We start from the raw sequence: 56145 nt of genomic DNA on the forward strand, positions 1-56145 counted from the left end.
ACGGCACCCGCCTTTCCGTGTGTGCTGGAGCGCCCGTGTCAGGCGCAGCCCAGCTCGCCCAGCATGCCCTCGCGCAGCCGCGTGATGATCCGCTTGATCAGCCGGGACACATGCATCTGGGAGCAGCCGAGCCGCTCGCCGATCTCCGACTGGGTGGCCTCCTCCACGAACCGCATGTGGATGATCTGCCGGTCGCGCTCGCTCAGCTCGGCCATCAGCGGCGCGAGCGAGTGGAAGTCCTCGACGAGCCGCAGCCCGTCCTCCTCCACGCCGATGAAGTCGGCCAGCACCGATTCGCCGCCCTCGGGGCCGTCACCGGTCAGGGCCGCGTCCAGGGACGAGGAGTTGTAGCCGTTGGAGGCGATCTGCGCCTCGACCACCTCCTTCTCGGAGATGTTCATCAGCGTGGCGAGCTCGGCCACGGACGGGTCCCGGTCCAGGCGGCTCGCGAGCTCCTCGCGTGCCTTGGCCAGTTCGACGCGCAGCTCCTGGAGGCGCCGGGGGACGTGCACCGCCCAGGTGGTGTCACGGAAGAAACGCTTGATCTCGCCGACGATGTAGGGCAGCGCGAAGGACGTGAACTCCACCTCGCGCGACACCTCGAACCGGTCGATCGCCTTGATCAGGCCGATCATGCCGGTCTGGACGATGTCCTCCATGTCGTCGCCGCGGCCCCGGAACCTCCCGGCCGCGAACCGCACGAGGGACATGTTCATCTCGATGAGGGTGTTGCGCGCGTACTGGTACTCGTGCGTGCCCTCTTCGAGCTCCGTGAGGCGCTGGAAGAACTGGCGGGACAGCTCCCGCGCGTCCCGAGGCGCCACGGACCGCGGTTCCTCGACTCCCGGCAGCGGTGTCTCACCCGTCCTGGCCCCGCTGGCGTGCCCGGCGACCTCTGTCTCCGAGCGGTTCACGGCGGTGACGGCGGTATGCATTACCTCTCCCACGAAAGTCACGGCTCGACGTCTGCCTCTTCGGCCTGGGTTGTCAGGTGCTGAAAGCGATCAGCGGCCAACCGGGTACCCGGAACGCGACGACCTATGCGTCACCGGGCCACCGGCTTCACCACATCCGCCCGCAGCTCCCTCGCTCTGCGCGTACCCGAGGAGTGACGGCGCATGCCCATACGGTTCACCGACGGCGCAAAATCGCTGGTCCCGACCGCCATGACCCCCGTGGACGCGAGGCATGGCGCCATTTTCGCAGGCGGTGTGAGCTGTGTCCCCTTCCCGCCGTGTGGCCGGATCTCGCCGCTTGCTCTCCCGCGGGCGTGCGTTGTCCACTCAGGGCGGAACGCCGCCCCCTTCCCCTCGCCGCCGCTGAACCTAGGCTGAGCAGGTGAGCAACGAAGCGCCGAACCAAGCCCGCGTGATCCCCCTGCGCCCGCAGTCCGCGCGCCCCGGGACCGCCCGCCCGGTGTCCGAACGCCCCGCCACGACACCGCCGCGTCCGGTCGCACCGACAGCGCCCGCCCCGAGCCGGGCCAGGGAACCGCTGTGGCGCGACCTCGTCGGAGACGTCCTGCGCCGGGAGCGCCTCGCCCAGGAGCGCACGCTCAAGGAGGTGGCCGAAGCGGCCCGGATCTCGATGCCCTACCTCTCCGAGGTGGAGCGCGGCCGCAAGGAGGCCTCCTCGGAGGTCCTGGCGGCCGCCGCCCACGCCCTGGGCCTCGGCCTCGGCGATCTGCTCTCCCTGGCCCAGGGCGAGCTCACCCGGCACGCCGCCCGCACCCGGCGCGCGGTGCCGGGATCGTCGTACGACGGGATGTGCCTGGCGGCCTGACGCGGGAGCCGGCGTCTCAGACCGTCACGAGGCGCCGGCTGACCACCTCGTCGGCCAGCCCGTACGCCACCGCCTCCTCGGCGGTGAACACCTTGTCGCGGTCCATGTCGGCGCGCAGCGCGGCGATGTCGTGGTGGGTGTGCCGGGCCAGCACCTCCTCCACCTGGGAGCGGATGCGGACCATCTCCTTGGCCTGGAGGGTCAGGTCGGAGATCGCGCCGCGGTTGCCGCCGGAGGCGGGCTGGCCGAGCAGCACGCGCGCGTGCTCCAGGACGAGCCGGCGCCCGGGATCCCCGCCGGCCAGCAGGACGGCCGCCGTGGAGGCCGCCTGGCCCACGCAGAGCGTGGAGATCGGCGCCTGCACATAGGTCATGGTGTCGTAGATCGCCATCAGTGAAGTGAACGATCCGCCGGGCGAGTTGATGTAGATCGAGATCTCGCTCTCCGGTGCCGCCGACTCCAGATGCAGCAGCTGCGCGATCACCACGTTGGCCACGCCGTCGTCGATCTCGGTGCCGAGGAAGATGATCCGCTCGGAGAGCAGACGGCTGAAGACGTCGGAGGAGCGCTCGCCGTGCGCGGTCCGCTCGACGACGTACGGAATCGTGTAGTTCGCCATGTCAGAGCCCCATCCGTCGCCTGGAGGCGGCCGGGCGGACGTCCGCGAGGGACTCCAGGACCCGGTCCACCATGCCGTACTGCCTGGCCTCCTCGGCCGTGAACCAGCGGTCCCGGTCGCCGTCCCGGGCGATAGTCTCCGGGGTCTGGCCGGTGTTCTCGGCGATGAGCTGCTCCATGGTCCGCTTGGTGTGCTCCAGGTTCTCCGCCTGGATCTCGATGTCGGCGGTGGTGCCGCCGATGCCCGCCGAGCCCTGGTGCATCATGATCCGCGCGTTCGGCAGGGCGTACCGCTTGCCCGGGGTGCCGCCGCAGAGCAGGAACTGGCCCATGCTGGCGGCGAAGCCCATGGCGAGCGTCGACACGTCGTTGGGGATCAGCCGCATGGTGTCGTAGATGGCCAGGCCCGCGTGCACCGAGCCGCCGGGGCTGTTGATGTACAGGCTGATGCCGGTGCGCGGGTCCTCCGCGGACAGGATCAGCAGCTGGGTGCAGACCCGGTTGGCGGAGACCTCGTCGACCTGGGTGCCCAGCAACACGATGCGCTGGGCGAGGAGTTGGGCCGCCAGGTGGTCGTCGAAGCGGGTGGGAGGGGTGTCCCCCTCCTCGGCCCGGATGGCAGTCATGGGCTGTCCTCGTGGTCGTAGGGATGCCGTCGGATCCACTGTCGACCTCGGACCCCGCCCACCCGCGGTTTCTCTGCCCGGAGCAGATTCGCCACGGGCAGAGCGCGGGCCCGCGGGGAGTGCTCAGCCCTTGTCGCGCAGCTGCCGGAAGAACGCCCGTACGTCGTCCACCAGCAGGTCGGGCTCCTCCATCGCCGCGAAGTGGCCGCCCCGGCCGAGCTCGGTCCAGCGCACGATGTTCTCGGTGCGTTCCGCCTTGTGCCGCAGCGGGACCTGGATCTCGGCCGGGAAGACGGCGAGGGCGGTGGGCGCGGTCGACGGCTCGGTGGGCCGGGCCGCGCGGTCGCCGGTGGCGTGTGCCCGCTCGTAGTAGATCCGGGCGGCCGAACCGGCGGTCCCGGTCAGCCAGTAGAGCATCACGTTGGTCAGCAGGCGGTCCCGGTCCACGGCCTCCTCGGGCAGCTCGGCCGAGTCGGTCCACGCCTGGAACTTCTCGACGATCCAGGCGAGTTGGCCGACGGGCGAGTCGGTGAGCGCGTAGGCGAGGGTCTGCGGCCGGGTCGAGTGCAGCACGGCGTAACCGGTGCCCTCGCGCGACCATTCGCTCCACCGCTGCCACGACTCCAGGGTCCGCTCCCTCTCCCCGGGTTCGAGAGCGGCCAGCTCCGCCTCGGTCGGCTCATGGGTGGCCTGCGCGCCCGGCAGCAGATTGAGGTGCACACCGATGACCCGCTCCGGGTGGGCCCGGCCCAGCTCCCGGGAGATCGCCGCGCCCCAGTCCCCGCCCTGCGCGCCGAACCGCTCATAGCCGAGCCGCGTCATCAGCTCGGCCCACGCGTCCGCGATCCGGCCCGCCTCCCAGCCGGTGTCCGCGGGCGGCCCGGACAGTCCGAAGCCGGGAATGCTCGGTACGACGACATGGAAGGCGTCGGCCGGGTCGCCGCCGTGGGCCGCCGGATCGGTCAACGGGCCCACCACGTCCAGGAACTCCACGATCGAGCCCGGCCAGCCGTGGGTGATGACCAGCGGGGTGGCGTCCGGCTCGGGGGAGCGGACATGGGCGAAGTGCACGGTCGTCCCGTCGATGACGATCGTGAACTGCGGCCACGCGTTGAGCTCGGCCTCGGCCGCGCGCCAGTCGTAGGAGTGCCGCCAGTGACGGGCGAGCTCGCGCAGGTAGCCGGCCGGCACGCCGTACGCCCACCCGGTGGCCGGGAGATCGTCCGGCCAGCGGGTGCGGTCGAGCCGTGCGTGGAGGTCGTCGAGGTCGCGCTGCGGGATGTCGACACGGAACGGCGTGATGGGCTCGGTTGACGTCATACGGGGATGCTAGGTCGCACCGGTGTATCAGCCACGTGGATTAACGGGCCGCCCGACCGATGAGTTCCGCGGCGAGGATCGGTCCACAGAGACGACCGCACACGACGCTTCAGGAGGAACCCATGGCGAGCAGGCCTTTCACCACGTGTCTCTGGTTCGACGGCCAGGCCGAGGAGGCCGCGCACTTCTACGTCTCGGTCTTCAAGGACTCCACCATCGGCAGGGTCACCCACTATCCCGAGGGCGCGATGCAGCCCGCCGGGACCGTCCTGACGGTCGACTTCACGGCCAACGGGCAGGACTTCGTCGCCCTCAACGGCGGACCGCAGTTCAAGTTCACCGAGGCCGTCTCCTTCCAGATCTTCTGCGCCGACCAGGAGGAGATCGACTACTACTGGGCCAAGCTCACCGAGAACGGCGGCGAGCCCGGCCCCTGCGGCTGGCTCAAGGACCGCTTCGGGCTGTCCTGGCAGGTCGTGCCCGAGGGGCTCGCCGACATGGTGGGCGACCCGGACCCGGCGAAGGCGGCCCGCGTGACCAAGGCGTTCATGGCCATGGGCAAGTTCGACGTCGCCGCCCTGGAGAAGGCGTACAGGGGCGAGTGAGCGTCAGCCGGCGGGCGTCCGGCCGATCACCCGCGTGATCTCCCGGGCGATCCGCAGGATGCCGGGCGAGCGCACCGGGCAGGGCCTGGGCGTGGACGTCGTCGGCGCCAGGCAGAAGTGCAGGTAGTCCTTGTCCAGGTGGAGGGCGGTCCGGTCGCGGTCCGGCTGGGTGCAGTAGGCCGGGTGCTCGTGCTCGTACCCGGTGCAGGGGAGGTACTGCGCCCACGACCAGCGGGCCCCTGCGGGCGCCACCGTGGCCCCCGCGTCGGCCACCGCGTCACCCGAGGCGGCCGCCTGCTCCTCGTACAGCTCGTTCACGCGCCGGACCCGGTCGGGGGTGATCGGGTCCGGGCCCTGCGCCACCCACACGATCCGCGGCCGGTGCTCCCCGCCCGCCGTGGCGATCTGGTCGGTCAGCCTCCTCAGGTCCGCCCGGTACCTGCTGAAGTACTTCTGCGGCGCGGCCGCGTGGCTGATCCCGTCCATGCACCAGGTGTAGCCCCACGCGTTGCCCCAGAACTGAAGCACCACGTAGTCCGGGTGCAGCGCCCGGACCAGCGCCGCCGCCTTGTCCCGGTCGGGCACCAGCGACTTCTCCCCGGTGCCCTCCAGGTAGTCGCACAGGGTCGTGCCCGAGTACGGCGCGCTCGTGTACATCGCCCGCAGCTCGCGGCGCAGCTCCTGCCCGAGCACCCGCTGGGCCTCCATGGCGAGCGAGTCGCCGAGATAGAGCACGCGCGGGGCGACGACCGGGGGAGCGGCACTGGGGGAGGCCTGCGCCCGCTGGTGTGTCGTGGCCGCACGGGGGACGTCCGGGGTGGGCGGCGCCTGCTCCGGTCCGTCCGAGGGGTCACCGCACGCACCGAGCAGCAGAACTCCGGTCAGCACCACCACGATCCACGGTGTCCGCATGCGCGACTCCCGCCCCGGTCGCCGAAAAACGGTTCCCCAGGCAAGCACAGCCCGGGACAAGGGGGAAGACACCCGACCGGTTCAGTCGCCGCCGCCGTCCGGACGCTCCAGGAACTCCAGCAGGTCGGCCAGCGGCAGGGGCTTGGTCAGATGGGCGTCGAACCCGGCCGCCCGGGACAGCGCGCGGTCCGTGCCCTGACTGAAGCCGGAGACGGCGATCAGACGCGGCCGCTCACCGCCCGGCCGGGCCCGCAGCCGGCGCGCGACCGTGTAGCCGTCGATGTCGGGCAGCCCCAGATCGCACAGCACGACGTCGAAGAACCGGCCCTCCGCGGCGGTGAGCGCGTCCCGGCCCGTGTGCACGCTGGTCACCTGATGTCCCTGCCGCTCCAGCAGGGTGTGATAGGTCGCGGCCAGGTCCTCGTTGTCCTCCACGATCAGCACGGACAGTCGCGGGGGAGCCGAGCGGGCCGTGGGCCGGGGCGGTCGCGGGGCCGCGGAGTCGACGGCCGGCAGGGTCACCGTGAACGCCGCCCCCTTGCCGGGCCCGTCGCTGTGCGCGCCGATGCGGCCCTGGTGCAGCTCCACGATCGTCCGCGCCACGGCGAGCCCGAGACCCAGGCCCTCGGGTGTGTCCGGACCGGCCGGGGCCGCCCGCATGAACACCCCGAACAACTCCTCGGCCTGACCGGGCTCGAACCCGATGCCGTCGTCCCGCACGGTCAGCCGCGCCTCCCCGTCCCCGGCCCCCAGCTCGACCTCGGTGCGCCCGCCGGGCCGGGTGTACTTGAGCGCGTTCGACAGCAGGTTCGTCAGCACCTGCGCGAGCCGCAGCCGGTCGCCGTCGACGACCAGGGGCGCGTCGGGCAGCCGTACGTCGAGCGTGCGGCGGTCGTGCGCGAACAGACCGCGGAAGTCCGCGCAGGCCCCCTCGACGACCGTGCGCACGTCCACCGGCTCCCGCACCAGCTCCAGGCGTCCCGTCACCGCCCGGGTGCCGTCCAGCAGGTCGTTGCTCATGCGGGCCAGCGTGCCGAGCTGCCGCTCCAGGACCGCCAGCGCCGGATGCCCCCCGGGCATGTCCAGGGCGAGCAGTTCGGTCGCCGCGGTCGCGGCCGCGAGGGGGTTGCGCAGCTCGTGCGAGAGCGTGGCGATGAACCGGTCCTTGGCCCGCTGCTCCTCCCGCAGCCCGCGCCCGGCCGCGTCCAGCTCCGCGTTGGCCCGGCTCAGCTGCTCGTTCACCTCGCGGATCTCCCGCGCCCGCACGAACAGGTCGATCTCCATGCCCTCCGCGCGCATCTGCGCGTCGGCGACGGCCCGCCGCTGCTCCCGCCCCACCCGCCGCAGATGCACGAACTCCGTGACGTCCTCGACCCGGTGGACGACGTGGGTCACCCGCCCCTCGTCGTCCAGGACCGGCGCGTTGACCGGGCTCCAGTACCGCTCGGCGAAGACACCCTCCTCGGCGGTCGGGATGTCGTAGCGCTGGAGGGCCATCGTGTCCGTACGGCCGCTCGCCACGACCGTCTCCAGGGAGCGCCGCAGATTGGCCACACCGTCGGCGGTCGGGTCCTCGGGGTTGTCCGGGAACACGTCGAAGATGCGCTGTCCGACGATGGAGCGGTCGGTGCGGGTGGCCGTCAGGTAGGCGCGGTTGACCTCGACGATGACGAAGTCGGGGGTCAGGACGAGCAGCGGGGACAGCAGGGAGTCGAACAGGCGCCGGAAGTCCGGGGCGTCGGGCATGGGCGGACCTCCTGGCCGGGCGACGTCAGGGATCGAGGCGGTAGCCGTAGCCGCGGAGCGTGGTGATCCGCGGTGCGGGGGCGGGCAGTTCGGCGAGTTTGCCGCGCAGCCGGTACACGTGCTCGATCACGGTCGCGGGCTGCTGCCAGGACGCGCCCCAGATCTGCTCCAGCAGCTGCTCCGCGGAGAAGACCCGGCCCGGCGCGCCGGCCAGCAGCGCCAGCAGGGCGAACTCCTTCGGACGCAGCGTCAGCGGGACGCCCGCCACGGAGGCCTGCCGTGCCGCGGTGTCGACGAGCAGGGCGCCGGCCCGGATCACCGACGGCGCGTCCGGCGGCTGCGAGCGGCGCAGCACGGCGTGGATACGGGCCACCAGTTCCCGCTGGGAGAACGGCTTGACCAGGTAGTCGTCGGCGCCGATCTCCAGTCCCGCGACCCGGTCGGCCTCGGCGCCGCGGCCCGTGACGACGATGACCGGAAGCCGGCTCGTGGGGCGCAGCGCCCGCAGCAGCTCCAGTCCGCTGCCGTCGGGAAGGCCCAGGTCCAGGACGGCCAGATCGACACCGCTCTCGTGCAGCACGGACTTGCCGGCGCGGGCGTCCATGGCCCAGGTGACGGTGAATCCGGCCCGCTCCAGATAGGAACGGCACATCAGTGCGAAGTCGGGGTCGTCCTCGATCAGGGCGAGGTGCGGGCGCATTCCGCATCACCTGGCCCGCCCGGCACCCGCCCGTTGTGTCGCTGATGAGCGGGCGTTGATGCCCAGACCATGTGGCGACGGTAGAACAGGAGACACCACGGTTCAAGGGGGGAGCCGCCCGGGGGAGTTCCGGCGCGGACACGTGCGGTGCGGGGATGTCGGCACCAGCGCACGTGCCCGCGCCGGAGCCAGGGCCCCGGCGCGGACGACAGGCACGACAGGTACGACAGCCGGGGACGGAACAGCGTGCACGACGACAGCCCGAAACCCGTCCTCACCGCGTCCTGGCCCCCGCCGCCCGGCGACCACGGTCTCCGGTACGCCACCGACGGCCTGGTCCTCGCCGAACTGCACGGCGAGATGGACCTCGCGACCGCCCACCGGCTGCGCTGCTGGCTCGACGCCCTCGCGGCCCTCGCCGCCCCGGCCTACGTCGTCGACCTGCGCCCGGTGTCCTTCGTCGACTCCACGGGCCTGAACCTGCTGCTGCGCCTGCGCCGCCGGGTGCTGGAGGCGGGCGGCACCTTCACCGTGCTGTGCGCCCCCGCCACCCGGCGGCTGCTGAGGGCGCACGGCACCCTCGACATCCTGAACCCGGTCGCCACGTGGGACGAGGCGACCGGGGCCCGGCTCACACCCGGTCGGCCGCGATGAGCAGGTACTGGAAGCTGCCGTTGCGGTAGGCGGTCAGGAAGGTGTCCTCGATGCCCGTGACGAGGTGGTCGGCCTCCTTGCGCAGCTCCCAGTAGGGCAGGGCCGCCTCGGTGAGGTCCTCCACGTGCACCGGCACCAGCCGGTTGCGGGCCAGCGCGCGGAAGTACGCCGAGCGGGGGTGGATGTCGCAGATGTAGTGGGCGTTGATGAGCGACACCTCCCGGGAGGCCCGGCCGTAGGTGTCGTTGTAGCACCCGGTGATCACCACATAGCGTCCGCCGCGGCGCAGCAGCCGGGCGTGCTCGGCGAACAGGAGGTCCAGTTCGACGTACATGCTCGACTCGTTGTTCCACGAGGCCGCGTACGCCCCGGAGGGGAGCCCGGTGTCGAGCATGTTGCGGTGGTGGTAGCGCACCTTGTCGTCGATGCCCCGCTTGCGGGCCTGTGCGTTGGCGAACTCGGCCTGCTTCTCGGAGATGGTGACCCCGTCGGCGTGGCAGCCGTACCGCAGATGCGCCACGACACTGCCGCCGCCGCGCCCGCACCCGGCGTCGAAGACCCGGTCCTCGGGCGTCAGCGGGCCGAGCCGGGCGGCGAGGAGTTCGGCCTGGGTGTGTTCGAGGCGGTGCAGTTCGGCGGTGATCCGCGCACGCCGCCGCACCGGATCCGGTTCGTCGAGGACCGCGCGGTCGGCCTGCCCGATGCCGTAGTGGTGGTGGTAGAGGTCGTCGAGCTTGCCGAGTTCGAGGTTGACCGGGTTCTCCTCGGCGTTCCAGTAGTCCGCGACCCGGCTCTGGTACGTCGACTGGGTCGGCACCTGGGCTGCCCTGGTGCCGGCGTGGGGGGCGATGGTCAACGGTGACTCCTTGTGCTGGTGGGTCTGACGTTCTGTCATGCGATGGCCTGTTACCAGTAGTTGGGCAGGTGGTAGCGGTGGCTGTTGGTGGCGTGCCACTCGTGGTTGCCGGCCACCCAGTCGGACAGGCTCCGGGTGTAGCGCTCCACGAGCGGGGAGCCGGCGGACAGCAGGGCGGACTCCTCGTCGAAGGCCGCCATGATCCGGTTGTGGATCTCGACCGACTTCAGATAGGCGGCCTTCAGCCCGCATCTGTCGTTGGCGGCGACGACCTGCGGGAGGTTGAGGTGGGTGGGATCGCTCGCCAGTTCCTTGGTGAAGGAGTAGAGGTCGTTGACGATCGTGGTGGCGTTGCAGGCCAGGGCCGTGACCCGCTGGATCTCGGGGCGGGCGTAGAGCACCTCGGGCAGCTCGTAGCCGTCGACGGCGTCCACGATCGACAGACAGGGACGGAAGTTGTTGAACTGCCGCATCACCAGGTACTCCCAGACCCGCGGCACGTACCGGGTCTCCGCCCAGGCGGCCTCGGCCAGGTAGCCGAGGTGCAGCCGGGCGATGTCGTGCACGAGCCGGGCGGTCTGGCTCGGAGTGGCGAAGGCGGCGTAGTCCTGGAGGGCGAAGTGGTAGGAGCGCAAGGGGCCGTCGGCCCGGACGCCCTCGCGCCACTCCGCCTCCAGCTCGGGGACGCCGTGGTACGGGTCGATCGCCGACTGGGCCATGATCAGCCGGCCGCCCAGGCCCCGGCGGGCTCCGCCGCGGCCCTCGTCCTCCTCGCAGTAGCAGGAGTCGACCACGTTCTCGGCGAGCAGCAGCTCACCGGCGACCGTGAGGCGGTCGAGGTCGGCGGCCCCGGGATGCTGGAGGACCACGGCCCGGCCGAACTGGAACCCCGAGAAGTCCCCCTTCCAGGCTTCGGGGAACAGGTCCAGGCGCCGGGCCCAGGCCTCCAGCCTGCGGTCGATCTCGGCGGCCTTCACGGGGTCGGCGGGAGCGACCTGCCGGTACCGCAGCCCCGGGATCGCCCCGCCGCGCCGGGGCGTGCGCAGACTGCTCGCGATGTCCGGCGGACCGGGCAGGGGCCGGGAACTCGTCGCGGTCACTCGGCCGTCCGGCCGATCTGGGCGTTCTCCAGGATGCCGACCGCGTCCGGGACGAGGATGGCCATCGAGTAGTACGCGGTGACGAGGTAGCGGATGACGGAGTTGGCGTCGATGCCCATGAACCGTACGTTCAGGCCCGGTTGGTACTCCTCGGGGATCCCGGTCTGGTAGAGCCCGACGGCACCCTGGTCGCCCTCGCCGGTGCGCAGCGCGATGATGCTGCTGGTGTGCTGCGGGCTCACCGGGATCTTGTTGCACGGGAAGATCGGCACCCCGCGCCAGGCGGGGATCTCGTGCCCCTCGACGTTCGCCGTGCCCGGCACAAGACCGCGCCGGTTGCACTGCCGGAAGAACGCGGCGATCGCCTTGGGATGGGCGAGGAACAGCTTGGTCTTGCGGCGCATGGCGAGCAGTTCGTCCATGTCGTCCGGCGTGGGCGGGCCCGTGAAGGTGCTGACGCGCTGACCGTGGTCGGCGTTGTGCAGCAGTCCGAACTCCCGGTTGTTGACCAGCTCCCACTCCTGGCGTTCGCGGATCTCCTCGATGGTCAGGCGCAGTTGCTGCTCGGTCTGGTCCATCGGGTCGTTGTAGAGGTCGGCGACCCGGGTGTGCACCCGCAGCACGGTCTGGGTGAGGGACAACTCGTACTCGCGCGGGGCGAGTTCGTAGTCGACGTACCCGCCGCCGATCGTCGGTTCCCCGACATGGCCCGCCTGGACGGGGACGTCGGCCTCGCCCTTGCGGTTCATCGGCAGGCTCTGCCGGCGCCCGTAGGCCTCCAGATGGGCGGCGAGGGAGGGCACCCGCTCGGTGAACTCCGTGACCACGGACCAGGGCAGGGCCAGCACGGTGGCGGCGGTCTCGGCCCGGACCGAGCTCAGCCACAGCGGGTCGGGCTGCCCTATGGCCTCGTCGCCCATCTGGGCGCCGTCGGTGACGACACCGACGATCTCCTCCTCGCCGTACTTGCCCTCGGTGAAGCGGGTGAAGCGGCCGTGCACGACGAGGAAGGCCTCCGTGACTGGCTGCCCGGCCTCGACGAGGACCTGGCCGGCGCGGACCTCCCGGACCCGGAACCGCGTGGCGATCTCCGCGAGGACGTCGGTGTCGTCGTAGCCGCGCAGCGCGGGGAGTTCGGTGAGCGTCCGGGGGATGACCCGGATGTCGTCGGCGCCGTTGTGCTCGAACTCCACCCGGCCCCGGCCGACGCGGAGCTGGAGGCGCCGGTTCACCCGGTAGGCGCCGCCCTTGACGTCCACCCACGGCAGCATGCGCAGCAGCCAGCGCGAGCTGATCGCCTGCATCTGGGGTTCGGTCTTGGTGGTGGTGGCGAGTTGGCGGGCGGCCCGGGTGCTGAGGCTGGTCAGTGGGGCCGGGGACGGGGGTTCCGGTTCGTCTACGGCGGGGCCGGTGGCGCTGTCCGGTGTGGACACGTTCCCTCCTGGGAGGTGAGTGGGCTGGCCATGCGCGTGTATCAGCCAAACAGCCCGGGTCGCCGATGATCAGGGCGTGAAGGGGGCGGCTTCACGACAGGGAGGGTGTAAACCTGGCTGGTGAGGCAGTCGGCGCACCGTGAGTGCCCTCGCGCTCCTCTCGGCAGCTCGTTCACCAGTGCGGGATCGTCCGTTCAGCGCGCGCTCGGACGCCCCCGTGGCTAGCGTGAGGAATCGGACCAACCACCGATTCGGGAAGGCCGCGATCATGGCCGTACAACCTGAGGGAACCCCCTGCTGGGCCGACGCGATGTTCACTGACCTCGAGGGGGCCAAGAGCTTCTACGGAGACGTCCTCGGCTGGACCTTCGGCGAGTCGTCGTCGGAGTACGGCAACTACACGCAGGCCTACGTCGACGGCAAGGCCGTCGCCGCCGTCGTACCGCCGATGCCGGGCCAGGAGGGGCAGTCGCAGTGGTGCCTGTACCTCGCGTCGCCGGACGCCGCCGCCACCGCCGGCAAGATCCGTGAGCACGGCGGGGAGGTGCTGATGGAGCCCATGCAGGTCGGCGACTTCGGCACGATGTGTCTGGCCCGGGACCCGAGCGGGGTCGTCTTCGGTGTGTGGCAGGCGGGCACCCACGAGGGGTTCGAGGCGCCGCCCGAGCAGCCCGGGGCGTTCTGCTGGGCGGAGATCTACACCCGCGAGCCCGAGAAGTCCGACGCGTTCTTCCCCGCCGTCTTCGGCTACAGCGCCAAGCAGATGCAGGACGACGCCATGGACTTCCGGATGTTCAACCTCGGCGACAACACCGTCCTCGGCCGCATGAAGATGGGGAACGAGTTCCCGCCCGAGGTCCCGCCCTACATCAACGTCTACTACACCGTCGACGACTGCGACGACGCCGTCGCCCGCGCCACCAAGCTCGGCGGCGTCCTGCGCTTCGGCCCGATGGACACCCCCTTCGGCCGCTTCGCCGCGTTGAGCGACCCGCAGGGCGCGAACTTCTCGGTGATCGACGTGACCACGACCCAGGGCGACATGCCCGAGGTCACGGACGTGCCGTAGCGGGCCGGTGCCGAGGCCCTGCCCCGGCCGGTGGGCAGGGCCCCGGCACCGCCGTGCAGCGCCGGTCTGCGGGCAGCTGCCCTTGGCCGCCGAAGGTGGGCCCCGGGCCCAGCCACTCCTCGCGGGTGCAGATATCGCCAGCGAGCGCGCGCTGGGGCGGGTGCCGGCCGGCACCGACGTGGACCTGCTCGCCCCCACCCCGCGGTGGGTGACCGGGCGGGTCCGAGGGCATGGCATGATCGGGCGCATGCGTGAACGACTGGTGGCCGCGTGCGACGGGGCTTCGAAGGGGAATCCGGGGCCCGCGGCCTGGGCCTGGGTGATCGCCGACGAGGGCGAGACACCGGACCGCTGGGAGGCCGGACCGCTCGGCAGGGCCACCAACAACGTCGCCGAACTGACCGCGCTGGAGCGACTGTTGGCGGCCACCGACCCGGACGTCGCGCTGGAGATCCGGATGGACTCCCAGTACGCCATGAAGGCGGTCACCACCTGGCTGCCCGGCTGGAAGCGCAACGGCTGGAAGACCTCCGCGGGCAAGCCGGTCGCCAACCAGGACCTCGTGGTCCGCATCGACGAACTGCTCGACGGCCGGTCGGTCGAGTTCCGCTACGTCCCCGCCCACCAGGTCGACGGCGACCCGCTCAACGACTTCGCGGACCGCGCGGCCAGCCAGGCGGCGATCGTCCAGGAGCCCGCGAGCAGCGCCCTCGGTTCGCCCGTGCCCCCGCCGTCCCCGGACACCCCGAAAGCCGACCGCCCCGCCCGGGCCAAGTCGCCCAAGCGGAGCGGTGGTTCGTCCTCCGGCTCGTCCTCCCGCACGATCAAGGCCAAGTTCCCCGGCCGGTGTCTGTGCGGGCGTTCCTACGCGGCGGGCGAGCCCATCGCCAAGAACGCCCAGGGCTGGGGGCACCCGGAGTGCCGTACGGAAGCGGCCGGTTAGCCCGCGGCGGTCAGATCACCGCCCCGCGCCACTCACCGGTCTCCCGGCCGCGCTCCTCGATGAAGGTCTTGAAGCGCTCCAGGTCGCCCTTGGTCTGCCGCTTCACGAACCCGAGCTTGTCGCCGACCTTCTCCGTGATGCTGTCCGGGTGGAAGTCCATCTGGAGCATCACCTTGGTGTGGCCGTCGTCGAGCCGGTGGAAGGTGACCGCACCGGCCTGCTTGGCGTCCCCGGCGATCGTGGTCCACGCGACCCGCTCGTCCGGGATCTGCTCGGTGATCTCCGCGTCGAACTCCCTGTGCACTCCGTTGACGTTGGTCACCCAGTGCGTGAGCGTGTCGGTCCGCTGCTCGATGCGCTCGACCCCGCTCATGAACTCGGGGAAGGTCTCGAACTGTGTCCACTGGTTGTAGGCGGTGTGCACCGGCACGCCGACCTCGATGGATTCCTCGACCTGCGACACGGGTGAATCCCTCCTTCGTCTTCTCGGTGTGTACGGCGCGGGTACCGCACGCCCGCCAGGGCAAACCGGCGCAGGACCACTCCTAGTCGGTGTCGAAGGTGTAGTGGCGCGTGTGGTCCAGCAGGTCGGCGGGCCGCACGTCGTTCCACGGCCGCATGGTCTCGTCGAGGTCGACGACGTCCGGCGTAGCGCCGGCCGGCACATAGCGGGAGTCCGGATGCCGCCGCTGCCACTCGGCCCACAGCTTGTCCACGTACGCGTGGTGCAGCCAGAACACCGGGTCGTTCGGGGAGACCCCGGTCGCCATCTGCCCGCCGACCCAGACATGGACACGGTTGTGCAGATTGACCCCGCGCCAGCCCTCCAGATGGTTGCGGAAGCCGTCCGCGGCACTGTTCCAGGGCGCCATGTCGTACGTCGCCATCGACAGCACCGAGTCCACCTCGGCCCGGGTCGGCAACTCCCGTGCACCGGCGCCGAGGGCGCGTCGGAGATAGGTACGGCCGTCGACCCGCACGGTGATCGGCCAGTTGCCCGTGGCCTCGGCGAACGGGCCCTCCATCACCCGTCCGTCCCGGCTGCGCCCGGTGCCGCCGAGGAAGTCGGGGCCCCACAGCGAGGCGCGCGCCGAGCGGTCGGTGCTCCAGTCCCAGTAGGGGAGCGCGACCGTGGGGTCCACCGACTGGAGGGCGCGCTCGAAGTCGAGCAGGAATCTGCGGTGCCAGGGCAGGAAGGAGGGGGAGCGGTGGCCGGTGCGCGGACCCTGGTCGGTGTCGGCCATGATGAAGCCGTTGTGGGTGGTGACGAACGCGTCGTAGCGGCCGGAGCGCTTCAGCTCCAGGACGGCGGCGACGAAGCGCCGCTTCTCGTCGGCGGTCAGGGCGGCCTGGTTCTTGCGGACGGTCATGTGTGCGGATGCTCCAAAGAGGCGTACGGGGCGGTCAGTTGGCGGGGAACGGCAGCAGCCGGGCGCCCTGGAGCTCGTCCACGGCGGCCCGGGCGGCGGCACGCGGGGTGGGCACCGGGTCGTAGTGGCTGACGACGCTGATCCAGGTGCCGTCGGCGTTCCGCATCACGTGCAGCTCCACGCCGTCGACCGTGACGAGGTGGCCGCCGTGGTGGCCCCCGGTGGCCCGGCCCCGTATCCGGCGCCCCCGGTAGACCTCGTCGAAGGCCTCCGGTGATCCGTGGTGGTGGTCGTCGGCGGACGCCCGTGGGGCGGCGATGCTCCCCGCGGCGAGGGCGGCGGTCGCGGTGAGCGCGGTACGGCGGGTGAGTTCGGGCATGCGGTGTACCTCCTGGGTTGACGGACTCCGCATGCCTATCGGCCCCGCCGAGAGCGGGAGAAATCGCCCGAGACGGGTTGGCTGTGATCCAGACAATTACCCACATGTCGTACAGCTTTGAACAAAGATGATCTTGCTGTCGAGAGGGCCTTCGGGAACCCGGACGGAGGAATTCCTTCTCGTGCGGACCCGGATTTTGATGATCCTTTGCGGATGAACCCGCTGGCAGTGGCCCGTCTCACGTGCGCAAAGTGACGCGATTCGAAGGGCCGGGCCCACTGCTTCGGGCTGCTACCCTGCGTTGCCAATTGACCGCATTGGGTAATTCCTAGGGGTGCGCGTGAAGGTCGCCTGCGTCGGCGGCGGGCCCGCCGGCCTGTATCTCTCGATCCTGCTGAAACAGCAGGACCCGTCCCACGACATCACTGTCCACGAGCGCGACCCGGAGGGCTCGACCTACGGCTGGGGCGTCACCTACTGGCGCGGACTGCTCGACCGGCTCCACGCCCACGACCCCGAGTCCGCCCGCGCGATCGAGGAGGCCTCGGTCACCTGGAACGAGGGCGAGGCCAGGGTCCGTGACCTCGTCACCCGGCGCCCCAGCGACCTCGGTCACGGCATCGGCCGGCACCGCCTCCTGGAGATCCTCGCCGCACGGGCCCGCTTCCTCGGCGTGCGCCTGGAGTTCGAGCGCGAGATCACGGCCGGCGACCTCACCGCCGGGGACCTCGCCGACGCCGACCTCGTCGTGGCCGGCGACGGCGTGAACAGTGCCCTGCGCACCGCGCACACCGACGACTTCGGCGCCGAGATCAAGGAAGGCCGCAACCGCTACATCTGGCTCGGCACCGGCAAGGTCTTCGACTCCTTCACCTTCGCCTTCGTCGAGACCGACCACGGCTGGATCTGGTGCTACGGCTACGCCTTCAGCCCCGAGCGCAGCACCGTCGTCGTCGAGTGCGCGCCCGAGACCTGGACCGGCCTCGGCCTCGACCGCGCCGACGAGGCCGAGGGTCTCATCCAGCTGGAGAAGCTGTTCGCCGACATCCTCGACGGCCACTCCCTGATCGGCCGCTCCGCAGGCTCGGGCCGCGCCCAGTGGCTGACCTTCCGCACCCTGACCAACCGGACCTGGCACCACGGCAACCTGGCCCTCCTCGGCGACGCCGCCCACACCACGCACTACTCCATCGGCGCCGGCACCACCCTCGCCCTGGAGGACGCCATCGCCCTGGCCGACGCCCTGCGCGAGCATGCCGACCTGCCCCGGGCCCTCGCCCGCTACGAGCGCCGGCGCACCTCGGAACTGCTCTCCATCCAGAGCGCGGCCCGCTACAGCGCCCAGTGGTACGAGAACCTGACCCGCTACATCGACCTCCCGCCGGAGCAGATGTTCGCCCTGCTCGGCCAGCGGCACTCGCCCCTGCTGCCCTATGTCCCGCCGCAGCTGTACTACCGGATCGACAAGGCCGCGGGGCAGCTGGAGGCGCTGCGCAGGTTCAAGCGGTGGCTCGGGCCGAAGGTGGCGCGGAGCGTGCACGCGCGGGAGCTGTCCTCCCGCAAGTAGGGATCTTTGCCGGTCCAGTCATCGGCTCCGGAGGAAAAGGGTGGGGTGAATGCCGATTCACCGGTAGGGTGAATTGTCATTCACCCACCGTTTCCGTATCGCACCCGGAGCGCCGATGGACCAGCAGGGCCCGATATCCCCACCCCGCGGAGCAGGCCCGCGCGCCAGGCTGACCGTGCCGGTTCTGGCGATGTGCGGCACGCTCATGGCGGTCATGCAGACCGTGGTCGTCCCCCTGCTGCCGGACCTGCCCCGGCTGACGCACTCCTCGGCCGGGGCCGTCTCCTGGATGGTCACCGCGACCCTGCTGGCCGGAGCGGTCCTCACCCCGGTGCTCGGCCGGGCCGGTGACATGTACGGCAAGCGCAAGGTGCTGACGGCGTCCCTGGTCCTGATGACGGCCGGCTCGGTGATGTGCGCCCTGTCGTCCGACATCACCGTGCTCATCGCCGCCCGCGCCCTCCAGGGCGCCGCCGCCTCCGTCGTGCCGCTGTCGATCAGCATCCTGCGCGACGAACTCCCGCCGCAGCGCCGGGGTTCCGCGGTCGCGATGATGAGCTCCACCGTCGGCATCGGCGCCGCCCTCGGACTGCCGCTGGCCGCGCTGGTCGTCCAGTACGCCGACTGGCACACCATGTTCTGGCTGACCAGCGCCCTCGGCGCGCTGGGCGTGGCGGCCGTGTCGTGGGCGGTGCGCGAATCGCCGGTCCGGCAGCCGGGCCGGTTCGACCTGTGGGGTGCCCTCGGACTGGCCGTGGGCCTGGTGAGCCTGCTCCTCGGGGTGTCCCAGGGCGGGCAGTGGGGCTGGGGGAGTCCCCGGGTGCTGGGGCTCTTCCTCGGCTCCGCCGCCGTACTGGCCCTGTGGTGGTGGCGCCAACTGCGCACCGAGCAGCCCTTGGTGGACCTGCGGCTGGTCACCCGGCCACGGGTGGGCCTGTCCCATGTGGCGGCCCTGCTCACCGGATTCGCGTTCTACGCCAACTCGCTGGTGACGGCCCAGCTGGTGCAGGCGCCGAAGGCCACCGGCTACGGACTCGGTCTGTCGATCGTCGCCACCGGCCTGTGCCTGCTGCCGGGCGGTGTCACCATGCTGCTGTTCTCACCGCTGTCGGCCCGCATCTCCACCTCCCGCGGCCCGCGCGTCACGCTCGCCCTCGGCGCCGCGGTCATCGCGTGCGGCTATGCGCTGCGCATCGCCGACAGCCGCGACCTGTGGATGATCATCCTGGGCGCGACCGTGGTGTCCACCGGCACCACCCTCGCCTACTCGGCCCTGCCCACCCTGATCCTGCGCGCCGTCCCGGCCGAGCAGACGGCCTCCGCCAACGGCGTCAACGTCCTCATGCGCACCATCGGCCAGGCCGCCTCCAGCGCGGCCGTCGCGGCGGTCCTGGTCCACCACACCAGCCCGGTCGGCGGCACTTCCGTGCCCACCCTGCACGGCTATCTGCTGGCCTTCGCGATGGCGGGCGCGGTCGCCCTCGCGGCCTGCGCGGCGGCCCTGACCATCCCCGGCGACCCGGCCCCCGAGAAGCCGCGCGGAACCGAGGGCGGCATCCGGGGCGCGCGGGACGAGGCGATGGAGGGAGCATGAGTGCTGTGAGCACCACGCCCCCCACCGCCGCCCCCGCCCGCCGGGACGCCGAGGCCACGAAGACCGCCATCCTGCGTGCGGCCCGCCATCTCCTGGCCCGCACCCCCCACGCCGACATCACCCTGAAGGCGGTCGCCGACCGCGCCGGTGTCAGCCCGCCGTTGATCGTGAAGTACTTCGGCAACAAGGACACCCTCTTCGCCCGTGTCATGTCCTTCGAGTCCGACGCGACGGCCCTGCTCGACGCCCCCCTCGACGAGCTGGGCCGCCACATGGTCCGCCATGTCCTCACCAGCCAGATCGAACACGGCGCCGACCCCCTGCTGCGGATCGCCTTCGCCCCCTTACAGGGCGAACACGGCGACATCCTCCGGGTCAACTTCCGTACGCAGGTGGTGGAGCGGCTCGCGGAACGCCTGCCCGGCCCCGACGCGGGCCTGCGGGCCGAACTGGCGGTGGGCGCCCTGCTGGGACTCGGCCTGATGTTCGGCATCGCGCGGGGCACCGAACTGAGGGCGAGCGCGGTGGAGGACCTGGTGAACCGCTACGCACCCACCGTGCAGGCCCAGCTGACGCCCTGAGCCTCACGGGCCCGTGCGGCCCCCTAGCGGAACAGCCGGTCCAGGAACGCGTTGCCGAACACGCCGTGCGGATCGAGCCGGTCCAGCACCCCGGCCGCCTGCCCCCACACCGCCTCCCCGAACGACCCGGGAATCGTCGTACCGAGCACCTCCTCGTCGTCCCACACAGCGTCGTCCGTGTAGGCCCACCCCTTGGACCACTCGACGCGCGTCCCGTCGTAGCCGTCGAACAGGAACCGCTCGATCTCCCGCAGGAAGGCCTCCGCGTACGGCGTCCCCGGCAGGGTGAGGATGTCCAGCCACACCGCGGTGTCCCGCTCGGGGCGCGCCCCGTCCTTCCGTAGGGCCGAGAGCAGCGGCGCCCGCGCTCCCTCCAGCTCGACCTCGTCGGGATCGTCGAGCCCGGTGACCCGGATCTCGACCGTCCCGTTGACGGGAAAGCGCCCCTGCGCGGTGTACGCGGCCAGACGTTCCCGGTAGAAGTCGGTGAACTCGGAGACGACCCGCTGCACCTGGTCCCGCGAGGTCAGCACCGCGTACCCGTTCGCGGTCACCCGCAGCGTCGTCGGCCTGATGTACAGCAGCGTGTTCTTCGACGGCCCCCAGATGTCCGCCGACAGCGTCGCGGTGAGCCCCACGGTCGCCACGTCCAGCTGTGCGTTCCCGAGCACCGGCGCCAGATACCAGGCCGCGTCCGACACCATCCGCCCGGCCAGATCGGCCACCAGGGTCGGCACGTTGTCGGAGAAGGGGTAGTTGTACGGCGTTGTCACGCGCCGCGAGGTCAGCGGCTTGGTGGGTGCCACGCTCCACACCTTCAGCCACGGGAACTCGGTGAAGGCGAACCAGATCGCCTCCACGCGCCCGGCCTTCTCCAGGAAGCTCGCGAAGGTCCGCCCGTCCGCGCCGGGAGCCGCGAAGAGCTCGGCGGCCGGAATGTCGACCCGGCTCACACACCGCAGATTGCTGTCGGCCCCGACCCGCAGGACGACCTCGGTGACGAAGGCGCGTCCCAGATGCGCGAGCAGCGCGGCGCTGTCGGCCTCGGCACGGCTGAACTCCCGCAGGGCGTAGGCCCCGAGGTCCTCGTCCCACACCACCGCCGTCAGCGACAGGACGCGATTGCTGAGCGAGCCGTACGTCTGCCCCGGCAGCCGCTCCTCCCCGTCCGCCGGGACGGCCGTGCCGTGCGCGTCGATCGCCAGGGCCCCGCCCAGCGTGAGGTCGCCCGGCGCGGGCGCGGCGGTGACACCGAGTCCGTGACCCTCCAGGTAGGTGAGCAGTGCCTCCAGCGTCACGCCGGTGCCGGCCCGCACCGCGGAGGCGGAGTCCAGGGACAGGCCGGTGAGGTGGGAGGCGGTGTCGACGAGGAGGACGGGGGCGTCCGAGGCCGTGCCCTCCGTGATCGTCAGGGGCGACCAGCCGTGCGAGGAGCCCCGGGCACGCACCCGCCAGCCGTGCCGCCAGGCCCAGTTGACGACCTCGACCACCTGGTCCGGGCCCGTCGGCGCACAGGCCCACAGCCCGTCGGCGGTGATCTCGCCGACCCAGTTCCGGTACGCCGAGCGGTACAGGGCCACACCGGCCGGGAAGCCGGGCAGCTCCTCGGCCGCGGCGGCCGGATCGGCCGGCAGCAGGATCGGTACGGCGGCCAGGGCGGCGGCACTCGTGAGGAAGCCGCGACGGGACCAGGACGGCGTGTTCCGCGGGTGGTTGCGAGGGTGGTTGCTCACTGAACGATCGGTCACGGGATCACGCTAGGCGGATGTTGACACGTGCATGCCTTACGTCGAAGGCTGTCACCCGTGTGAGTGAAATATTCACAGGTCATGACCCGGAGCAGCCGGTTCCGCGCATGTCGGCGACGGATGACAGACTGCCCCCATGGACGAGCGCACATTCGGCAGGTCTCAGCAGCACGCATCCGTCGTCGGACTCGGCACCTGGCAGCTGGGGGCCGACTGGGGAGACGTCGACGACAAGGAAGCCCTCTCGGTGCTGGAGGCGGCGGCCGAGTCGGGGGTCACCTTCTTCGACACCGCCGACGTGTACGGCGACGGACGCAGCGAGCAGACCATCGCCGCCTTCCTGAGCGGCAGGCCCGATCTGCATGTGCTGGTCGCGACGAAGATGGGCCGCCGCGTCGACCAGATCCCCGAGAACTACGTCCTCGACAACTTCCGCGCCTGGAACGACCGTTCCCGCCGCAACCTCGGCGTCGACCGCATCGACCTGGTCCAGCTGCACTGCCCGCCGACCCCCGTCTACTCCAGCGACGAGGTGTTCGACGCCCTCGACACCCTGGTCGAGGAGGAGCGCATCGCCCACTACGGCGTCAGCGTCGAGACCTGTGCGGAGGCGCTCACCGCGATCGCCCGGCCGGGCGTGGCGAGTGTGCAGATCATCCTCAACGCCTTCCGGATGAAGCCCCTCCTGGAGGTGCTGCCCGCCGCACGGGAGGCGGGCGTCGGCATCATCGCCCGCGTCCCGCTGGCCTCGGGCCTGCTGTCCGGCAAGTACACCAAGGACACCGTCTTCCCTGAGAACGACCACCGCGCCTACAACCGGCACGGCGAGGCCTTCGACGTCGGCGAGACCTTCTCCGGCGTCGACTGGACGACCGGCGTCGAGGCCGCCGCGGAGTTCTCCGCACTGGCCCCCGAGGGCTGCACCCCGGCCCAGCTCGCCCTGCGCTGGATCATCGAGCAGCCCGGCGTCACCACCGTCATCCCCGGCGCCCGCTCGCCCGAACAGGCCCGCGCCAACGCGGCCGCCGCCAAGCTGCCGCCGCTGTCCGAGGAGACCCTCGCGGCGATCCGCGACCTCTACGACCGCCGGATCAAGGACCAGGTCGAGAGCCGCTGGTGACCCGCGCGCGGCTCCGGGACCACCGCCGTTCCGGAGCCGCACTGTTGTTTGAACGATCATTCACCGGATACCCGTAGCGCATGGTCGATACGGTGAGACGGACGGGCCGCGACGAGACCCAGGAAGAGCGCGCGGACCGCATGTGGGGCGAACTCATCCAGGAGATACGCGTCGCGCAGACGGGTGTGCAGATCCTGTTCGGCTTCCTGCTGACGGTGGTCTTCACCCCGAAGTACAACGACCTGGCCGACGCCGACAAGGTCATCTACATCGTGACCGTGGTCCTCGGCTCCTGCGCCACCGGCGCCCTGATCGGACCGGTGTCCCTGCACCGCCTGGTCTCGGGGCGGCGCATCAAGCCCCAGGCCGTGCGGATCGCCTCCCGGCTGACCTTCGTGGGCCTGGTCCTCCTCCTGGCGACGATGACGGCCGCCCTGCTGCTGGTCCTGCGGGTCGCCACCCACGACTCCTGGGTCCCCTGGCTCGTCACCGCGGTCGTGGGCTGGTACCTGCTGTGCTGGTTCGTCCTGCCGCTGTGGACCCGGCGCCGCTACACGACGACGGACTGACGGCCCGCCCGTCGAGTTGCCGGTCGTGCACCCGGCTCAGGACGAGCACCGACACCGTGGCGCCGATCAGCGCGCAGAACATGTCCCACTGGGTGTCCCAGACATCGCCCTGGGTGGCCAGGAAGGCGTCCGCCGCCTGGCCCCCGATCACCGCGGCCGCCCACTCCAGCATCTCGAAGACGGCACTGAAGGCCAGACACGCGCACACCGTCAGCGGCGCCAGCCAGCGGCTGCCCCGCAGCGGTGAGGTACGGCTGAGCAACTCCCGCACCAGGACCGCCGGCACGAAGCCCTGCATGAGGTGGCCGAAGCGGTCGTACGGATTGCGGTCGAGCCCGAAGGTGTCCCGCACCCAGTCGCCGAGCGGGACCTGCGCGTAGGTGTAGTGGCCGCCCACGATCAGCACGAGGGCGTGGAGTGCGAGCAGCACGCACAGCAGGTCGGTGAGCGGGAAACGGCGCCAGGTCAGCACGATCAGCGGCAGCCCGACCAGGACCCACACGGTCTCCAGGAACCAGGTGGTGCGGTCGCGCGGGCCCCACGCGGACAGGGCCAGCGCGGCGACCACGGCCCACGCGAGCAGAACGGGCAGCGGCCTTCGCACAGCGGTCATGGGGTGCTCCTTGTCGTAGGAGCCCTCATCGTCGGGGGAGGCCGCCGGGGGAGGCATGAGTACGGCTACTCAGTCCGGGTGCGTATCGCCCCCCGGGCCGCCGTCTCAGCCGCCCGCGATGACCGAGGCCAGGAAGTCGTCCACGCTGACCTCCTCCTGGCCCGGCGGCACGATCTCGCGGGTCTCGCGCAGGAAGGAGGCCAGCGCCGGGGCCCAGGCGAAGACCACCGCGTGCTGACGGCCCCCGTCGGAGCGGGCCTCGCCGTAGAACTCCATGCGCAGCTCCTCCCACACCCCGGTGGACACGGGGCTCAGTCTCACGTCCCCGACGCCCACCGGGCCGCTCAGCCCCTCGGTGAGCATCTCCCGGTCGAGCCGCCACCGCGCCAGCACCCGGCCGTCATGGCTGAACACCGCGGTGACGGCGAACGGGTCCGCCGCGTCGTAGCCCAGATGGGCGAGCACGGGGCACCGGCCCGTGCCGCCCGCCTGGAGTTGCACGACGAGGGTCTTGTGCGCGGTCCTGTGGACGAAGGAGTTCACCTGGAGGCCTCCGGGGAGAACGACGTAGAGCCCTCTAGTACCCCTCCCACGGCCACAATGCTCAGCTGTCCGGGTGATTCCCCTTCGCGCCGCGCAGGGACGTGATGCACGAGGCGATGGCCCGCTGGAGTTCCTCCAGCTGCTGGACCATGTCGTCCTCGTAGAAGTCCTGGGCGTCGTCGAAGGTCAGCTCCTCGAAAGCCCTGGTCGCCTTCTGGAGGCTGCTGTAGAACTTGGTCCGCCGTTCTTGGACCCGGAGTTCGGGATCGGCCTCCACGGCCTCGGCGACGAGCGACTTCATGGTGTCGAACGCCTCGGCCGCCCACTCGCCGGTGTCCTCGTCCTCCTCCAGCTCCGCCAGGAGCGACAGGTGGCGCTCGGCCTCCTGGCGGAGGTCCGCCGGTGCGTCGATGGTCTGCCCGGCCGGGGTCTTCACCTGACCCGACTCGGCGATCTGGCGGACGTACCCGATCCGGTCGGCGGCCCGGCTCTCGGTGGCCACGGCCTTCTTCAGGTCGTCCGTGCGCACCACGTCCCGGGCCAGCGAGGCCTGAAGTTCCGGGTCCTCCTTGACGCGGTCGAGCAGCGCGCTGCGCGCGGCCCGGGCGGTCGAGGGGTCGGCGAGGATCGCGGCGCGCAGGGCGGTCGGGTTCTCGGCGACCTCCAGGGCCTTCGTGGGGCGGATGCCCTCGGCCTCGGCGGCCTCCGCGATGGCGGTGCCGCGGTCGGACGTGGCGCTGCTGCGGGAGGAGTAGTAGTCGAGCCACACGTCCGCGTCCGGCAGTTCCACCTCCTGGCCCGGGGACAGGGCCTCGAAGTGCGGGACCATGCCGTCGTCGGCGGCCCGGTCCCAGGCCTTGTAGTAGCGCAGGACCCGCTCGGGGGAGCAGCCGGCGAGTTCGGCGAACTCCTTCGCGGACACCTTCGGCGTCTCGTCCGCGCCCTGACCGCCGGGGCGCACACTGCGCGCCACCATCAGGCCGAAGGCCCACCCGCCGGTCCGCGCGTACACCCCGAACTCGCGGGCGTCCCGCGCGACGAGGTCGGACAGCGGGGCCGGGGACGTCTCGGCCGAGGGCTCCACCCAGATCTCGGCCGGGGTGTCGACCGGGCTCTCCGCGGGCGTCTCGGACGGGTCGATCGCTGTGGTCACAGGTGCTTCTCCTGGGCAGGCTCGGTCGGACCGCACACCGTGCCGGACCGGTTGCGGACCGCACGACGTGCAGCTCGGAAGCCTATTGCACCCCCAGGTCGCGCCCCGGCAGCCGTCGCGCTCAGGCGAACGCGTCGCGCAGCGCGGGCAGCAGGGTCTTCTCCGACCAGTCCAGGAACGCCGGCTGGGTGTCCCCGCCGATCTGCACCATCGCGATCTCGGTGAACCCCGCCTCCGCGTACGGCCGTACCGCCTCGACGAAGTCGTCGGGGTCGTCACCGCAGGGGATCGCGGCCGCGACGTCGTCCGGAGTGACGAACTGGGTTGCCGCCTCGAAGGCGTCCGGGTGCGGAAGCTCGGAGTTGACCTTCCAGCCGCTGCCGAACCACCGGAACTGCGAGTGCGCCCGCTTGATCGCCGTGTCCCGGTCGGGGTCGTAGCAGACGGGCAGTTGGCCCACACGCGGCTTGCCCGCGCCGCCGTGCCGGTCGAACGCGTCGAGCAGGCCCGCCTTGGGCTCGGTGGCGATGACCAGGTCGGCGAGGCGCCCGGCCAGTTCGCACGACTGCTCGCCGGAGACGGCGAGGCCGATCTGCGGCGGCTCGTCCGGCAGGTCCCACAGCCGGGCCGACTCCACGTCGAAATGCTGCCCGCGGTGGTTCACATGACCGCCCCGGAAGAGCGCGCGGATGATCTCCACGGCCTCCTCCAGCATCTCGTGCCGTACGTCGGCCGCCGGCCAGCCCCCGCCCACCACATGCTCGTTGAGGTTCTCGCCCGAGCCGAGGCCCAGCCGGAACCGGCCCTCGGAGAGCAGTTGCATGGTCGCCGCCTTCTGCGCCACCACCGCGGGGTGGTAGCGGAAGGAAGGACACGTGACGTAGGTCATCAGCGGGATCCGCGAGGTCGCCTGCGCGGCCGCCCCGAGCACGCTCCACGCGTACGGCGAGTGCCCCTGCGACCGCAGCCACGGGAAGTAGTGGTCCGAGGTCACCGAGAAGTCGTAACCGACCTCCTCGGCGCGCACCACATGGCCCACGAGGTCCCGGGGGCCGGCCTGCTCGGTCATCATCGTGTATCCGATTTGCACCATGGTTTCCGAGTCCCCGGTGGCCGGAGGGGAAAACGGGTCTTCCGACGTCCGCCGATCACCCCGGGGCCCTCTCGATCAAGACCGGGAAACACGGCAGGATGCCGGCATGAGTTCCCTGCCCACGAGCACCCCCGCAGCCCAGGGCGTCGACGCCGGGGGCATACAGGCCTTCCTCGACGCCCTCGAATCCGACCCGCGCATCGAGCCGCACAGCCTGATGCTGGTGCGTCACGGCCAGGTCGTGGCCTCGGGCTGGTGGTCGCCGTACACCCCGGACCGGCCCCAGCTCCTGTACTCGCTCAGCAAGAGCTTCACGGCCACGGCCGCCGGGTTCGCCGTGGCCGAGGGGCTGATCCGGCTGGACGACCCGGTGATCTCGTACTTCCCGGAGTTCGAGGCCGACATCACCGACCCGCGCAGCCGCGCGATGCTGGTCCGGCATGTGGCGTCGATGGCCAGCGGGCATGTGGCGGAGACGGTGGACCGGGCGTTGGCGCAGGACCGTCAGGAGCTGGTCCGGGGCTTCCTGCTGATCCCGCCGGACCGCGATCCGGGCACGGTCTTCGCCTACAACCAGCCCGCCACCTACACGCTCGGCGCGATCGTGCAGCGGGTCACCGGCCAGACGCTCACCGAGTACCTGCGGCCCCGGCTGTTCGAGCCGCTCGGCATCGGCCGGGCGGACTGGATCCACGACCGGGCGGGCCGCGAGCTCGGCTTCAGCGGACTGCACGCCACCACCGACGCGATCGCCCGACTGGGCCTGCTGTACCTGCGGGGCGGGATGTGGGAGGGCGAGCGGCTGCTGCCCGAGTGGTGGGTGGCCGAGGCCACGCGGGCCCAGATCGCCCACGAGGCCGGGCCGGAGGTCGGCTGGCCGGACTGGCAGCAGGGGTACGGTTTCCAGTTCTGGATGGCCCGGCACGGCTACCGCGGGGACGGGGCCTACGGGCAGTTCTGCGTGGTGCTGCCCGAGCAGGACGCCGTGCTGGCCATCACCTCGCAGACCGAGGAGATGCAGCAGGTCCTGGACCTGGCCTGGGAGCATCTGCTTCCCGCCTTCGGACCCGGCCCGCTGTCCGGGCGGGAGGCGGCGGACGCGGCTCTGGCCGACCGTCTGACACGGCTCGCGCTGCCGCCCGCCGAGGGCAAGGCGGTCGCCGCGGAGGACACGACCGTGTTCACTCCCGCCGGCGGCACCTGTGCGGACCAACCGAGCCTGACCGCCGTCGAGGTGGGCCCGGCGGGCCGCCTGACCCTGGTGGACGACGGCGAGCGGCTGGACCTGGGGGCCGGGCTCGGGGAGGGCGGCTGGAGGGTCGTCGACGAGCCGCTGCCGGTCGCGGTGAGCGGCGGTTGGAGCGACGCGGAGACCATCGACATCGACGTGGCGTTCCTGGAGACCCCGCACCACCTGCTGATCACGTGCTCGCCGGGCGACCGGACGTTCACCGCGCACTGGCGCACCCGCCCGCTGCACGCCGGGCCGCTGCGACGGATGAGGGCGCCGCGGGCGTCAGCCTGAGGGCACGCGGGAGGCGCTCAGTCCGAGGGCACGCGGAAGGTGCGCAGGAAGGTGTTCAGCGCCTCCTGGTTCGCGTCGTCGTTCCAGTCGGCCGCCGGGGTCGTCCAGCGCAGGGAGTAGCCGCGGCCCTCGCCGATGAGGAAACCGCGGCCGAAGGTGCGCACCCGGGTGCCGTCGACCTGCTCGATCCACTGCATGTCGGCGGCCTCCCGGCCCTGGTAGGTCGTCGCGCGGATGTCGCCGATCCGTTCGTAGCCGGGGTTGTCCTCGAGACTTGGCTCCACGTCGTCGCGCCAGACGGCCACCGCGTCCGAGCCCACGGCCTCGCTGTACCTGACGGCGAGGGTGCGCGGGTCGCCGGCGGCGCCGAAGGTGACGAGGTAGGCCAGGTCCTCCTGGCGCGAGGTGCTGAGCGGCTTGAAGCCCTTGGGCAGAGCGACGGAGAAGCCTTCGGGGGAGTGGTACGTGCGATAGCCGGCCGGCAACCCGGTGCCCGCGGTGGCGGACGCCGACCGGGTCGGCGTGGGCGTGGGTGGGGCGGAGGTCTCGTCGGTGCGGTTCGCGGGCGCGGAGGCCGAGGGGGACGGGGGCGTGGAGACGGACGGGGACGGCGGTGCCGGGGCGGACGCGGAGGCGGACGGTGCGGGCGCCTCGCCGGTCGTCGCGGAGTCGGTGCCGGGCAGCGCGTTGGTGACCGTGAGGACGGCGGCGGCCACCGTCACCACGGCCAGGGCGGTGCCCGCGATCAGGAGGCGGCTGCCGCGGCCCGAGGCCATGCCGGGCAGGCCGCGCAGACGCTGCCTGGGCTCCTCCGGCAGGGCCCCCTCGGGCTCCGCGCTGAGGACCTTCACGAGGGCGTCGCGCACGGCCCAGCGGGTCAGCCGCTCCTGGGAGTTCTTGCGCAGCAGCCCCTGCACGATCTGGGTGAGCGGCCCGGCCCGCACCGGTGCCCGCAGTGGCAGCCGGTCGACCCCCTTCAGGGTGGCCGCGGGACGGTCGCGGTCCCGGAAGGGCGGCCGGCCCTCCACCAGGGTGTAGAGGATCGCGCCGAGCGCCCACAGGTCGGCGGCCGGGCCGATGCGCTCGTCGCGAGCCTGTTCGGGGGAGGCGTACGACGGTGCCGAGAGCCTCGGGGCGAGGGTCGCGCCGGCCAGGCCGAAGCCGGTGACCACCACGGAACCCCGGTCGCGCACGAACACCTGGCCCGGGCTGAGCTCGCCGTGGGTGATCCCCTCGCCGTGCGCCGCCTCCAGCACCTCCAGCAGCTCCAGGCCGATGCGTGCCGCCTGCACATGGCCGAACGTCCCCTGCCGGTTGAGGAGTTCACCGAGCGGTACGCCGTCGACGGGTTCGGTGACGGTCCACAGGGAGCCCTCCTGCACCACGGCGTCGACGACCGAGGCGATCCGGCCGGGGGAGACCACCCGCATGGTCTTGGACATCCGCACGACGCCCGCGGCGGTGCGCAGCGCGGTCTCCTCGTCCGTCGAGGCCGGGAGCCCGATCTCGGTGAGGAGACAGGGGCGTTCGGTCGAGACGTCCTCGCCGTACCAGCAGCTCCGATTGGTCTCGCGATGCAGCACGTCGAGGGGCCGGTACCGTCCGGCGACCAACTCATGTGCGGACACGTGCGCCTTGACCATGGTCATCCCTCGCTGAACCCCTGGCTCTCACCTTTCACAGAGGTACGGCGGGTGCGGCGGGGTCCGTTCAATCAAATCCTCAACCGGTGGAATCCGCTTTCTGGTCGGTCGGTATCTGACTCACAAGTCAGTAGAACGAACGGAGTCGAGCGCTTTGCTCACCGCGGTCCGAACCGCTTCGCTCACCGCAGTCCGAACCCCTCGGCCCACGTCATGACCTCCGCGGTGGTCGTGTTGCCGCCGCACACCACAAGGCCCAACCGGCAGGTGTCGCCGACCCGTTCCAGTACCCGCCGAGCGGCGGGCAGGAGGCAGCCGGCCGCCGGTTCGCCCCACACCTTGGCGTGCTCGGCGAGGTCCAGGCAGCCCCGCACGGCCTCCCGGTCCGGCACCACGAGAACCTCGGTGACCAGGGCCGCCGCATGGTCGTACGTCAGCCTGGACACGGCCGGGGCACTCAGTGTGGACACCACCGAGGACAGCGGAACCGGCACCGGGCCGCCCCGGGCGAGCGCCCGGGACATGGCCTCGGCGCCCTCGGTCTCCACGCCCCAGACCCTGACCCCCGGTCGACGCGCCCGCAGCGCCGCCGCGACCCCGGCGATCAGACCGCCGCCCCCGACGCTCACGAGGACGTCGGTGAGGTCGTCCGCGTCGTCGGCGAACTCCAGTCCCACCGTGCCCTGTCCGGCGATCACCAGCGGGTCGTCGAAGGGGTGGACCAGCGTCAGCCCTTCGTCCCGCAGCCGGTTCACGAGCGAGAACGCGCCGTCCATGTCGTCCGTCAGCCGCAGCGACGCACCGGAGGCCTCCACGATCTCCACGGACCGGGCGGGCGCCGACCGCGGCATGACCACCGTCGCCTTGATGTCCAGGGCGGCGGCCATGTGGGCGAGGGCGATCCCGTGATTGCCGCCGCTGACCGCGACGACCCCGGCCGCCCGCTCCGCCGCGCTCAGCGACAGCAGCTTGGCCGTTGCCCCGCGCGCCTTGAACGAGCCGGTGCGCTGGAGCAGTTCGAGCTTGACGGTGACGGGCGCACCGAGCAGGGCGGACAGGCCGGGGCTGGGCAGGGTCGGCGTGCGTACGACGTGCCCGGCGATCAGCCCGGCCTGCCGCTCGATGTCCGTGATGCCGATCAAGAGGTCTTCCTTCCGCGGGAGAGGTCCTCCCGAACCCTCTCCTCATGGTCGGCGCCGGTCAACCCGGACCCTGCCCGCACGGACCGCGCCGGACACCCGGCGGGCGAGGCGTCACACCTCGCGCAGCAGCAGGTGGTCCAAGAGCGGCCGCAGCGCCTCCACCGGCTCGGCGTACGCCAGGTGACGGCGTGCCTCGGCGAGGGCGGCCGACCTGCCGCCGCACTCCTCGACCAGCGCCGCGACCTCGCGTGGAGCGCCGTCCGTCTCCAGGAGCCGGGCCAGGCGCGCTGCCGCGGGTGTCGGCGCGTCGAGCGCGGCCAGCACCGGGAACGTCTTCTTCCGCTCCCGCAGATCGCCGTGCACGGGCTTCCCGGTGACCAGGGGATCGCCCCAGATGCCCAGGACGTCGTCGACGATCTGGAACGCGACCCCCAGGTGCCGTCCGGCCCGGTCCAGCGCGGCCACCTCGGCGGGCGGCGCCCCACCGAGCAGGGCGCCCAGTGCGGCGGCGCAGCCCAGCAGCGCTCCGGTCTTGCCCTCGGCCATGACCCGGTACTCCTGCGGCCGGACCCGCTCCGGTCCCCTCCAGGGACGCGTGGCGAACAGGAGGTCGTCGGCCTGACCGCGCACCAGGTCCAGGAGCGCGGCGGACAGCAGGCGCACGGCCCCGGCGCCGGAGTCGGCCACTCTCGCCACGGCCAGCGCGAACAGGGCGTCGCCCGCGAGGACCGCCGGGCCCGTGCCGTACGCCTTCCACACGGTGGCTCGGCCGCGGCGGGCCGGGTCGCCGTCCATGATGTCGTCGTGGAGCAGGGAGAAGACGTGCACCAACTCCACGGCGACCGCCGCCGGTACCCCGGCCCGGGCGGGCGCGCCGGCCGCCTCCGCGCCGAGCACGGCGAGCGCCTGCCGTACGCCCTTGCCACCGGACGCGGCGGCGGGGGCGCCGCCGACCTCGCACCAGCCGAAGGAGTACGCGGCCATCTCCCGCACCCAGGGATGCAGGTCCCCGACGGCCTCCTGGAGCGCCGGTCGCACCAACTCGCGGCAGCGGGTGAGGACTTCGGGAGCGGCGAGGGTCGTCACCGTACCGCCTCCGTCCGCACGCCGAACTCCTCCTGGGCCCGCGCCACCATCTCCCGCGCGTGCCGCAGCCCGGTCCGCTCCAACAGCCGTGCCAGGTCGTCCAGTTCGGCCGCGGTCTCGGCCTGGTCTCGGCCGAGGCGGGCCAGGGACTTGGCGAGCCCCAGCCGGGCCAGCGCCTCCCCGCGCGGCTCGCTCATGGCGCGGAACTCCGCGAGCGCCTGCTCGTAGAGCTCGCGTGCCTCGGGGTAACGACCGGCCCGGTAGAGGACGTTGCCGCGCATCTTGTGGTTGTAGGCCAGCGCGCTGGAGAGGTTCATCGTGCGGCACGTCGTCTCCGCCTCCGACAGCAGGGCGAGGGCCCGCTCGGTGTCGCCGTCGCGCACCGAGACGAGGTCCGCGAGTCCGCGCTGCGCCCAGGCGTGACCGCGCCGGTCGTCGGCGTCCGCGGCGATCCGGGCCGCCTCCTCGAACATGGCGAACGCGGTGTCGTAGGACCCGGTGTTGCGGTGCATCTGCGCGATGCCCGACAGCGCCCACACCGTGTGCCGGGCCTCGCCGCGCCGCCTGGCCTCGGCGAGCAACTGCTCGTGCAGTCGGCCGACGGCCTCGTAGTCGCCCTGGATGCGGCCCGTCTCGGCCAGTCCCGCGAGCGAGTAGCCGCGTACGACGACGTCCCCGCCGCGCTCGCCCAGGTCGGCCGCGAGACCCAACAGCCGTCGCGCCAGCGCGAATGCGCCGCGCTGCCGGGCCAGTGTGCCGCCGCTCCACAGCGCCCACGCCATCCCCGCGGTGTCCTCGGCCCGTCGGGCGGCGCGGTAACTGGCCTTCCAGGTCCGGTCGGCGTCGGTGATCCGCCCGAGCCGGCGCTGGGCCTCGGCGACCGCGAGTCCTGAGCGTGCCGCCTCACCGTGCCGCCCGGCCCGCTCGGCCGCTCTCAACTGCTCGGTACCGGCGGCCAGTACGTCGTCCAGCGAGGAGTTCACGGAGAGGGTGGTGAGGGCGCCCTGGTACTCAGGGGCGAATGCCTTGCCGTACATGCATGCCTTTCCGTCCGTATGCACCCCATCTATACATGCCGTGTATACATGGTGCGTATAGTGCGTCGAAAATGAGCCCCGGCCCGGAGGCCGGGGCCCTCACCTGTCGCCGGTCAAGACGTGGACGGAGCCGGACGGGTTGCCTGTGAGGCGCAGATCACCCGTGCGAGCAGCGGGTGTCAGTGCTGCTGGGCCTTCTGCGGGGTCGCCTCGCTCGGTCGTACGACGACGTAGCCCGAGCCCTGGAGCATCAGCTGCACCGCCTCGCCCGAACCGCCGCGCAGCATCGACCCGATGGACTGTGAACGGTGGAGCGAGGTGCCGAGGCCCGCGGTCCACCCGACGACCGCGTCGGTGTCGACGTACACCGGGAACTCGGGCGAGACCGGGATCACCAGCGGGTTGCCCTCGCAGACCAGACCGAGCCTGCCGTGGCCCGTGAAGACGCTGTTGAACAGACCGCCCCCGGCTATGCCCGCGCCCTTCACGGTCGATATCCGGTACGCCAACGAGGCGTCGAAGCACAGGACGTTGCGGCCGTTGACGGTGAACTCGTCACCCGGTTCCACGTCGACGATGAAGCAGTTCTGGGCCTCGTGCGCGAACCAGGCCTCGCCCTGACCGCGCACCGTCATCAGGGGCAGCCCCTCACCGGTGACGGCCCGCTTGAGCATGCCGCCGACGCCCTGGCCCTTGCGCTCGAACTGGAGATTGCCGCGGTAGGCGACCATCGCCCCCTGGCGGGCGAGCATCTCGCCGTGCACCGCGTACCTGATGCACTTGGAGTTCTCGACCGTCATGCCCGGCGCGGTGGCCGGCTGCACCATGTGCTCACTGGAAAAGAGGTCACCCTTCATGGGGGCATCCTGGCCCGGAGGGATTCCTTCCGCCAAGATCCCAACAGCTGCGGGAATCAGGTGCGGGAATCAGGTGCGGGAATCAGGTGCGGGAATCAGCTCGGGGGACCAGGAGCGGGATTCAGCCGCCGAACAGCTGGGTCCAGTACGTGCCCGCCGGACCGCCGCCCGCGAAGCCGACGCCGATGTGGGTGAAGCCGGGTTTCAGGATGTTGGCGCGGTGGCCGGGACTGTTCATCCAGCCCTCGACGACCTCGCCGGCCGAGCGCTGTCCGCACGCGATGTTCTCCCCGATCGACCGCCGGGTGGAGCCCGCGGCCGCGGCCCGGTCCCAGGGCTGGGTGCCCTCGGGCGAGGTGTGGGAGTAGAAGGCGCGGGCGGCCATGTCGGTGCTGTACGCCTGCGCGGCCCCGGCGAGGTGGTGATCGACGGCGAGCGGCGGCAGACCGGCCTTGGCCCGTTCCCGGTTGGTGAGGACGACCACCTCGTCGGCGGTCCGGGCGAGGTCGGCGGTGGTCAGGGGCCTGGCCCACAGCGCCGTCCAGTACGTGTCGCCGGAGCGGCCCCGGGAGACGTACGCCAGACCGGCGTGGGTGAAGGCCGCGTCCCGCAGGGTCCGACGCGGCTGCTCGGTGCGCAGGCAGTACTCGACGAACTCGGCCGGGTTGCGCGGACCGGAGACGAGGTGTTCGCCGACGGTGATGTACGCGTAGCCGGTGGCGGTGACGCGCTGGAAGACGGAGACGCCGTCCGGCCCCTCGACGCCCAGGCGGCCCGCGGAGGCCATGGCGGAGGCGTGGGAGTGGGCGGCTTCGGTGAGCCGGGGGTCGAGGGTGACCGGTGGCGAACCTGCCGTGGTGCGGGCCGAGTTGACCAGGGTCAGGAAGGTGTCCAGGTCGGGGGAGCGGGTGGGGGAACTGGGTGTGGGTCGGGGCGCCGGTGGAGTGGGTGGCGGCGATGGAGGTGCCGGAGGCCGCGGATACGGCTCGGAGGCTCGCCGGGGCGCCGAAGGAAAGCGTTGCGTCGGCGGGGCGGGTGCGGCCGGGAGCCCGTGCGCCGGCGAGCCAGGTGCCGCGGGATGTGCCGGCCGGGCGGTCGTCGGACGCCCCGCCCCTGTCGTGACCGACGCGGCAGCCCCCGTGGCCGTCGGCGTCTCCTCCAGCACGTCCACCCCGAAGTCCCGCGCCAGCCCCGCGAGTCCGTCCGCGTACCCCTGCCCCAGCGCCCGCAGCTTCCAGCCGTCGCCGCGCCGGTAGAGCTCCGCGAGCAGCAGCACCGTCTCCTGGCGTGGCCGTGAGGGTGTGAACCGGGCCAACGGGCCGCCACTCACCCGGGCGACCTCGAGAACCGGCACGGGCAGTCGGCCCAGGACAGCGGCGGGGTCGGCCGCGCTGACGACCACCGTGACCCGGGCGGCGCCCGCGCGCAGGCGGCGGGGATCGACGGTCAGGGTGTCGCCGGTGAGCCGGATGCCAGGAGCGGAGGGCTGGTTGTAGAACACGAAGTCGGCGTCGCCGCGGACCTTGCCGCCCTCGTCCGTGACGAGCGCGGACACGTCGAAGGGGCCGGCCACCCGCACGGTGACGGCCCCTTCGGGCAGGGGCAGATTGCCCCCGGGAACCAACTCGCTCATCGTGCCGCCCTGGTGTCGTCGCTCGCTGAGAGCAACGCCCACCGGGGAGCGCGGGTTCCCGCCCGGCCTCAGCCCAGGCGGGGGGTTCCCGCCCGCACTCAGTCCAGGCGGGGGGTTCCCGCCCGCACTCAGCCCAGGCGAGGATTCCCGCCAGGCCTCAGCCCACGCGGGATGTCCCGCACAGCCTCAGCCCAGGCGGGATGTCCCGCACAGCCTCAGCCCAGGCGGGATGTCCCGCACAGCCTCAGCCCAGGCGGGATGTCCCGCACAGCCTCAGCCCAGGCCGGGGTTCCCGCCCTGCCAGAGCCCAGGCGCGGGTTCCCGCACGGCCTCAGTCCACCGTCACCGCCGGTGCCATGTCCTCGTGCCGTTCCACCGGCGCCCTGCCGCGCGCGACCTTGCCCCCCCGTGCCGAGCGGAGCCTTCGTCGTCTTGCCGCAGAACGCCGAGTCCAGCGTGCGCAGCATGGTGTTGAGGACCGTGCCGTTGTTGGAGATGTTGGCGACCGCGGCCAGGCTCCGCTTGCCGTCCTTCGAGGCGAACGCGTACGTGTAGAAGCCCTGCACGGCGCCCGTGTGCCCGTACACCGAGACCCCGCACGACAGATCGCGCCGGCGCAGCCCGAGGCCGTACGCCACACCGGTCCCCGCCGGCATCCACCGCTCCATCTGCGCCAGTTGAGCGGCCGAGGTGAGCCGGCCCTGGAGCAGCGCGGACAGGAAGGTGTTGAGGTCCCGGGTGCTGGAGATCAGCGCGCCGGCGCCCTGCGCCCACGACACGGTCTGCTCGGTCGCGTCGACGAGCGGCGCGCCCGCCTGGTCCGGGGTGAGATAGCCGCGCGCGTACCGGCCCGGGATCTTCATGCCCGGGTGCACGTAGAACGTGTCGCGCAGCTTCAGCGGCTCGATGATCCGGTTCTGGTACTCGGTGCCCACCGGGTTCCCGGTCAGCTTCTCGACCAGCATCCCGGCGATCACGAAGTTGGTGTTCGAGTACGCGTACTTCGCGCCCGGCGCGTTGGTGCGCGGCTTGCTCAGCGAGCGCTTCACGAGCTCGGTGGGCGTGAAGACCTTCTTGCGGACCGCCTCGAAGCCCGGGACCGTTTTGGCGAACATGTCGTTGGTGTAGTCGTGGAGCCCGCTGCGGTGGCCCAGCACCTGCCGCACGGTGATCCGGTCGTCGGGCAGCAGCCCCGGCAGATAGCGGTTGACCGATGCGTCGAGCTTCAGCTTCTTCTCGTCGACCAGCTGGAGCAGGACCACGGCGGTGAACGTCTTGGTGACGCTGCCGATGCGGAACCGGTCGGCGTCGCCCATCGCCCGCGCGGTCCCGCGGTCCGCGACCCCGGCGGCGGCCCGGAACACCGTGCCCCGGTCCTCGACCCGGGCCATGGCGCCCGGCGCCCCCTGGGTCAGCGCGGACCGCAACACGCCCCGCAGACCTGCGAGATCCACCGCGGGTCCGGCGTTCGCATCGGCATGGGCGGGGCTCGCGAGCAGGGGCAGCAGGACCGCCCCGGCCACCGTCCCGACGAGCACTCTCACTGATGTCATCCGGCTCTTCTCCTTCGCTGGGCACAGCAACGGCACAGGCAATCCTGCTTCTTTTATTGACGTCGGAAAAGAATCCCCCTAGGTTCCCGACCATGCGCCCGACCCCCAGCGCCGAGACCTTTCCCGCCAACACCCCAGCCGCTTCACAGGTGTTCACCGCCGTCCTCTCCCACGGGCCCCTCGCCCGTCTGGAGGTGTCCCGGCGTGTCGGACTGTCACCGGCCGCCGTGACCAAGGCGGTCCGGCCCCTGATCGAGGCCGGGTACCTGGTGGAGGGCGCCGACGAGGAGGCCCGACCCGCGCTCGGCCGGCCCGCGACCCTCGTCCGGGTCGACGGCGGACGGGCCCTGTTCCTCGGCGTCAAGGTCACCGGCGACGAGATCATCGGCGTCCTCACGGACCTGTGCTGCCGCATCCGTGTCGCCCGTCACCTGCCCCTGCCCGACCGCGATCCGAGGACAGTGCTGGCGAGTATCGCGGAGCTCACCCAGCGGCTCCTGGCCGAGACGGACGGCTCCACGGCCCCCGTCCTGGGCCTGGGCATCGCCGTCTCCGGTGATGTCGACCGGGGCGAGGGCACCGTCCGCTACTCGCCCTTCCTGGAGTGGCGAGACGTCCCGCTCGCCGAACTCGCCGCCATGACCACGGGGTTGCCGGTCACCCTCGACAACGACGTGCGCGCCCTCACCGTCGCCGAGCAGTGGTTCGGCGCGGGAGCGGGCCTCTCCGACTTCGCCGTGGTCACCGTCGGCGCCGGCATCGGCTGCGGACTCGTGGTGCACGGCCGGGTGGTCGCCGGGGCCCATGGGGTGGCCGGCGAGATCGGCCATGTGACCGTCGACCCGGCCGGCCCGCTCTGCCACTGCGGCAACCGCGGCTGCGTCGAGGCGATCGCGGGAGAGGCCGCGATCGTCCGGCAGGTCCGTGCGGCCACCGGCGTCCAACTCACCCACCCGGACGAGGCGTTGGCCCTGGCCCGAGAGGGCGTCGCCGGGGCCCGGGACGTGTACGCACGCGCGGGCGAGGCGATCGGCCGGGGCATCGCCACCGTCGCCAACCTCCTCGGCCCCGAACGCGTGATCATCTCCGGCGAGGGGCTCGCCGCCTACGACCTGTTCGCCGAGCAGATCCGCGACGCCTTCGTCGCGGCCGCGTTCGGCTCCGCCGCCCAGTGCGACGTCCGCACCCACCCGCTGCCCTTCGAGGAGTGGGCGCGCGGAGCCGCCGCCACCGCCATCCAGTCCTTCATCACCCCGAGCCGCTGAACCACCCGACACCCCCTGGAGGTACGACCCATGCGGTCATCCTCGTACTTCGCCATGCCCGCGAGAGCACTCCTGGTGCTCGCCCTCACCGCGGTCGCCGTCCCCACGGCCCATGCCGCCGACGCCCCCGCCCCCACCGCAGACCTCGCCGCCAAGCCCTACATGGGCTGGTCCAGCTGGAGCATGCAGTCCTCCAAGTACCCCGGCCTCAACCCGGACGGCGACTACAGCTACCTCACCGAGGCCAACGTCCTGAAGCAGACCGACGCCCTCGCCGCCAAGCTCAAGAAGTACGGCTACGAGTACGTCAACATCGACGCCGGCTGGTGGATGGACAAGACCTGGAAGTCCGGCTTCGACCGGTACGGCCGCCAGAAGCCCGACCCGGTCCGCTTCCCCAGCGGCATGAAGGCCGTCGCCGACCGTATCCACGCCAAGGGCCTCAAGGCCGGCATCTACCTCCCGGCCGGCCTGGAGAAGGGCGCCTACGGCGAGGGGAAGACCCCGATCTGGAACGCCGACGGCTGCACCACCGCCGACATCGTCTACGACGACCTGCGCACCACCAACGGCTGGGACAGCTCCTACAAGCTCGACTTCGCCAAGCCCTGCACCGCCAAGTACATCGACTCCCAGGCCCGGTTGATCGCCGACTGGGGCTACGACTTCCTCAAGCTCGACGGCGTCGGCCCCGGTTCCGGCAAGAGCGGTGACCAGTACGACAACGTTGCCGACGTGGCCGCCTGGCACCGGGCCATAGCCGACAGCGGCCGCCCGATCCACCTCGAACTCTCCTGGTCCCTCGACTTCGGCCACGCCGCCGACTGGAAGAAGTACTCCCAGGGCTGGCGCGTCGACACCGACGTCGAGTGCTACTGCAACACCCTGGTCAGCTGGGAGAACTCGGTCGACGACCGCTGGGACGACACCCCGGCCTGGACCCGGCACGCGGGCCCCGGCGGCTGGAACGACCTCGACTCCCTGGACGTCGGCAACGGCGCGATGGACGGCCTCACCAAGGCCGAACGGCAGAGCTACGCCACCCTGTGGGCCATCGCCAAGTCCCCCCTCTACACCGGCGACGACCTCACCCGCCTCGACTCCTACGGCCTGTCCCTGCTGACCAACCGCGAGGTCATCGCGCTGAACCAGGGCCCCAACCCGCCCGCACAGCCGGTCACCCCGTCCGACCCGCAGCAGGTGTGGGCGTCGAAGAACCCCGACGGCACCTACACCGTCGCCCTGTTCAACCTCGCCGACGCCCCCGCCGCCGTCACCGCCGACTGGGCCGCCCTCGGCTTCACCGGGAACGCGTCCGTCCGTGACCTGTGGAACCACGAGAACCTCGGCACCCACCGGAACAAGGTCACCCAGGCCCTGCCCGCCCACGGCTCCCGCCTGTTCACGGTCATCCCGCGCGGCACCGCACTCGCGTACACCGGCCACGAGGCCGAGTCCCCCACCAACACCCTCGGCGGCAACGCCTCCGTCGCCGACTGCTCGGCCTGCTCGAACGGAAAGAAGGTCGGCAACTTGTACCTCGGCGGCAAGCTGACCTTCAACGACGTGACGGTCGCGAAGGCCGGCACGTACCAGATCAAGGTCTCCTACATCAGCGGTGACGCCCGCTCGGTCGACGTCTCGGCCAACGGCGGCGGGGCCACCCGGCACAAGCTCCCGGCCACCGGCGACTGGGGAACCGTGGCCAGTGTGTACGTGCCCGTGACCCTCAAGGCCGGCGCCAACACCATCACCTTCGACAGCGGCACCACCGGCTACGCGCCGGACATCGACCGGATCGACGTACCGAAGTCCTGACCGAGCCACCAGGAGCCGCCATGACCCCCGCCCCCTCCAGACGCGGTGTCCTCGCGCTGACCGCCGCGCTCGCCGCCCTGCCCGCCTTCAAGGCGACCGCGGCACCGCAGAGACCCGCCGCCGCACCCGTCCTCGGCACCGACACCCGCCACCGGCTGTGGTGGCAGGCCCCCGCCGACGAGCACTCGATGATCGAGCAGGGCCTGCCCGTCGGCAACGGCCGCCTCGGTGCCCTTGCCGGCAACGACCCCGGCCGCGAACTCCTCCTCGTCACCGACGCCACGATGTGGACCGGCGGCCTCAACGACACCCTCGACGCCGACGGCCAGTTCCCCTACGGCCGCCAGGACTTCGGCTCCTTCACCCTGCTGGCCCGGCTCACCGTCGACCTCCCCGACCACGACCTGTCCACCGTCTCCGGCTACCGCCGCACCCTCGACCTCGACCGGGGCGTCAACGGCACGTCGTACGTCCGCTCGGGCGTGACCTACCGACGGGAGATCTTCGCCAGCCACCCCGACGACGTCATCGTCCTGCACTTCACCCAGAGCGGGGGAGGCCACTACACCGGCACGATCACGCTGGAGGGCACGCACGGCGAACAGCCCGCGGTCTCCTTCGGGGCCACCCTGCCCAACGGACTGAGATACGGCGCCGCGATCACCGCGTACGGCAGTGGCGGCCGCGTCCGGGTCAACGGCCCGGACATCACCTTCGCCGGGTGCAGGGACCTGACCGTGGTGCTGAGCGGCGGCACCGACTACGCACCCGACGCGGCAGCCGGGTTCCGGGACCCGTCCCTCGACCCCGAGCAACTCGCCCGCACCAAGGTCCGGGCAGCCGCCCGCCACTCGGCGGCCACCCTGCTCGCCACCCACACGGCGGACCACCACGCCCTGTACGGGCAGCTGGGCGTCTCTCTCGGCACCTCCACCGCCGATCAGCGCGCCCTGGACACCTGGGAGCGGCTGCGGGCCCGGGCCCGGGACGGGGTGCCCGATCCCGAACTGGAGTCCCAGTACCTCCAGTTCGGCCGCTACCTGATGATCGCGGGCTCACGCGGCAGTCTCCCCCTCAACCTCCAGGGGCTGTGGCTCGACGGCAACGACCCCGACTGGATGGGCGACTACCACACCGACATCAACATCCAGATGAACTACTGGGCGGCCGACCGGGCCGGTCTGTCGCAGTGCTTCGACGCCCTCACGGACTACTGCCTCGCCCAACTCCCGTCCTGGACCGACCTCACCCGCAGGCTCTTCAACGACCCCCGCAACCGCTACCGCAACTCCACCGGGAAGAACGCCGGCTGGACGGTCGCCATCTCCACCAACCCCTTCGGCGGAGGCGGCTGGTGGTGGCACCCGGCGGGCAACGCCTGGCTGTGCAACTCCCTCTTCGAGCACTACGAGTTCACCGCCTCGCGGACCCATCTGGAGCGCATCTACCCGCTGCTGAAAGGCGCCTGCGAGTTCTGGGAGGCACGCCTGCTGACCATGACCCTCCCCGGCACCTCACGCGAGGTCCTGGTCGCCGACAGCGACTGGTCGCCCGAGCACGGCCCCCTCGACGCCAAGGGCATCACCTACGCCCAGGAACTCGTCTGGACCCTGTTCGGCAACTACTGCACGGCCGCCGCCGAGTTGAGGAAGGACCCGGCGTTCGCCGCCACCGTCGCCGGCCTCCGCAAGCGCCTGCACCTCCCCGAGGTCAGCCCCACCACCGGCTGGCTGGAGGAGTGGATGTCCCCGGACAACCTGGGCGAGACCACCCACCGCCACCTGTCCCCGCTCATCGGACTCTTCCCGGGCGACCGCATCCGCCCCGACGGCTCCACCCCGGCCGACCTCGTCGAGGGCGCCACGGCCCTGCTCACCGCCCGCGGCATGGAGAGCTTCGGCTGGGCCAACGCCTGGCGTGCGCTGTGCTGGGCCCGCCTGAAGGACGCGGACAAGGCCTACCAGTTGCTGGCCACCAACCTCCGCCCCTCCAGCGGCGGCAGCAACGGCACCGCCTTCAACCTCTTCGACATCTACGAGGTGGAAAAGGGTCGCGGAATCTTTCAGATCGACGCGAATCTGGGTACCCCCGCAGCGATGACCGAGATGCTGCTGTACTCCCGACCCGGCCACCTGGAACTTCTGCCCGCCCTGCCCGACGCCTGGGCCGCCGCCGGCTCCCTCACGGGAGCGAACGCCCGCGGCGGCTTCGTCGTCGACCTGCGCTGGCGGGACGGCACCCCGACCGAAGCACGGATCCGCAGCGTCGGCGGCCGCACCACGACCGTCGCCCACGCGGGAAGCACCCGCACGGTGACGCTGAAGCCGGGTGCCGCCATCACGCTGAAGGACTTCGGCCGATGAGGCACCTGACCACCCGAGGCGCCCGCCTGATCGCCGTCACGGTCGCGGCCGCAGCCCTCCAGGCCACCCCCGCACCCGCCGCCGTCGGCCCGCCCGACGGGGTGATCACCTGGGGCTCCAGTGCCTACCGCATCGGCGAGTCGACCGCCGACCGCGGCTACCGCATGGTCGTGCACACCAGCGTCGGCGGCCGCGATCCGCGCATCCGGCTCTCCAACGCCTTCGGGGACCGCCCGGTGACCTTCGACAGCGTCTACGCGGGCCTCCAGCTCAAGGGCCCCGACCTGGTACGCGGCAGCAACCGTCAACTCACCTTCGACGGCTCCTCCTCGACGATCGTGGAACCCGGCGCCACCGTGTACAGCGACCCGCTGCCAGGCCGGCTGGCCGCCGGATCGAACCTGGTCGTCAGCCTCCACACCCCCGACGCGGCGGGCCCGGTCACCGGCCACTGGATGGCCCTGCAGACGTCGTACGCCACCCAGGGCGACCACACCGCCGAGGAGAGCGGTGCCCACTGGACCGAGAGCATCGGGTCGTGGTTCTACCTCGACGCGGTCTCGGTGCGCACACCCGCCGCCACCGGTGCCGTGGTCGCGCTCGGCGACTCCATCACCGACGGCTGGCAGTCCACCAGCGACCAGAACCGCCGCTGGCCCGACTACCTCGCCCGCCGCCTCCAGAAGACGCACACCACCGTCAAGGGCGTGGCCGACGAAGGGATATCCGGCAACAAGGTGCTGGCCGACGGCGCCGGGCCCAGCGCCCTGGACCGCCTGGACCGGGACGTGCTGTCCCAGCCGGGCGTCCGCACCGTGTTCCTCTTCGAGGGCGTCAACGACCTCAAGGCCCACACCGGCGTCACCGCCCAGGACCTGATCGACGCCTACCGCCGGATCGTCGACCGGGCCCACGACGCGGGCAAGTGCGTGGTCGTCTCCACCATCGCCCCCTTCAAGGGCTGGTCGGAGTGGGACCCGCCCGCCGAGGCTGTACGTCAGGAGGTCAACGACCACATCAGAGAGCACAGCGAGGAGTTCGACGCGGTCGCCGACTTCGACCGCATCCTGCGCAGCCCCTACGACCCCGAGCGGATGCTGCCGTTCCTCGACGGCGGGGACCACATCCACCCCAACGACAAGGGGATGCAGGCGATGGCGGACGCCGTCGACCTGAACTCCCTGGAATGCACGCGCGGTTAGTCGCGGGCCGTCGTCTCCGGGGTGATCAGCCGCTCCCGGTAGGCGACGGCCACGGCCTCGGTGCGGCTCGCCGCGCCCAGCTTGGCGAGGATGTTGGAGACATGCACGCTGGCCGTCTTGCCGGTGATGAACAGCTCCTCGCCGATCTGCCGGTTGCTGCGTCCCCGGGCGAGCAGCCGCAGCACGTCCTGCTCACGGGCCGTGAGCAGTGAGGTGCCGGTGGCCGGGGCCTCGGCGAGACGGCCACGCCGGATCAGCTCGTCCACCTGCTCAAGGAGCACCTTGGCGCCCAGGCCCGCCAACACCTCGCGAGCGGCCCGCGCCTCGGCCGCGGCCTCCTCACGCCGGTCGGCCCCGAGCAGCGCCTCGGCGTACCGCAGCCGACAGCGCGCCGGCTCGTACACGTCACCGAAGTCGAACGCGGCGACCGCCTTCGCCCACGCCTGCGGGTCCGGTCCCGACACGGCCCGAGTCCACTCCGCCTCGGCCCGGGCCAGCCAGGCCTGTCCCTCGGGGCCCTGAGGTATGCCGCTCTCGCCCTGTACGGCGCTGGTCCGAGCCAGCTCCAGCAGCTCGGTCGCCGTTCGCGCCCAGCTTTCCGCCCCCTTTTCGTCCCCGTGCAGACGCAGGTCGACGGCCCGGTCGGCGACCGCGGACAGGGCGAGAGTGGCGAGGCGCACGGTGACGTGGGGAGGCGTGCCCGTGTCGTCGGTCAGGGCCGCGACGGTGGACCGCATCCGCCGCACGGCCTCCTCCGGCTCCCCGCGCAACGCCGCCGCGTCGGTCAGCACCAGGCCCGCGACGAGCGTGGCCATCCAGTCGAACGGCCCCTCCAGCAGCGCCCGGGCCCGGTCGGCGGCCTCGAAGTCACCGCGCGCCAGGGCCACGTACAGCGCGGGCCCCACCGTGTACCCGCCGGCCCCGGGCAGCACCTCGGCGTCGGTGGCCGCCGCCCGCACGCAGTCGTCCCAGCGGCCCAGCGTGTACAGCACCAGCAGGTGCAGATAGCGCATCTCCATCGGATACGGCGACGACAGCAGCCCGGCCCGGCGCGCGCGGTCCAGCCCCTCGGTGACCCAGGGCAGGCACTCGTCGAGGAGCCCGGACTCGAAGCAGCCCACGGCGAGGTTGAACAGCGCGCGCATCTCCACGGGGGCGTTGCCCGAGCTGCGGGCCAGCTCCCGTGCCTGGCGCAGCCGCTCCCGCCCCTCCACCGAGCGCCGGCCGCCGCCCTCCAAGATCGCCAGGGAGACCAGCAGATCGGCCTGGGCGTCGGTCACACCCAACCGCTCCGCGCCGCCGAGCGCCTCACGGGCGACGCGCCGCGCGGTGTCGTTCTCCCCGACGTGACGGGCCGCCAGCGCATGGGTCGCCGCCGCCCACACCCACGTACGGGACGGGGGATCGGCCGGGATCATGGCCAGCGCCTCGCTGCTGTAGGCGAAGGCCGCCGAGAGGTTGTCGACGCTCATCAGGTTCCCGGCGAGGGTGTAGCGCACCCGGGCGGCGAGCTCGGAGTCCGCCTCCTGACCGACACCGGCGAGCGCGGCGCGCGTGAGCGAGACCGCCCGGTGCAGCGCGCCGGTGTGCGCGGCGGCGGCCGAGGCCCGCAGCATCAACCGGACCCGGTCGACCCCCTCGCCCCCGGGCCGCGCGGACGGCTCCACCGCCGACCACAGATCCAGGGCCGCCTCCAGGTGCCGTAGCTCCTCGGCGGGTGCCCCCACCCGCTGGGCATGGTCCGCGGCCTCCAGCGAAGCGGCGAGCGCGGGCGCCAGATCATGGCTCTCCCGGTAGTGATGGGCCCGCTCCGCCGCGCTCTCGGCCCGCGGCCCCCGCCCCTCCAGCAGCCGGGCGAACGCCCCGTGCAGTCGGGCCCGCTCACCCGGCAGCAGATCGGCGTACACGGCCTCCCGGGCCAGGGCGTGCCGGAACGCGTACGTGTCCCCCTCGCCCGGCACCAGCAGCTGCCGCCCGATGGCCTCCCGCAGCGCCCCCTCCAACTCCTCCTCGGGCAGCCCCACCGCGTCCCGCAGCAGGTCGTGCTCGACGCGCCGCCCGGCCACGGCGGCGCTGCGCAGCACCTGCTGAGCGGTGTCCGAGAGCTGCTCGAACCGGATCAGCAGCACGTCCGCCAGCCCGCTGGGCACCCCGCCGTCCCCGCTCCCGGTCGCGGCGAGCAGCTCCTCGGCGTAGAAGGCGTTGCCCTCGGCCCGCTCGACGATCCGCCGCACGGTGGCATCCGGCAGGGGTCCTTCCCGCAGGGCCCGCACCAGCCGGGCCACCTCGGCGTCCGGCATGGGCCGCAGCTCCAGCCGCTCCACGGCGGGCAGCCGCACCAGCTCGGCGAGCAGCGGCCGCAGCGGATGCCGCCGGTGCAGATCGTCGGCACGGTAGGAGGCCAGCACCGCCAGCCGATGGGTGCGCGCCCCGCCCGCCGACCGCTGAAGGACGCCCCGGCTGAGCAGGAACCGCAGCAGATCGCGCGACGACTGATCGGCCCAGTGCAGATCCTCCAGGACCAGGAGCAGGGGAGTGATGTCCGCGAGATCGGCGAGCAGCCCGGCGATCCCCTCGAACAGCCGCAACCGGTCGCCGGCCTCATCGGCGGGGCCGCCTCCCATGAGCCGCTCCACCACGGGATACGCGGCGAGCACCGGCGCGAACCGCTCGTCCTGCGCGACCGCCCCCAACACCTCGGTGAACGCCAGATAGGGCAACCCGACGTCCCCGAGATCGACACAGTGCCCGGTCAGCACGGTCATTCCGGCCGCGGCGGCCCGCCCCGCAACCTCGTTCAGCAACCGCGTCTTACCGACCCCGGCATCCCCGGCGACGAGAACGGCCCGCGCCTCCCCGCCCCGGGCCCGCTCCAGCACGTTGGACAGCCCGGCAAGCTCGTCTTCTCGCCCGACAAGAGGCGTACTGCTGGAGATCTGCGACACGAATACATCCTGGCACTTCACACTGACAGCAGGTCGACCTGCCCAGGGGCGCGGGGAACTGCGCGCTCAGCCACAGACAAACCCGCAGCCGCCGTCAGACAGGCGCCCCGAGCTCATCGGCGCAAGACCCGAGCCCAATCAGCCGGCACCCGCCCCGCAGGGCCCGGCGCCGGCTGGGACTCCGGATGGCTCACCGGCGGAGCCAATTCCGGCCCCGCCTCGAACATCTCACTCGTCTCGAAGTTCCAGAACCACTCCTCACCCGGCTCGAAGCTGCGCGCCAGCGGATGCCCCGACTCCCGGAAGTGCCCGCTGGCATGCTGACCGGGGGAGGAGTCACAGCACCCCACATGCCCGCACTGCGCACACCGCCGCAGATGGAACCACCACCCACCCGCCGCGTCGCACTCCACGCACCCGTCCCCGCTCGGCGGCACGCTCGGGTCGATCCCCTTGATGTCGCTCACTCCGGCTCCTCGGTCGCCTCGTCGTTGTCCACCGCGGTCAGCGGAAGCAGCACCTGGAAACGGGTGTCCCCCGGCGACGACTCCACCTGGAGCGTCCCGTGGTGCTTGTTGACCACGATCCGCCAGGAGATGTCGAGCCCGAGCCCCGTCCCCTCGCCCACCGGCTTGGTGGTGAAGAAGGGATCGAAGATCCGCCCGCGGATGTCCGCCGGCACCCCGGGCCCGGTGTCCCGGAACTCCACCAGCAGCCGGTCGTGCTCCAGCGCGGTCCGGACGGTCAACGTCCCTTCCCCGCTCATGCTGTTGATGGCCTGCACCGCGTTGTCGATCAGGTTCGTCCACACCTGGTTGAGCTCGGCGGGGTAGGCCGGGATCCTCGGCAGGGTCCGGTCGTAGTCCTTGACGACCTTGATCTGCTGCCCGATCTTCCCGGACAGCATCAGCAGGGTGCTGTCGAGCAGTTCGTGCACGTCGGCCACCTGGTAGGGCGCCCGGTCCAGCTGGGAGTACTGCTTGGCCGCGTCGACGAGGTGCGAGATACGGGCCGTGGAGTCGTTGATCTCGTCCATCAACAGCTCGGTCTCGACGGTGTAGTTGAGCCAGCCGATGGCGTTGGGCAGCATCTCCTCGTCGAGGGCGGCCGCGACCTGGTCCAGCCAGTCGGCGTCGAGACCGGCCTGCACGAAGGTCGGCGCGATCCGCCAGCCCTCCTGGATGCCGTGGTCGTCGAGCCAGTCGGTGAGGACGTCCTCCCGGTCGGACGCCTCCAGCGGGCTCAACACGGGTGCCTTGGCGACGCGTTCGGCGGTGCGCTCCTGGATGTCGATGAGGTTCGCCATCACCTCGGGGGAGTAGGAGCCCTGGGCGATGATGCCGAGCTTGTGCCGCATCTTGCCGACCCGCTCGCGCAGTGTCGCCGTGGCCCGTACCGCGGCCGCGGCCGGGTTGTTGAGCTCGTGGGTGAGACCGGCGGACAACGAACCGAGCGCCAGCAGCCGTTCCCGCTGTCCGATGGCCCGCTGGGTGTTCTTCGAACCGAAGAAGAGCCCCTCCAGCAGATGGACCGCCATCGGGAACCATTCCTGCATGAAGTCCGCGAACGTCTCCGCGGGCAGCACGAAGAACCGCGAGGGCTCGGTGACCCGCATGGAGCCGTTGTAGGTCTGCTGCACCCGGTCGCCGAGGTACGCCTGCATGGACCCGGCGTAGACCCCGGGCTGCGAGGTGCGGTTGATCTCCACGTCGTCGCCGCCGACCCGGCGGGAGAGCACCACCGTGCCCTCGATCATGACGTAGAAGCAGGTGGCGGGTTCGCCCTCGGTGTACACCGGTCCGGGTTCGAACCTCTCCACCCGGCCTGCGCTGCACAGCTGCCCGAGCTGCTCGGGGGACAGCTTCTCGAACAGGAACAGCGACCCGATCTCCGCCGGGCTGCACGGCATCAGCTGCCCGCTCACGACTGCTCCAGATACCGGTGGACGAGCATCACGGCCATGGCTCCCTCTCCGACGGCGGACGCGACCCGCTTGGCGGACTCGGCGCGCGCGTCACCCGCGACGAACACGCCCGGAATGTTGGTCTCCAGGTGGTACGGCGGCCGGTCCAGCTCCCAGTCCGCCGGCGGCCGCCCGTCGGGGGTGAGATCGGGTCCGGCCAGGATGAACCCGTGCTCGTCGCGCAGGACCGTGCCGTCCAGCCAGCCGGTCAGCGGGGCCGCGCCGATGAACACGAACATCCACTGGGCGTCGACGAGTTCGCTCTCCCCGGTGCGCGTGTCGCGCAGGGTCAGCTGCTCCAGGTGGTCCGAGCCGTGCGCGGCCTCCACGACGGTGTGCGGGCGGACCGAGATGTTCGGCGCCTCCTCGATCTGCTGGATCAGGTAGTACGACATCGACGCGGTGAGGTCGGCGCCGCGCACCAGCAGCGTCACCGACTTGGCGCCCCGGGACAGGTACATGGCCGCCTGCCCGGCCGAGTTGGCGCCGCCGACGATGTAGATGTCCTGGCCCTGGCAGGAGGCGGCCTCGGTCAGCGCCGAGCCGTAGTACACCCCGCAGCCGGTCAGGTCGGTGCAGCCCGGCGCCTCCAGCTGCCGGTACGACACACCGGTCGCGAGGATCACGCTGTGCGCGGCCACCGCCGACCCGTCCGAGAAGCGCACGGTGCGGGCCGCGCCGTTGATCTCCAGGCCGGCCACCTCCCGGGCGGTGAGGATCTCGGCGCCGAACTTGGCCGCCTGCCGCCGGGCCCGGTCGGTGAGCTGGGCGCCCGACACGCCGTCAGGAAAGCCCAGGTAGTTCTCGATCCGCGAGCTCTGCCCGGCCTGTCCGCCGGTCGCCGACCGCTCCACGAGCACGGTCCGCAGACCCTCCGAGGCCCCGTACACCGCGGCCCCGAGCCCGGCCGGACCGCCGCCGATCACGACGAGGTCGTAGAAGTCCGCGGTCGGAGTCGTCGCGAGCCCCACATGGGCCGCCAGGTCAGGAGCCTCCGGCTTGACCAGAGGAGTGCCGTCCGGGGTGATCACCACCGGCAGCAGCTGCCCGTCCTGCCCCGCGGCCGTCAGCAGCCGCTGCCCCTCGGGCTCGTCGGTGGAGTACCAGCGGTAGGGCACCTGGTTGCGGGCCAGGAACTCCCGCACGTCCGAGGAGCGTGCCGACCAGCGGTGTCCGATCACCTTGGTGGCCGGGACGTGCCGGTAGTCGCTGGACCGCCACGCCTCCAGGAGGTCGTCCAGGACCGGGTAGAGCTTCTCCTCGGGCGGGTCCCAGGGCTTGAGGAGGTAGTGGTCGAGATCGACGACGTTGATCGCGTCGATCGCCGCGTTGGTGTCCGCGTACGCCGTGAGCAGCACGCGGCGGGCCCCCGGATACACGTCCAGGGCCTGTTCGAGGAACTCGATGCCGTTCATCTGCGGCATGCGGTAGTCGGCCAGGATCACCGCCACGAGGTCGCCGCGCAGCTTCAGCTCCCGCAGCGCCTCCAGCGCGGACTCACCGGACTCCGCGCGCACGATCCGGTACGACTCGCCGTAGCGCCGCCGCAGATCGCGGGCGACGGCTCGGGAGACCCCCGGGTCGTCGTCCACGGTCAGGATGACGGTCCGCGCCGATTCGGCGGCCTGTGCCATGCGTCTCCCCACGCCGGGCGGTCGGTCGGGGCACAGCGCCCCCCGTGGTCACCGTCCCGGTCCCGCCCATCGTATGTTCGATCCCGCGGCTTCGCGCAGGTATGGCAGACCCTGCCGGGGTCAGCCTCGGCGTTCGCCCAGCACACAGAACTCGTTGCCCTCGGGGTCCACGAGCGTCACCCAGGACTGCTCGCCCTGCCCGATGTCCGTGTGCCGCGCGCCCAGCGCCAGGAAGCGGGCCACCTCGGCCTCGTGGTCGTCGGGCCGGAAGTCGAGATGGAGCCGGTTCTTGACGGTCTTGGCCTCCGGCACCGGCACGAAGAGCAGACCGGGCGTCCGGTCCTTCTCGGGGCGGATCTCGAACTCGTCGGGGGAGTCCTCGACCACCACCCAGCCCAGCGCCTCGGCCCACCAGCGCCCGAGGGCGGCGGGGTCGGCGGAGTCCACGATGACTTGTTCCCATTCCAAGGTCATCTCGGCAGCGTAGTGAAGACTGGTCCGCGACGTCACCGCATTAAAGGGAGGCCACCGCATGACCCGCCCGATCACCGCAGGCATCGACGGAACCGAGGAGAGCCTCGCCGCGCTGGGCTGGGCCGCCCGGGAGGCGGTCCGGCGCGGCGCGGGGCTGCGCGTGGTGCACGCCTGGCGGTTCCAGCCGTACGAGGGGATCGACGCCGGTGACCGGGACACCCAGGCGGGCTGGGCGCGGGAGGCCATGGCCGAGGCCGTCCGGACCGTCACCGGGCGGCACACCGGACTCGAGGTGGACACCGACCTGGTGGAGGGCGGCAGCGTGGACGTGCTGGTCGCCGCGGCGGCCGACTCCGAACTGCTGGTCCTGGGATCCCGCGGGCACGGGCCGGTGGTCGGCTTCCTGCTGGGCTCGGTCGGTCAGCAGGTGATCGCCGAGGCGACCCGGCCCGTCGTCCTGGTCCGCGCCGGCGACCAGGCCACCGCGGAGGCCGCGGGCCGCGAGATCGTCGTCGGCCAGGAGGGCACCCCGGAGGACAGTGCCGAGGCCCTGCGGTTCGCCTTCGAGGCGGCGGCGGCCCGGGGAGCCGCGGTGCGTGCCGTGCGGGCCTGGACCCTGCCGCCGGTGTTCGCCTACAGCCCCGGCTCGCTCAAGCTGCTCGACGAGGCCGGCGGCCTGGAGCCGTACGAGACGAAGGCCCTGGCCGCAGCGCTCCAGCCGTGGCGGGAGCGTTTCCCGGACGTGCCGGTGGTCGAGCACGTGGAGATGGGCAGCGCGGGCCAGGTGCTGCTGTCGATGACGGCACGGGCGCAGCTGATGGTGGTCGGCCGCCGGGCCCGGCGTACCGCTGTGGGCGCCCGCATCGGCTCGGTGGCGCACGGCGTGCTGCACCACGCGGACTGCCCGGTGGCGGTGGTGCCGCACACCTGAGTCACTCGGCGGTGGCGGGGGTGGGCTGGAGCGTCTCGCGGGCCTTGGGGAGGATGTTGGTGATGTAGTCCTCCACGGCCGTGTCGAGCCCGATGTCGTGCTGGGCCCGCTCGGACAGGTACCAGCGGTGTTCGAGCAGCTCGTGGTAGATCTCGGCCGGGTCCATCGAGCCGCGCATCTCCAGGGGCACGGCCCGCACGGTGGGCCGGAAGACGTCCCGCACCCACCGGTGCGCGAGCACCTCGGGGCGGGCGCCGAGGGGGTCGCCCGGGGCGTAGTCGTCCTGGGTGGCCATCCAGCTCTCCAGGTCGTTCAGCAGCCGCCGGGCCTGGTTCTCCTCGGTGTCCAGGCCCGTCAGGCGCAGCAGTTGGCGCTGGTGGTGACCGGCGTCCACGACCTTCGGCACGAACGTGACCGAGTCGCCGTTCGGGGCGTGCTCGATCTGCATCTCGGCCACGTCGAAGCCGAGGTCGTTGAGCCGTCGGATCCGGCGCTCGATGAAGTGGTACTTGCCCGCCGGGTAGACGGAGCTGCGGGTGAGCTCCTCCCACAGGCTGCCGTAGCGGGAGCAGATCTCCATGCCGAACTCGATCGGGTCCACCGAGGGGTGCAGGGCCCCGGAGGCCTCCAGGTCGAGCAGTTCGCCGCTGATGTTCACGCGGGCGAGTTCGAGGTCGTAGTCCCGCTGCCCGGGGCTCAGCTGCGGATGCAGGTCACCGGTCTCGGCGTCCACCAGGTAGGCGGCGTAGGCGCCCGCGTCGCGCCGGAACAGGGTGTTCGACAGGGAGCAGTCGCCCCAGGCGAATCCGGCCAGGTGCAGCCGGACCAGGAGGACCGCCAGCGCGTCCATCAGGCGGTGCATGGTGGCGGGCCGCATGGTCGTCTCGAACATCGAGCGGTACGGCATCGAGCCGCCCAGGTGCCGGGTGACCAGCACCGACTCCAGCGGGCTCTCCTCGGCGTCGGTGCGCCCGGTGACCACGGCCAGCGGGTCCACGGCCGGGATGCCGAGCCGGTCCAGGTCGCGCAGCAGCTCGTACTCGCGCAGCGCCGGGCGCTCGGCCAGCTCCTTGACGGCGATCACCTCGTCGCCGGCGCGCGCGTAGCGCACCACGTGCCGGGATATACCGCGCGGCAGCGGGACCAGGACCTCCTCCGGCCACTCCTCCAGCGGCAGGTGCCACGGCAGTTCGAGCAGGAGCGCGGGGTGCTCCGGGTTCGTCGCGCTGATCTGCAGAGCCATGGTGCCGTGTCCTTGTCCGCCCGGTGATCGTCACCTCACCTTAGAGCGCGCGGTCCCTGGCCTGAAGCGCCGATTCACGGACCGGACCGCGGTGGACCGGGCCGTGCCCGGGGAGCAGCACGTCGCCGTCCAGTTCGGCGAGCACGTCCAGGGAGGCCACGGCTCGCGCGCGCTCGTGGTGGAACATGTCCGGCAGCAGCTGGGGCCCCTTGACCCGGGACGTGGGGTGACCGCTGACCAGGGCGTCGCCGGAGATCACCACCCCGCGCTCGGGCAGGTGGAAGGCGCAGTGCCCGTCGGTGTGGCCCGGCGTGGGCACGGGCACCGGGCGGCCGGGCAGGTCCAGGGCGCCCTCGGCCGGGAACGGCTGCGGGGAGGCGACCGGTACATGGGCCGTGCCGCCCACCCGGATCGCGTGCACCGCCCACGGCAGCACTCCGGGCCGCCAGCCGTTCTTCAGGACCGTCCCCACGGACACCTGGTGCAGGAACTCCCGCCGCGCGTGCGGCACTTCGGCCTCGTGCAGATAGACCGGCGTGCCGTAGCCGGAGCGCAGGTACTCGGCGGAGCCCAGGTGGTCGTTGTGGGCGTGCGTGACGAGGACGGCGGTGACCGCCTCCGGTGAACTGCCCACCTCGGTCAGGGAGGCGAGCAGCTGGTCCCGGTCGCCCGGGTAGCCGGTGTCGACGAGCGTGGCGGAGCTTCCCTCGGTCAGGATCACCCAGTTGGTGTTGCTGCCGTGCACCAGATAGGTGCCGTCCGCGACTTGCTGCACGCCCGCGCTCATGATCGCCCCACCCGATGAGTACCTGCCCGACGGCACACAGCAAAGCAGACGCCCGGACGATCCGGAGCGGGGGGTACCGGTCTTCCAGCGGTCAACTTCCCCTGGGCGCAGGCCTTCGGGGCTCCTGGTGGGACGAGGCTGCCTCCGGCACCGTCCGCCGGAGGCAGCCCCCGCGTGCTCCGTGGCGGCCGCCTCTCCGCCTCAGTGCACGCCGTGCGGGCGGAACTGGATGCTGATGCGCGGTCCCGTCGCGCGGCTGGTCTTCGGAATCGAGTGCTCCCAGGTGCGCTGGCAGGAGCCGCCCATGACGATCAGGTCGCCGTGGCCCAGCGGCCGCCGTACCGTCCGCCCACCGCCGCGCGCGGGACGCAGCAGCAGGTCGCGCGGCGCGCCCACGGAGAGGATCGCGACCATGGTGTCGTGGCGCCCGCCCCGCCCGCCCCGGTCGCCGTGCCAGGCGACGCTGTCCCTGCCGTCGCGGTAGTAGCACAGCCCGGCCGTCGTGAACGGCTCGCCGAGTTCGCCGGCGTAGTGCGCGGTGAGCGCCTCCCGCGCCTCCTCCAGCACGGGGTGGGGCAGGGCGTCGTCCCAGCCGTAGAAGGCCAGCAGCCGCGGTACGGCGACGACGTGGTCGTACATCGTGCGGCGCTCCGCTCGCCACGGCACCTCGTCCGCCAGCTGTTCGAACAAGGCGTCGGAGCCGCCCAGCCAGCCGGGCAGCACGTCGATCCAGGCGCCGAAGTCGAGCACGGTACGGCGGATCCCGTCGAGGGGGCCGAGGCGGAGCTCGTCGGTCTGGTCGAAGAGGGAGCCCTGGAGGTGCGCGGTCATACATCCAGCGTACCCCTGATTCGAAAATCTGTTCCATTGGAATGCGGTGGCGTGTTCGAGCTCCTTCGATGCTTCGCCCTTTCGATACACCGCTGTATCGGATACATTCGCGTATCGAACGGAGGGCCGACATGGCGGTGGAGGAGACGACCAGGCGCGTGACCAGGCGCCGGGTCCGCACGCGGGCCAATCTCCTCGACGCGGCCTTCGGCGTCTTCGCCGCCAAGGGCTTCGGGCGGGTGTCGATCGAGGAGGTCTGCGAGGCCGCCGGCTACAGCCGGGGCGCCTTCTACTCGAACTTCGACAGCCTCGACGAGCTCTTCTTCGCCCTGTACCAGCAGCGCGCCGACCTCATCGCGGAGCAGGTCTCCGGGGCCCTCGCCCTCGACGGGCCGGGCCTCGACGTGCCGGCCGCCGTCGACCGGGTCACCGAAGTACTGCTCCTGGACCGGGACTGGCTGCTGGTGAAGACCGACTTCCTGGTCCACGCGGCCCGCTCGCCCGAGGTCGCCCGGACCCTGCTCGAACACCGGGCGCGCCTGCGGCGGGCGATCGCCGACCGGCTGGCCCGCACGCAGGGGTACGCCGAACTGCCCGCCGTGCTGGTCGACGTGGAGGGCGCCGCCCACGCCGTGGTCGCCGCCTACGACGGGGTCACCGTCCAACTGCTGCTGGACCGGGACCTGGAGCGGGCCCGCGGCTGGCTCAGGCAACTGCTCACCGCGCTGCTCACCGACGGCAGCGACACCACCGTATGAGGGAAGGGACGGTCGCCATGGATGCCGACGTCATCGTCGTCGGAGCGGGGCTCGCGGGCCTGGTCGCCGCGCACGAACTCACCAGCCGCGGCAGGAGGGTCGCGCTGGTCGACCAGGAGAACGCCGCCAACCTCGGCGGTCAGGCCTTCTGGTCCTTCGGGGGGCTCTTCCTCGTCGACTCCCCGGAGCAGCGGCGCCTCGGCATCAAGGACTCCTTCGACCTGGCCTGGAGCGACTGGCAGGGCAGCGCCGGGTTCGACCGCGTCGACGACGAGGACTCCTGGGCGGTGCGCTGGGCGCGTGCCTACGTCGAGTTCGCGGCGGGGGAGAAGCGGTCCTGGCTGGAGGGGCACGGCATCAAGTTCCTGCCCACCGTGGGCTGGGCCGAGCGCGGCGACCTCACCGCCCACGGACACGGCAACTCCGTGCCCCGCTTCCACATCGCCTGGGGCACCGGCACCGGTGTCGTCGAGCCCTTCGTCGGGTACGCCAAGCAGGCCGCCCGGGACGGACTGCTGACCTTCTACCACCGCCACCAGGTCGACGAGCTGGTCGTCGAGGAGGGCGTCGCACGGGGCGTGCGCGGCACGGTGCTCGCCGAGGACCACTCGCCGCGCGGGGTCGCCTCCAGCCGTGAGCGCGTCGGCGACTTCGCACTCACCGCCCAGGCCGTCGTCGTCACCACCGGCGGCATCGGCGCCAACCACGACATCGTCCGCCGCTACTGGCCCGAACGGCTCGGCACCCCGCCCGCCGAGATG

The 56145-nt window shown here is 71.9% G+C and carries 51 protein-coding genes (1 of these 51 cut by a window edge); 18 read left to right on the forward strand and 33 right to left on the reverse strand.

The window, feature by feature from the left end:
- Nucleotides 1-38: 38 nt before the first annotated feature.
- The gene (locus ACFULQ_RS01105; protein ID WP_383536345.1) at nucleotides 39-935 is read right to left on the reverse strand and encodes an RNA polymerase sigma factor SigF; all 897 of its coding nucleotides are present in this window, start codon (nucleotides 933-935) and stop codon (nucleotides 39-41) included.
- Between the two features lie 403 nt (nucleotides 936-1338).
- On the opposite strand from ACFULQ_RS01105, the gene ACFULQ_RS01110 reads away from it, so the two are divergent.
- Nucleotides 1339-1782 carry a helix-turn-helix domain-containing protein gene (locus tag ACFULQ_RS01110; protein WP_383536347.1) on the forward strand — a complete coding sequence of 148 codons (444 nt, stop codon included), beginning with the start codon at nucleotides 1339-1341 and terminating at the stop codon, nucleotides 1780-1782.
- Between the two features lie 16 nt (nucleotides 1783-1798).
- On the opposite strand, the gene ACFULQ_RS01115 is transcribed toward ACFULQ_RS01110, so the two are convergent.
- The 3 genes from ACFULQ_RS01115 to ACFULQ_RS01125 form a co-directional block, all read right to left on the reverse strand.
- Nucleotides 1799-2401, reverse strand: coding sequence for a ClpP family protease (locus ACFULQ_RS01115; protein ID WP_383536349.1), 603 nt, complete (start codon nucleotides 2399-2401; stop codon nucleotides 1799-1801).
- A 1-nt stretch (nucleotide 2402) separates the two neighbouring features.
- Nucleotides 2403-3026, reverse strand: a complete 624-nt coding sequence (locus ACFULQ_RS01120; protein WP_383536351.1) for a ClpP family protease — start codon at nucleotides 3024-3026, stop codon at nucleotides 2403-2405.
- A 123-nt stretch (nucleotides 3027-3149) separates the two neighbouring features.
- Entirely contained in the window at nucleotides 3150-4346 is a 1197-nt protein-coding gene (locus tag ACFULQ_RS01125; protein ID WP_383536353.1) for an epoxide hydrolase family protein, read from the reverse strand.
- Between the two features lie 122 nt (nucleotides 4347-4468).
- Between ACFULQ_RS01125 and ACFULQ_RS01130 the strand changes: the two genes are divergently transcribed.
- The gene (locus tag ACFULQ_RS01130; RefSeq protein WP_383536355.1) at nucleotides 4469-4951 is read left to right on the forward strand and encodes a VOC family protein; all 483 of its coding nucleotides are present in this window, start codon (nucleotides 4469-4471) and stop codon (nucleotides 4949-4951) included.
- A 3-nt stretch (nucleotides 4952-4954) separates the two neighbouring features.
- Here ACFULQ_RS01130 and ACFULQ_RS01135 read toward each other — a convergent pair whose 3' ends face one another.
- The 3 genes from ACFULQ_RS01135 to ACFULQ_RS01145 form a co-directional block, all read right to left on the reverse strand.
- Entirely contained in the window at nucleotides 4955-5863 is a 909-nt protein-coding gene (locus tag ACFULQ_RS01135) for an SGNH/GDSL hydrolase family protein (protein ID WP_383536357.1), read from the reverse strand.
- Nucleotides 5864-5944: 81 nt separating this feature from the next.
- Nucleotides 5945-7609 (reverse strand): ATP-binding protein, encoded by a 1665-nt coding sequence (locus tag ACFULQ_RS01140; protein WP_383536359.1) that lies wholly within the window; start codon nucleotides 7607-7609, stop codon nucleotides 5945-5947.
- A gap of 25 nt (nucleotides 7610-7634) precedes the next feature.
- Nucleotides 7635-8309: a response regulator transcription factor gene (locus ACFULQ_RS01145; RefSeq protein WP_383536361.1), complete on the reverse strand. Its 675-nt coding sequence runs from the start codon at nucleotides 8307-8309 to the stop codon at nucleotides 7635-7637.
- A 246-nt stretch (nucleotides 8310-8555) separates the two neighbouring features.
- On the opposite strand from ACFULQ_RS01145, the gene ACFULQ_RS01150 reads away from it, so the two are divergent.
- Nucleotides 8556-8963 carry an STAS domain-containing protein gene (locus ACFULQ_RS01150; protein WP_383536363.1) on the forward strand — a complete coding sequence of 136 codons (408 nt, stop codon included), beginning with the start codon at nucleotides 8556-8558 and terminating at the stop codon, nucleotides 8961-8963.
- Here the strand turns inward: ACFULQ_RS01150 and ACFULQ_RS01155 are convergent.
- The 3 genes from ACFULQ_RS01155 to ACFULQ_RS01165 are packed head-to-tail and all read right to left on the reverse strand — an operon-like array spanning nucleotide 8941 to nucleotide 12352.
- Nucleotides 8941-9819, reverse strand: a complete 879-nt coding sequence (locus ACFULQ_RS01155) for a geranyl diphosphate 2-C-methyltransferase (RefSeq protein ID WP_383536365.1) — start codon at nucleotides 9817-9819, stop codon at nucleotides 8941-8943. The two genes, ACFULQ_RS01150 and ACFULQ_RS01155, sit on opposite strands and share 23 nt — an antisense overlap.
- A gap of 50 nt (nucleotides 9820-9869) precedes the next feature.
- Complete coding sequence (locus ACFULQ_RS01160) at nucleotides 9870-10919, reverse strand: family 2 encapsulin nanocompartment cargo protein terpene cyclase (RefSeq protein WP_383536367.1); 1050 nt, start codon at nucleotides 10917-10919, stop codon at nucleotides 9870-9872.
- The gene (locus tag ACFULQ_RS01165; RefSeq protein ID WP_383536369.1) at nucleotides 10916-12352 is read right to left on the reverse strand and encodes a family 2B encapsulin nanocompartment shell protein; all 1437 of its coding nucleotides are present in this window, start codon (nucleotides 12350-12352) and stop codon (nucleotides 10916-10918) included. Before ACFULQ_RS01165 ends, ACFULQ_RS01160 begins: the two co-directional genes overlap by 4 nt.
- Nucleotides 12353-12620: 268 nt before the next feature.
- Here ACFULQ_RS01165 and ACFULQ_RS01170 point away from each other — a divergent pair, with 268 nt between their 5' ends.
- The gene (locus ACFULQ_RS01170; RefSeq protein ID WP_383536371.1) at nucleotides 12621-13421 is read left to right on the forward strand and encodes a VOC family protein; all 801 of its coding nucleotides are present in this window, start codon (nucleotides 12621-12623) and stop codon (nucleotides 13419-13421) included.
- Between the two features lie 235 nt (nucleotides 13422-13656).
- On the forward strand, nucleotides 13657-14364 hold the full coding sequence (locus ACFULQ_RS01175) for a ribonuclease H (protein ID WP_383536812.1): 708 nt from the start codon (nucleotides 13657-13659) through the stop codon (nucleotides 14362-14364).
- Nucleotides 14365-14374: 10 nt separating this feature from the next.
- Here ACFULQ_RS01175 and ACFULQ_RS01180 read toward each other — a convergent pair whose 3' ends face one another.
- The 3 genes from ACFULQ_RS01180 to ACFULQ_RS01190 form a co-directional block, all read right to left on the reverse strand.
- A complete protein-coding gene (locus tag ACFULQ_RS01180; protein WP_383536373.1) occupies nucleotides 14375-14827 on the reverse strand; it encodes an SRPBCC family protein in 453 nt (150 codons plus the stop codon).
- An 82-nt stretch (nucleotides 14828-14909) separates the two neighbouring features.
- Nucleotides 14910-15734, reverse strand: a complete 825-nt coding sequence (locus tag ACFULQ_RS01185) for a tyrosinase family protein (RefSeq protein ID WP_383536375.1) — start codon at nucleotides 15732-15734, stop codon at nucleotides 14910-14912.
- A 34-nt stretch (nucleotides 15735-15768) separates the two neighbouring features.
- Nucleotides 15769-16113, reverse strand: a complete 345-nt coding sequence (locus ACFULQ_RS01190; RefSeq protein ID WP_383536377.1) for a tyrosinase cofactor — start codon at nucleotides 16111-16113, stop codon at nucleotides 15769-15771.
- 334 nt (nucleotides 16114-16447) lie between these two features.
- Here ACFULQ_RS01190 and ACFULQ_RS01195 point away from each other — a divergent pair, with 334 nt between their 5' ends.
- The 3 genes from ACFULQ_RS01195 (at nucleotide 16448) to ACFULQ_RS01205 (ending at nucleotide 19855) form a co-directional block, all read left to right on the forward strand.
- On the forward strand, nucleotides 16448-17680 hold the full coding sequence (locus tag ACFULQ_RS01195; protein WP_383536379.1) for an FAD-dependent monooxygenase: 1233 nt from the start codon (nucleotides 16448-16450) through the stop codon (nucleotides 17678-17680).
- Between the two features lie 115 nt (nucleotides 17681-17795).
- On the forward strand, nucleotides 17796-19274 hold the full coding sequence (locus ACFULQ_RS01200) for an MFS transporter (protein WP_383536381.1): 1479 nt from the start codon (nucleotides 17796-17798) through the stop codon (nucleotides 19272-19274).
- Entirely contained in the window at nucleotides 19271-19855 is a 585-nt protein-coding gene (locus tag ACFULQ_RS01205; RefSeq protein ID WP_383536383.1) for a TetR family transcriptional regulator, read from the forward strand. The genes ACFULQ_RS01200 and ACFULQ_RS01205 overlap by 4 nt, the downstream gene beginning before the upstream one ends.
- A 23-nt stretch (nucleotides 19856-19878) precedes the next feature.
- Here the strand turns inward: ACFULQ_RS01205 and ACFULQ_RS01210 are convergent, their stop codons facing one another.
- Nucleotides 19879-21603 (reverse strand): cholesterol oxidase substrate-binding domain-containing protein, encoded by a 1725-nt coding sequence (locus ACFULQ_RS01210; protein ID WP_383536385.1) that lies wholly within the window; start codon nucleotides 21601-21603, stop codon nucleotides 19879-19881.
- A gap of 136 nt (nucleotides 21604-21739) precedes the next feature.
- Between ACFULQ_RS01210 and ACFULQ_RS01215 the strand changes: the two genes are divergently transcribed.
- Nucleotides 21740-22723, forward strand: a complete 984-nt coding sequence (locus ACFULQ_RS01215; protein ID WP_383536387.1) for an aldo/keto reductase — start codon at nucleotides 21740-21742, stop codon at nucleotides 22721-22723.
- 80 nt (nucleotides 22724-22803) lie between these two features.
- The gene (locus ACFULQ_RS01220; RefSeq protein WP_383536389.1) at nucleotides 22804-23292 is read left to right on the forward strand and encodes a DUF6328 family protein; all 489 of its coding nucleotides are present in this window, start codon (nucleotides 22804-22806) and stop codon (nucleotides 23290-23292) included.
- On the opposite strand, the gene ACFULQ_RS01225 is transcribed toward ACFULQ_RS01220, so the two are convergent.
- The 4 genes from ACFULQ_RS01225 to ACFULQ_RS01240 form a co-directional block, all read right to left on the reverse strand.
- Nucleotides 23210-23905 (reverse strand): DUF2238 domain-containing protein, encoded by a 696-nt coding sequence (locus tag ACFULQ_RS01225; protein WP_383536391.1) that lies wholly within the window; start codon nucleotides 23903-23905, stop codon nucleotides 23210-23212. The genes ACFULQ_RS01220 and ACFULQ_RS01225 overlap by 83 nt on opposite strands.
- A gap of 105 nt (nucleotides 23906-24010) precedes the next feature.
- A complete protein-coding gene (locus tag ACFULQ_RS01230; protein ID WP_383536393.1) occupies nucleotides 24011-24448 on the reverse strand; it encodes an SsgA family sporulation/cell division regulator in 438 nt (145 codons plus the stop codon).
- Between the two features lie 61 nt (nucleotides 24449-24509).
- Nucleotides 24510-25601 (reverse strand): hypothetical protein, encoded by a 1092-nt coding sequence (locus ACFULQ_RS01235; protein ID WP_383536395.1) that lies wholly within the window; start codon nucleotides 25599-25601, stop codon nucleotides 24510-24512.
- Nucleotides 25602-25722: 121 nt separating this feature from the next.
- Nucleotides 25723-26694 carry an LLM class F420-dependent oxidoreductase gene (locus tag ACFULQ_RS01240; protein ID WP_383536397.1) on the reverse strand — a complete coding sequence of 324 codons (972 nt, stop codon included), beginning with the start codon at nucleotides 26692-26694 and terminating at the stop codon, nucleotides 25723-25725.
- 106 nt (nucleotides 26695-26800) lie between these two features.
- Here ACFULQ_RS01240 and ACFULQ_RS01245 point away from each other — a divergent pair, with 106 nt between their 5' ends.
- Nucleotides 26801-28219: a serine hydrolase domain-containing protein gene (locus ACFULQ_RS01245; RefSeq protein WP_383536399.1), complete on the forward strand. Its 1419-nt coding sequence runs from the start codon at nucleotides 26801-26803 to the stop codon at nucleotides 28217-28219.
- 17 nt (nucleotides 28220-28236) lie between these two features.
- Here ACFULQ_RS01245 and ACFULQ_RS01250 read toward each other — a convergent pair whose 3' ends face one another.
- The 7 genes from ACFULQ_RS01250 to ACFULQ_RS01280 form a co-directional block, all read right to left on the reverse strand.
- Entirely contained in the window at nucleotides 28237-29868 is a 1632-nt protein-coding gene (locus ACFULQ_RS01250; RefSeq protein ID WP_383536401.1) for a serine/threonine protein kinase, read from the reverse strand.
- Between the two features lie 176 nt (nucleotides 29869-30044).
- Entirely contained in the window at nucleotides 30045-31004 is a 960-nt protein-coding gene (locus tag ACFULQ_RS01255) for a threonine/serine dehydratase (protein WP_383536403.1), read from the reverse strand.
- Between the two features lie 111 nt (nucleotides 31005-31115).
- The gene (locus ACFULQ_RS01260; protein ID WP_383536405.1) at nucleotides 31116-32090 is read right to left on the reverse strand and encodes a polyprenyl synthetase family protein; all 975 of its coding nucleotides are present in this window, start codon (nucleotides 32088-32090) and stop codon (nucleotides 31116-31118) included.
- Nucleotides 32087-33127, reverse strand: coding sequence for a tetratricopeptide repeat protein (locus ACFULQ_RS01265; RefSeq protein WP_383536407.1), 1041 nt, complete (start codon nucleotides 33125-33127; stop codon nucleotides 32087-32089). The genes ACFULQ_RS01260 and ACFULQ_RS01265 overlap by 4 nt, the downstream gene beginning before the upstream one ends.
- 179 nt (nucleotides 33128-33306) lie before the next feature.
- Complete coding sequence (locus tag ACFULQ_RS01270) at nucleotides 33307-33984, reverse strand: AIM24 family protein (protein WP_383536409.1); 678 nt, start codon at nucleotides 33982-33984, stop codon at nucleotides 33307-33309.
- Nucleotides 33985-34105: 121 nt separating this feature from the next.
- Nucleotides 34106-35617: a CAP domain-containing protein gene (locus ACFULQ_RS01275; RefSeq protein ID WP_383536411.1), complete on the reverse strand. Its 1512-nt coding sequence runs from the start codon at nucleotides 35615-35617 to the stop codon at nucleotides 34106-34108.
- A gap of 215 nt (nucleotides 35618-35832) precedes the next feature.
- Nucleotides 35833-37170 (reverse strand): serine hydrolase domain-containing protein, encoded by a 1338-nt coding sequence (locus ACFULQ_RS01280; RefSeq protein ID WP_383536413.1) that lies wholly within the window; start codon nucleotides 37168-37170, stop codon nucleotides 35833-35835.
- Nucleotides 37171-37262: 92 nt separating this feature from the next.
- On the opposite strand from ACFULQ_RS01280, the gene ACFULQ_RS01285 reads away from it, so the two are divergent.
- From ACFULQ_RS01285 to ACFULQ_RS01300, 4 genes are read left to right on the forward strand one after another with little or no spacing between them, the layout of a single operon-like run.
- Entirely contained in the window at nucleotides 37263-38435 is a 1173-nt protein-coding gene (locus ACFULQ_RS01285; protein WP_383536415.1) for an ROK family protein, read from the forward strand.
- A 30-nt stretch (nucleotides 38436-38465) separates the two neighbouring features.
- Nucleotides 38466-40253 (forward strand): alpha-galactosidase D, encoded by a 1788-nt coding sequence (locus ACFULQ_RS01290; protein WP_383536417.1) that lies wholly within the window; start codon nucleotides 38466-38468, stop codon nucleotides 40251-40253.
- A 20-nt stretch (nucleotides 40254-40273) separates the two neighbouring features.
- Nucleotides 40274-42616 (forward strand): glycoside hydrolase N-terminal domain-containing protein, encoded by a 2343-nt coding sequence (locus ACFULQ_RS01295; RefSeq protein WP_383536419.1) that lies wholly within the window; start codon nucleotides 40274-40276, stop codon nucleotides 42614-42616.
- Nucleotides 42613-43818, forward strand: a complete 1206-nt coding sequence (locus ACFULQ_RS01300) for an SGNH/GDSL hydrolase family protein (protein WP_383536421.1) — start codon at nucleotides 42613-42615, stop codon at nucleotides 43816-43818. Before ACFULQ_RS01295 ends, ACFULQ_RS01300 begins: the two co-directional genes overlap by 4 nt.
- Here ACFULQ_RS01300 and ACFULQ_RS01305 read toward each other — a convergent pair.
- The 5 genes from ACFULQ_RS01305 to ACFULQ_RS01325 all read right to left on the reverse strand — a co-directional run bounded on the left by ACFULQ_RS01305 (nucleotide 43815) and on the right by ACFULQ_RS01325 (nucleotide 50834).
- Nucleotides 43815-46763, reverse strand: coding sequence for an AAA family ATPase (locus ACFULQ_RS01305; RefSeq protein ID WP_383536423.1), 2949 nt, complete (start codon nucleotides 46761-46763; stop codon nucleotides 43815-43817). The two genes, ACFULQ_RS01300 and ACFULQ_RS01305, sit on opposite strands and share 4 nt — an antisense overlap.
- Before the next feature lie 113 nt (nucleotides 46764-46876).
- A complete protein-coding gene (locus ACFULQ_RS01310; protein WP_383536425.1) occupies nucleotides 46877-47230 on the reverse strand; it encodes a UBP-type zinc finger domain-containing protein in 354 nt (117 codons plus the stop codon).
- Nucleotides 47227-48687, reverse strand: a complete 1461-nt coding sequence (locus ACFULQ_RS01315) for an ATP-binding protein (RefSeq protein ID WP_383536427.1) — start codon at nucleotides 48685-48687, stop codon at nucleotides 47227-47229. The genes ACFULQ_RS01310 and ACFULQ_RS01315 overlap by 4 nt, the downstream gene beginning before the upstream one ends.
- Complete coding sequence (locus tag ACFULQ_RS01320; RefSeq protein WP_383536429.1) at nucleotides 48684-50360, reverse strand: FAD-dependent oxidoreductase; 1677 nt, start codon at nucleotides 50358-50360, stop codon at nucleotides 48684-48686. The genes ACFULQ_RS01315 and ACFULQ_RS01320 overlap by 4 nt, the downstream gene beginning before the upstream one ends.
- Before the next feature lie 120 nt (nucleotides 50361-50480).
- A complete protein-coding gene (locus ACFULQ_RS01325) occupies nucleotides 50481-50834 on the reverse strand; it encodes a VOC family protein (protein ID WP_383536431.1) in 354 nt (117 codons plus the stop codon).
- A 58-nt stretch (nucleotides 50835-50892) separates the two neighbouring features.
- Here ACFULQ_RS01325 and ACFULQ_RS01330 point away from each other — a divergent pair, with 58 nt between their 5' ends.
- Nucleotides 50893-51765 (forward strand): universal stress protein, encoded by an 873-nt coding sequence (locus ACFULQ_RS01330; protein WP_383536433.1) that lies wholly within the window; start codon nucleotides 50893-50895, stop codon nucleotides 51763-51765.
- A gap of 1 nt (nucleotide 51766) precedes the next feature.
- On the opposite strand, the gene ACFULQ_RS01335 is transcribed toward ACFULQ_RS01330, so the two are convergent.
- The 3 genes from ACFULQ_RS01335 to ACFULQ_RS01345 form a co-directional block, all read right to left on the reverse strand.
- Entirely contained in the window at nucleotides 51767-53008 is a 1242-nt protein-coding gene (locus ACFULQ_RS01335; protein WP_383536435.1) for a DUF4032 domain-containing protein, read from the reverse strand.
- Nucleotides 53009-53048: 40 nt separating this feature from the next.
- On the reverse strand, nucleotides 53049-53795 hold the full coding sequence (locus ACFULQ_RS01340; RefSeq protein ID WP_383536437.1) for an MBL fold metallo-hydrolase: 747 nt from the start codon (nucleotides 53793-53795) through the stop codon (nucleotides 53049-53051).
- Nucleotides 53796-53996: 201 nt separating this feature from the next.
- The gene (locus ACFULQ_RS01345) at nucleotides 53997-54626 is read right to left on the reverse strand and encodes an alpha-ketoglutarate-dependent dioxygenase AlkB (RefSeq protein ID WP_383536439.1); all 630 of its coding nucleotides are present in this window, start codon (nucleotides 54624-54626) and stop codon (nucleotides 53997-53999) included.
- Between the two features lie 131 nt (nucleotides 54627-54757).
- Between ACFULQ_RS01345 and ACFULQ_RS01350 the strand changes: the two genes are divergently transcribed.
- Together ACFULQ_RS01350 and ACFULQ_RS01355 are read left to right on the forward strand one after the other, a co-directional pair.
- Nucleotides 54758-55384: a TetR/AcrR family transcriptional regulator gene (locus tag ACFULQ_RS01350; protein ID WP_383536441.1), complete on the forward strand. Its 627-nt coding sequence runs from the start codon at nucleotides 54758-54760 to the stop codon at nucleotides 55382-55384.
- A gap of 17 nt (nucleotides 55385-55401) precedes the next feature.
- Nucleotides 55402-56145: the beginning of an FAD-binding dehydrogenase gene (locus tag ACFULQ_RS01355; protein ID WP_383536443.1), read on the forward strand. It continues 930 nt past the right edge of the window; only the first 744 of its 1674 coding nucleotides appear in the window; its start codon is at nucleotides 55402-55404; its stop codon lies beyond the right edge, outside the window.

The organism is Streptomyces sp. NPDC057253 (assembly GCF_042669125.1).
GTDB lineage: Bacteria > Actinomycetota > Actinomycetes > Streptomycetales > Streptomycetaceae > Streptomyces.

Bases quoted from the DNA above. Each gene is read 5' to 3' on its own strand.
- ACFULQ_RS01270 (WP_383536409.1), bottom strand. From the start codon at position 33,984: ATGAAGGGTGACCTCTTTTCCAGTGAGCACATGGTGCAGCCGGCCACC.
- ACFULQ_RS01345 (WP_383536439.1), bottom strand. From the start codon at position 54,626: ATGACCGCGCACCTCCAGGGCTCCCTCTTCGACCAGACCGACGAGCTC.
- ACFULQ_RS01295 (WP_383536419.1), top strand. From the start codon at position 40,274: ATGACCCCCGCCCCCTCCAGACGCGGTGTCCTCGCGCTGACCGCCGCG.
- ACFULQ_RS01190 (WP_383536377.1), bottom strand. From the start codon at position 16,113: ATGCCCGAACTCACCCGCCGTACCGCGCTCACCGCGACCGCCGCCCTC.
- ACFULQ_RS01340 (WP_383536437.1), bottom strand. From the start codon at position 53,795: ATGAGCGCGGGCGTGCAGCAAGTCGCGGACGGCACCTATCTGGTGCAC.
- ACFULQ_RS01245 (WP_383536399.1), top strand. From the start codon at position 26,801: ATGAGTTCCCTGCCCACGAGCACCCCCGCAGCCCAGGGCGTCGACGCC.
- ACFULQ_RS01170 (WP_383536371.1), top strand. From the start codon at position 12,621: ATGGCCGTACAACCTGAGGGAACCCCCTGCTGGGCCGACGCGATGTTC.
- ACFULQ_RS01330 (WP_383536433.1), top strand. From the start codon at position 50,893: ATGACCCGCCCGATCACCGCAGGCATCGACGGAACCGAGGAGAGCCTC.
- ACFULQ_RS01275 (WP_383536411.1), bottom strand. From the start codon at position 35,617: ATGAGCGAGTTGGTTCCCGGGGGCAATCTGCCCCTGCCCGAAGGGGCC.
- ACFULQ_RS01125 (WP_383536353.1), bottom strand. From the start codon at position 4,346: ATGACGTCAACCGAGCCCATCACGCCGTTCCGTGTCGACATCCCGCAG.
- ACFULQ_RS01140 (WP_383536359.1), bottom strand. From the start codon at position 7,609: ATGCCCGACGCCCCGGACTTCCGGCGCCTGTTCGACTCCCTGCTGTCC.
- ACFULQ_RS01265 (WP_383536407.1), bottom strand. From the start codon at position 33,127: ATGTACGGCAAGGCATTCGCCCCTGAGTACCAGGGCGCCCTCACCACC.
- ACFULQ_RS01185 (WP_383536375.1), bottom strand. From the start codon at position 15,734: ATGACCGTCCGCAAGAACCAGGCCGCCCTGACCGCCGACGAGAAGCGG.
- ACFULQ_RS01350 (WP_383536441.1), top strand. From the start codon at position 54,758: ATGGCGGTGGAGGAGACGACCAGGCGCGTGACCAGGCGCCGGGTCCGC.
- ACFULQ_RS01285 (WP_383536415.1), top strand. From the start codon at position 37,263: ATGCGCCCGACCCCCAGCGCCGAGACCTTTCCCGCCAACACCCCAGCC.
- ACFULQ_RS01200 (WP_383536381.1), top strand. From the start codon at position 17,796: ATGGACCAGCAGGGCCCGATATCCCCACCCCGCGGAGCAGGCCCGCGC.
- ACFULQ_RS01175 (WP_383536812.1), top strand. From the start codon at position 13,657: ATGATCGGGCGCATGCGTGAACGACTGGTGGCCGCGTGCGACGGGGCT.
- ACFULQ_RS01240 (WP_383536397.1), bottom strand. From the start codon at position 26,694: ATGGTGCAAATCGGATACACGATGATGACCGAGCAGGCCGGCCCCCGG.
- ACFULQ_RS01325 (WP_383536431.1), bottom strand. From the start codon at position 50,834: ATGACCTTGGAATGGGAACAAGTCATCGTGGACTCCGCCGACCCCGCC.
- ACFULQ_RS01250 (WP_383536401.1), bottom strand. From the start codon at position 29,868: ATGACCATGGTCAAGGCGCACGTGTCCGCACATGAGTTGGTCGCCGGA.
- ACFULQ_RS01290 (WP_383536417.1), top strand. From the start codon at position 38,466: ATGCGGTCATCCTCGTACTTCGCCATGCCCGCGAGAGCACTCCTGGTG.
- ACFULQ_RS01215 (WP_383536387.1), top strand. From the start codon at position 21,740: ATGGACGAGCGCACATTCGGCAGGTCTCAGCAGCACGCATCCGTCGTC.
- ACFULQ_RS01225 (WP_383536391.1), bottom strand. From the start codon at position 23,905: ATGACCGCTGTGCGAAGGCCGCTGCCCGTTCTGCTCGCGTGGGCCGTG.
- ACFULQ_RS01105 (WP_383536345.1), bottom strand. From the start codon at position 935: ATGCATACCGCCGTCACCGCCGTGAACCGCTCGGAGACAGAGGTCGCC.
- ACFULQ_RS01320 (WP_383536429.1), bottom strand. From the start codon at position 50,360: ATGGCACAGGCCGCCGAATCGGCGCGGACCGTCATCCTGACCGTGGAC.
- ACFULQ_RS01135 (WP_383536357.1), bottom strand. From the start codon at position 5,863: ATGCGGACACCGTGGATCGTGGTGGTGCTGACCGGAGTTCTGCTGCTC.
- ACFULQ_RS01280 (WP_383536413.1), bottom strand. From the start codon at position 37,170: ATGACATCAGTGAGAGTGCTCGTCGGGACGGTGGCCGGGGCGGTCCTG.
- ACFULQ_RS01120 (WP_383536351.1), bottom strand. From the start codon at position 3,026: ATGACTGCCATCCGGGCCGAGGAGGGGGACACCCCTCCCACCCGCTTC.
- ACFULQ_RS01300 (WP_383536421.1), top strand. From the start codon at position 42,613: ATGAGGCACCTGACCACCCGAGGCGCCCGCCTGATCGCCGTCACGGTC.
- ACFULQ_RS01220 (WP_383536389.1), top strand. From the start codon at position 22,804: ATGGTCGATACGGTGAGACGGACGGGCCGCGACGAGACCCAGGAAGAG.
- ACFULQ_RS01115 (WP_383536349.1), bottom strand. From the start codon at position 2,401: ATGGCGAACTACACGATTCCGTACGTCGTCGAGCGGACCGCGCACGGC.
- ACFULQ_RS01335 (WP_383536435.1), bottom strand. From the start codon at position 53,008: ATGGCTCTGCAGATCAGCGCGACGAACCCGGAGCACCCCGCGCTCCTG.
- ACFULQ_RS01130 (WP_383536355.1), top strand. From the start codon at position 4,469: ATGGCGAGCAGGCCTTTCACCACGTGTCTCTGGTTCGACGGCCAGGCC.
- ACFULQ_RS01205 (WP_383536383.1), top strand. From the start codon at position 19,271: ATGAGTGCTGTGAGCACCACGCCCCCCACCGCCGCCCCCGCCCGCCGG.
- ACFULQ_RS01145 (WP_383536361.1), bottom strand. From the start codon at position 8,309: ATGCGCCCGCACCTCGCCCTGATCGAGGACGACCCCGACTTCGCACTG.